The sequence below is a fragment of the Mycolicibacterium sp. TUM20985 genome (genome assembly GCF_030295745.1).
Lineage (GTDB): Bacteria > Actinomycetota > Actinomycetes > Mycobacteriales > Mycobacteriaceae > Mycobacterium.
Map to the genome: position 1 here is coordinate 4603357 of NZ_AP027291.1, position 57204 is coordinate 4660560.

General features: G+C 67.8%; 54 protein-coding genes and 1 riboswitch (1 of these 55 only partly in view). Of the genes, 25 read left to right on the forward strand and 29 right to left on the reverse strand.

Annotation, left to right across the window (positions count from 1 at the left end):
* Window positions 1-18 precede the first annotated feature (18 nt).
* Entirely contained in the window at window positions 19-1095 is a 1077-nt protein-coding gene (locus tag QUE68_RS22560; protein ID WP_286274491.1) for a zinc-dependent alcohol dehydrogenase family protein, read from the reverse strand.
* A 30-nt stretch (window positions 1096-1125) separates the two neighbouring features.
* On the opposite strand from QUE68_RS22560, the gene QUE68_RS22565 reads away from it, so the two are divergent.
* Window positions 1126-1632 carry an SRPBCC family protein gene (locus QUE68_RS22565; RefSeq protein WP_286274492.1) on the forward strand — a complete coding sequence of 169 codons (507 nt, stop codon included), beginning with the start codon at window positions 1126-1128 and terminating at the stop codon, window positions 1630-1632.
* 38 nt (window positions 1633-1670) lie between these two features.
* Window positions 1671-2942: a protein export chaperone SatS gene (gene satS / locus QUE68_RS22570; protein WP_286274493.1), complete on the forward strand. Its 1272-nt coding sequence runs from the start codon at window positions 1671-1673 to the stop codon at window positions 2940-2942.
* A 9-nt stretch (window positions 2943-2951) separates the two neighbouring features.
* Here the strand turns inward: satS and QUE68_RS22575 are convergent, their stop codons facing one another.
* The 5 genes from QUE68_RS22575 to QUE68_RS22595 are packed head-to-tail and all read right to left on the reverse strand — an operon-like array spanning window position 2952 to window position 7690.
* The gene (locus QUE68_RS22575) at window positions 2952-3821 is read right to left on the reverse strand and encodes a polysaccharide deacetylase family protein (RefSeq protein WP_286274494.1); all 870 of its coding nucleotides are present in this window, start codon (window positions 3819-3821) and stop codon (window positions 2952-2954) included.
* Window positions 3818-4768 carry an agmatinase gene (speB, locus tag QUE68_RS22580; protein ID WP_284231242.1) on the reverse strand — a complete coding sequence of 317 codons (951 nt, stop codon included), beginning with the start codon at window positions 4766-4768 and terminating at the stop codon, window positions 3818-3820. Before speB ends, QUE68_RS22575 begins: the two co-directional genes overlap by 4 nt.
* Entirely contained in the window at window positions 4765-5559 is a 795-nt protein-coding gene (locus QUE68_RS22585) for an SDR family NAD(P)-dependent oxidoreductase (protein WP_286274495.1), read from the reverse strand. Before QUE68_RS22585 ends, speB begins: the two co-directional genes overlap by 4 nt.
* Window positions 5559-6242, reverse strand: coding sequence for an SDR family NAD(P)-dependent oxidoreductase (locus QUE68_RS22590; protein ID WP_286274496.1), 684 nt, complete (start codon window positions 6240-6242; stop codon window positions 5559-5561). Before QUE68_RS22590 ends, QUE68_RS22585 begins: the two co-directional genes overlap by 1 nt.
* Window positions 6242-7690, reverse strand: coding sequence for an APC family permease (locus QUE68_RS22595; protein ID WP_286274497.1), 1449 nt, complete (start codon window positions 7688-7690; stop codon window positions 6242-6244). Before QUE68_RS22595 ends, QUE68_RS22590 begins: the two co-directional genes overlap by 1 nt.
* Before the next feature lie 116 nt (window positions 7691-7806).
* Between QUE68_RS22595 and QUE68_RS22600 the strand changes: the two genes are divergently transcribed.
* Window positions 7807-9351: a PucR family transcriptional regulator gene (locus QUE68_RS22600; RefSeq protein WP_284235197.1), complete on the forward strand. Its 1545-nt coding sequence runs from the start codon at window positions 7807-7809 to the stop codon at window positions 9349-9351.
* Window positions 9348-10184, forward strand: a complete 837-nt coding sequence (locus QUE68_RS22605; protein WP_286274498.1) for an alpha/beta fold hydrolase — start codon at window positions 9348-9350, stop codon at window positions 10182-10184. The genes QUE68_RS22600 and QUE68_RS22605 overlap by 4 nt, the downstream gene beginning before the upstream one ends.
* A 59-nt stretch (window positions 10185-10243) precedes the next feature.
* Here QUE68_RS22605 and QUE68_RS22610 read toward each other — a convergent pair whose 3' ends face one another.
* Genes QUE68_RS22610 through QUE68_RS22620 form a run of 3 tightly spaced genes read right to left on the reverse strand, consistent with a single transcriptional unit; the run spans window position 10244 to window position 13054 of the window.
* Window positions 10244-11332 (reverse strand): adenosine deaminase, encoded by a 1089-nt coding sequence (locus QUE68_RS22610; RefSeq protein WP_286274499.1) that lies wholly within the window; start codon window positions 11330-11332, stop codon window positions 10244-10246.
* Window positions 11333-11342: 10 nt separating this feature from the next.
* Window positions 11343-12641 (reverse strand): thymidine phosphorylase, encoded by a 1299-nt coding sequence (locus QUE68_RS22615; RefSeq protein ID WP_286274500.1) that lies wholly within the window; start codon window positions 12639-12641, stop codon window positions 11343-11345.
* Entirely contained in the window at window positions 12638-13054 is a 417-nt protein-coding gene (locus tag QUE68_RS22620) for a cytidine deaminase (protein WP_286274501.1), read from the reverse strand. Before QUE68_RS22620 ends, QUE68_RS22615 begins: the two co-directional genes overlap by 4 nt.
* A gap of 228 nt (window positions 13055-13282) precedes the next feature.
* On the opposite strand from QUE68_RS22620, the gene sdhC reads away from it, so the two are divergent.
* The 5 genes from sdhC to QUE68_RS22645 all read left to right on the forward strand — a co-directional run bounded on the left by sdhC (window position 13283) and on the right by QUE68_RS22645 (window position 17496).
* On the forward strand, window positions 13283-13702 hold the full coding sequence (sdhC, locus tag QUE68_RS22625) for a succinate dehydrogenase, cytochrome b556 subunit (RefSeq protein WP_284228514.1): 420 nt from the start codon (window positions 13283-13285) through the stop codon (window positions 13700-13702).
* The gene (locus QUE68_RS22630) at window positions 13699-14184 is read left to right on the forward strand and encodes a succinate dehydrogenase hydrophobic membrane anchor subunit (RefSeq protein WP_284228515.1); all 486 of its coding nucleotides are present in this window, start codon (window positions 13699-13701) and stop codon (window positions 14182-14184) included. Before sdhC ends, QUE68_RS22630 begins: the two co-directional genes overlap by 4 nt.
* 37 nt (window positions 14185-14221) lie before the next feature.
* The gene (sdhA, locus tag QUE68_RS22635) at window positions 14222-15976 is read left to right on the forward strand and encodes a succinate dehydrogenase flavoprotein subunit (protein ID WP_284228516.1); all 1755 of its coding nucleotides are present in this window, start codon (window positions 14222-14224) and stop codon (window positions 15974-15976) included.
* Window positions 15976-16752: a succinate dehydrogenase iron-sulfur subunit gene (locus QUE68_RS22640; protein ID WP_284228517.1), complete on the forward strand. Its 777-nt coding sequence runs from the start codon at window positions 15976-15978 to the stop codon at window positions 16750-16752. Before sdhA ends, QUE68_RS22640 begins: the two co-directional genes overlap by 1 nt.
* A 111-nt stretch (window positions 16753-16863) precedes the next feature.
* Window positions 16864-17496, forward strand: a complete 633-nt coding sequence (locus tag QUE68_RS22645; protein ID WP_286274502.1) for a carboxymuconolactone decarboxylase family protein — start codon at window positions 16864-16866, stop codon at window positions 17494-17496.
* Here the strand turns inward: QUE68_RS22645 and QUE68_RS22650 are convergent.
* On the reverse strand, window positions 17471-18379 hold the full coding sequence (locus QUE68_RS22650; RefSeq protein ID WP_284228518.1) for a sigma-70 family RNA polymerase sigma factor: 909 nt from the start codon (window positions 18377-18379) through the stop codon (window positions 17471-17473). The two genes, QUE68_RS22645 and QUE68_RS22650, sit on opposite strands and share 26 nt — an antisense overlap.
* A 241-nt stretch (window positions 18380-18620) precedes the next feature.
* Here QUE68_RS22650 and QUE68_RS22655 point away from each other — a divergent pair, with 241 nt between their 5' ends.
* From QUE68_RS22655 to QUE68_RS22665, 3 genes are all read left to right on the forward strand, one after another.
* A complete protein-coding gene (locus tag QUE68_RS22655) occupies window positions 18621-20330 on the forward strand; it encodes an APC family permease (protein WP_286274503.1) in 1710 nt (569 codons plus the stop codon).
* Between the two features lie 86 nt (window positions 20331-20416).
* The gene (locus tag QUE68_RS22660) at window positions 20417-21928 is read left to right on the forward strand and encodes an APC family permease (RefSeq protein WP_286274504.1); all 1512 of its coding nucleotides are present in this window, start codon (window positions 20417-20419) and stop codon (window positions 21926-21928) included.
* A 26-nt stretch (window positions 21929-21954) separates the two neighbouring features.
* Complete coding sequence (locus QUE68_RS22665; RefSeq protein ID WP_286274505.1) at window positions 21955-22815, forward strand: universal stress protein; 861 nt, start codon at window positions 21955-21957, stop codon at window positions 22813-22815.
* A 128-nt stretch (window positions 22816-22943) separates the two neighbouring features.
* Here QUE68_RS22665 and QUE68_RS22670 read toward each other — a convergent pair whose 3' ends face one another.
* From QUE68_RS22670 to QUE68_RS22685, 4 genes are read right to left on the reverse strand one after another with little or no spacing between them, the layout of a single operon-like run.
* On the reverse strand, window positions 22944-23051 hold the full coding sequence (locus QUE68_RS22670; RefSeq protein WP_286274506.1) for a hypothetical protein: 108 nt from the start codon (window positions 23049-23051) through the stop codon (window positions 22944-22946).
* Window positions 23052-23111: 60 nt separating this feature from the next.
* Complete coding sequence (locus tag QUE68_RS22675) at window positions 23112-24713, reverse strand: gamma-glutamyltransferase family protein (protein WP_286274507.1); 1602 nt, start codon at window positions 24711-24713, stop codon at window positions 23112-23114.
* A gap of 59 nt (window positions 24714-24772) precedes the next feature.
* The gene (locus QUE68_RS22680; RefSeq protein WP_286274508.1) at window positions 24773-25972 is read right to left on the reverse strand and encodes an enhanced intracellular survival protein Eis; all 1200 of its coding nucleotides are present in this window, start codon (window positions 25970-25972) and stop codon (window positions 24773-24775) included.
* Entirely contained in the window at window positions 25969-27444 is a 1476-nt protein-coding gene (locus QUE68_RS22685; protein WP_284235186.1) for a gamma-aminobutyraldehyde dehydrogenase, read from the reverse strand. The genes QUE68_RS22680 and QUE68_RS22685 overlap by 4 nt, the downstream gene beginning before the upstream one ends.
* 123 nt (window positions 27445-27567) lie before the next feature.
* Here QUE68_RS22685 and QUE68_RS22690 point away from each other — a divergent pair, with 123 nt between their 5' ends.
* The 4 genes from QUE68_RS22690 (at window position 27568) to QUE68_RS22705 (ending at window position 31899) form a co-directional block, all read left to right on the forward strand.
* The gene (locus tag QUE68_RS22690) at window positions 27568-28089 is read left to right on the forward strand and encodes an Lrp/AsnC family transcriptional regulator (RefSeq protein ID WP_284228526.1); all 522 of its coding nucleotides are present in this window, start codon (window positions 27568-27570) and stop codon (window positions 28087-28089) included.
* Window positions 28086-29471 carry an aspartate aminotransferase family protein gene (locus tag QUE68_RS22695; protein ID WP_284228527.1) on the forward strand — a complete coding sequence of 462 codons (1386 nt, stop codon included), beginning with the start codon at window positions 28086-28088 and terminating at the stop codon, window positions 29469-29471. The genes QUE68_RS22690 and QUE68_RS22695 overlap by 4 nt, the downstream gene beginning before the upstream one ends.
* A 23-nt stretch (window positions 29472-29494) precedes the next feature.
* Entirely contained in the window at window positions 29495-30496 is a 1002-nt protein-coding gene (locus QUE68_RS22700) for an SMP-30/gluconolactonase/LRE family protein (RefSeq protein ID WP_284228528.1), read from the forward strand.
* 161 nt (window positions 30497-30657) lie between these two features.
* Window positions 30658-31899, forward strand: a complete 1242-nt coding sequence (locus tag QUE68_RS22705) for a D-alanyl-D-alanine carboxypeptidase family protein (protein WP_286274509.1) — start codon at window positions 30658-30660, stop codon at window positions 31897-31899.
* Between the two features lie 3 nt (window positions 31900-31902).
* On the opposite strand, the gene yhjD is transcribed toward QUE68_RS22705, so the two are convergent.
* Genes yhjD through QUE68_RS22720 form a run of 3 tightly spaced genes read right to left on the reverse strand, consistent with a single transcriptional unit; the run spans window position 31903 to window position 34428 of the window.
* Window positions 31903-32928 carry an inner membrane protein YhjD gene (yhjD, locus tag QUE68_RS22710; protein WP_284235183.1) on the reverse strand — a complete coding sequence of 342 codons (1026 nt, stop codon included), beginning with the start codon at window positions 32926-32928 and terminating at the stop codon, window positions 31903-31905.
* 15 nt (window positions 32929-32943) lie between these two features.
* Window positions 32944-33972, reverse strand: coding sequence for a tryptophan--tRNA ligase (gene trpS, locus QUE68_RS22715; RefSeq protein ID WP_284235182.1), 1029 nt, complete (start codon window positions 33970-33972; stop codon window positions 32944-32946).
* A 24-nt stretch (window positions 33973-33996) separates the two neighbouring features.
* On the reverse strand, window positions 33997-34428 hold the full coding sequence (locus QUE68_RS22720) for a MarR family winged helix-turn-helix transcriptional regulator (RefSeq protein WP_284228532.1): 432 nt from the start codon (window positions 34426-34428) through the stop codon (window positions 33997-33999).
* A gap of 51 nt (window positions 34429-34479) precedes the next feature.
* Here QUE68_RS22720 and QUE68_RS22725 point away from each other — a divergent pair, with 51 nt between their 5' ends.
* A complete protein-coding gene (locus QUE68_RS22725; protein WP_284235181.1) occupies window positions 34480-35136 on the forward strand; it encodes a TIGR03086 family metal-binding protein in 657 nt (218 codons plus the stop codon).
* Here QUE68_RS22725 and QUE68_RS22730 read toward each other — a convergent pair.
* Entirely contained in the window at window positions 35085-35885 is an 801-nt protein-coding gene (locus QUE68_RS22730; protein WP_284235180.1) for an exodeoxyribonuclease III, read from the reverse strand. The genes QUE68_RS22725 and QUE68_RS22730 overlap by 52 nt on opposite strands.
* Window positions 35886-35959: 74 nt before the next feature.
* On the opposite strand from QUE68_RS22730, the gene QUE68_RS22735 reads away from it, so the two are divergent.
* Window positions 35960-36799 carry an alpha/beta fold hydrolase gene (locus tag QUE68_RS22735; RefSeq protein ID WP_284235179.1) on the forward strand — a complete coding sequence of 280 codons (840 nt, stop codon included), beginning with the start codon at window positions 35960-35962 and terminating at the stop codon, window positions 36797-36799.
* A gap of 80 nt (window positions 36800-36879) precedes the next feature.
* Here QUE68_RS22735 and QUE68_RS22740 read toward each other — a convergent pair whose 3' ends face one another.
* Window positions 36880-38097 carry an NADP-dependent isocitrate dehydrogenase gene (locus QUE68_RS22740; protein WP_284235178.1) on the reverse strand — a complete coding sequence of 406 codons (1218 nt, stop codon included), beginning with the start codon at window positions 38095-38097 and terminating at the stop codon, window positions 36880-36882.
* A gap of 34 nt (window positions 38098-38131) precedes the next feature.
* A complete protein-coding gene (locus tag QUE68_RS22745) occupies window positions 38132-40366 on the reverse strand; it encodes an NADP-dependent isocitrate dehydrogenase (protein ID WP_284228537.1) in 2235 nt (744 codons plus the stop codon).
* Window positions 40367-40537: 171 nt separating this feature from the next.
* Here QUE68_RS22745 and QUE68_RS22750 point away from each other — a divergent pair, with 171 nt between their 5' ends.
* From QUE68_RS22750 to QUE68_RS22770, 5 genes are all read left to right on the forward strand, one after another.
* Window positions 40538-41608, forward strand: a complete 1071-nt coding sequence (locus QUE68_RS22750; protein ID WP_284228538.1) for an esterase/lipase family protein — start codon at window positions 40538-40540, stop codon at window positions 41606-41608.
* A gap of 60 nt (window positions 41609-41668) precedes the next feature.
* Window positions 41669-41789, forward strand: a riboswitch (SAM riboswitch).
* Window positions 41790-41923: 134 nt separating this feature from the next.
* Entirely contained in the window at window positions 41924-43261 is a 1338-nt protein-coding gene (locus tag QUE68_RS22755) for a bifunctional o-acetylhomoserine/o-acetylserine sulfhydrylase (protein ID WP_284228539.1), read from the forward strand.
* 11 nt (window positions 43262-43272) lie between these two features.
* Window positions 43273-44406 (forward strand): homoserine O-acetyltransferase MetX, encoded by a 1134-nt coding sequence (metX, locus tag QUE68_RS22760; protein ID WP_284228540.1) that lies wholly within the window; start codon window positions 43273-43275, stop codon window positions 44404-44406.
* A complete protein-coding gene (locus QUE68_RS22765) occupies window positions 44403-45152 on the forward strand; it encodes a class I SAM-dependent methyltransferase (RefSeq protein ID WP_284228541.1) in 750 nt (249 codons plus the stop codon). Before metX ends, QUE68_RS22765 begins: the two co-directional genes overlap by 4 nt.
* A gap of 115 nt (window positions 45153-45267) precedes the next feature.
* On the forward strand, window positions 45268-46125 hold the full coding sequence (locus QUE68_RS22770) for an endonuclease domain-containing protein (RefSeq protein ID WP_284235177.1): 858 nt from the start codon (window positions 45268-45270) through the stop codon (window positions 46123-46125).
* A 60-nt stretch (window positions 46126-46185) separates the two neighbouring features.
* Here QUE68_RS22770 and QUE68_RS22775 read toward each other — a convergent pair whose 3' ends face one another.
* The gene (locus QUE68_RS22775; RefSeq protein WP_284235176.1) at window positions 46186-46479 is read right to left on the reverse strand and encodes a DUF3017 domain-containing protein; all 294 of its coding nucleotides are present in this window, start codon (window positions 46477-46479) and stop codon (window positions 46186-46188) included.
* Window positions 46476-47330, reverse strand: a complete 855-nt coding sequence (locus QUE68_RS22780) for a bifunctional methylenetetrahydrofolate dehydrogenase/methenyltetrahydrofolate cyclohydrolase (RefSeq protein WP_284228544.1) — start codon at window positions 47328-47330, stop codon at window positions 46476-46478. Before QUE68_RS22780 ends, QUE68_RS22775 begins: the two co-directional genes overlap by 4 nt.
* A 90-nt stretch (window positions 47331-47420) precedes the next feature.
* Between QUE68_RS22780 and QUE68_RS22785 the strand changes: the two genes are divergently transcribed.
* On the forward strand, window positions 47421-48608 hold the full coding sequence (locus QUE68_RS22785; RefSeq protein WP_284228545.1) for an NADH:flavin oxidoreductase: 1188 nt from the start codon (window positions 47421-47423) through the stop codon (window positions 48606-48608).
* A gap of 7 nt (window positions 48609-48615) precedes the next feature.
* Here the strand turns inward: QUE68_RS22785 and QUE68_RS22790 are convergent, their stop codons facing one another.
* Window positions 48616-49182 carry a hypothetical protein gene (locus QUE68_RS22790; RefSeq protein ID WP_284235175.1) on the reverse strand — a complete coding sequence of 189 codons (567 nt, stop codon included), beginning with the start codon at window positions 49180-49182 and terminating at the stop codon, window positions 48616-48618.
* Window positions 49183-49282: 100 nt separating this feature from the next.
* Complete coding sequence (locus QUE68_RS22795) at window positions 49283-49783, reverse strand: hypothetical protein (protein WP_284235174.1); 501 nt, start codon at window positions 49781-49783, stop codon at window positions 49283-49285.
* A 226-nt stretch (window positions 49784-50009) separates the two neighbouring features.
* On the opposite strand from QUE68_RS22795, the gene QUE68_RS22800 reads away from it, so the two are divergent.
* Window positions 50010-52625 carry an FHA domain-containing protein gene (locus QUE68_RS22800; protein ID WP_286274512.1) on the forward strand — a complete coding sequence of 872 codons (2616 nt, stop codon included), beginning with the start codon at window positions 50010-50012 and terminating at the stop codon, window positions 52623-52625.
* Between the two features lie 75 nt (window positions 52626-52700).
* Here QUE68_RS22800 and QUE68_RS22805 read toward each other — a convergent pair whose 3' ends face one another.
* From QUE68_RS22805 to QUE68_RS22825, 5 genes are all read right to left on the reverse strand, one after another.
* Entirely contained in the window at window positions 52701-53264 is a 564-nt protein-coding gene (locus QUE68_RS22805; RefSeq protein ID WP_286274513.1) for a pentapeptide repeat-containing protein, read from the reverse strand.
* On the reverse strand, window positions 53261-53797 hold the full coding sequence (locus QUE68_RS22810) for a GTP-binding protein (protein ID WP_284231247.1): 537 nt from the start codon (window positions 53795-53797) through the stop codon (window positions 53261-53263). The genes QUE68_RS22805 and QUE68_RS22810 overlap by 4 nt, the downstream gene beginning before the upstream one ends.
* Before the next feature lie 121 nt (window positions 53798-53918).
* Window positions 53919-54308 (reverse strand): DUF742 domain-containing protein, encoded by a 390-nt coding sequence (locus QUE68_RS22815; RefSeq protein WP_284228550.1) that lies wholly within the window; start codon window positions 54306-54308, stop codon window positions 53919-53921.
* A gap of 6 nt (window positions 54309-54314) precedes the next feature.
* Window positions 54315-54722: a roadblock/LC7 domain-containing protein gene (locus tag QUE68_RS22820; RefSeq protein WP_284228551.1), complete on the reverse strand. Its 408-nt coding sequence runs from the start codon at window positions 54720-54722 to the stop codon at window positions 54315-54317.
* Window positions 54723-54729: 7 nt separating this feature from the next.
* Window positions 54730-57204: the 3' portion of an ATP-binding protein gene (locus tag QUE68_RS22825; RefSeq protein ID WP_286274514.1), read on the reverse strand. The gene runs 375 nt beyond the window's last position; 2475 of the gene's 2850 nt are visible here — the last part of the coding sequence; the start codon falls outside the window, past its right edge — the gene reads right to left on this strand; its stop codon occupies window positions 54730-54732.

Genomic DNA, 57204 nt, shown 5'->3' on the forward strand with positions numbered 1-57204 from the left:
CAATAAGGTGTCGGGTCGTCAGTCCAGCCGCGGGTCGATCAGGGTGACGCCGACCGGCGCGGCCGTGTCCAACGTCGTCAGCAGCCGGGCGCCCTCGACGAGACCAACCACGCGCTCGACGAGATCCTGCGGGCGCAGGCGTCCCGCGTGCACCGACTGCAGCATGTCGGGATAGTCCACGCTGGCCATGCCGTGGCTGCCGAGAACGTCCAGCTCCCAGGCGATCACCCGATCCATGGGCACCGCGGGATAGCCGCCGACACTGGGGAGCAGTCCCACCTGCACGTGCCGACCGCGGCGTCGAAGGCTGTGGATCGCGTCGGCACAGGTGCCCGGCGTCCCGACCGCGTCGACCGCCACGTGGCTGCCGCCGCCAGTAAGGTCGCGTACCAGGGCCGCGACGTCGCTCGCGAGTTCTCCCCCGCCGCTTCGCTCGCCCGCGCCATCGGCGAGCACCGTGTGTTCCGCACCGAAACGGCGCGCCAGCGCCAGCGCCTCGGGGGTGCGGTCGACCGCGATCACCCTGGCGCCGGCGGCCACCCCGACCTGGACGGCGCTGAGCCCCACCCCACCGGCCCCGACGACCGTCAGCCACTCGCCGGGCGCGACCCGCGCCCTGGCGTGCAACGCCCGGTACGCCGTGGCGAACCGGCAGCCCAGTGCCGCGGCGGCAGCGTCGGGCACCCCGTCGCCGATCGCCACGAGGTTCGTGTCGGCTGCGTGCAGTGCCACGTACTCGGCGAAGGAGCCCCAGTGCGTGAAGCCGGGCTGCGTCTGGTCGGGACACACCTGCGCCTGCCCGCTGCGGCACCACTCGCACGTACCGCATCCGCAGACGAAGGGTGTCGTGACCCGGTCTCCGAGCGCCCACTTCCGCACGTCGGCGCCCACCGCGACGATCACGCCGACGAGTTCGTGACCGGGTACGTGGGGAAGCGCGACCCCGTCGTCGTGCCCGGCCCAGGCGTGCCAGTCGCTGCGGCACAGACCCGTGGCATGTACCTCCACGACCACGCCACCCGGCGACGGCTCGGGATCGGCGACGGACCGCACGTCCACCGGGCCGCCAAACGTTTCGAACACCACCGCGCGCATGCCCTCATCGTCGCGTGCATGCTGTGAGGCATGACGCGCTGGTATGCAGTCGACCCCGCCGACGAAGACTTCTTCGCGTCGGCGCCCTACGTCTTCCGGTACACCAAGACGTTCGCGGCGCCGCCCGCGACGGTGTGGGAATCACTGGTCTCCGATGAGTCGCTCGCCGCGTGGAGCGCGACGGTCAGTGCGGTGAAATGGCTGAGCGCCCGTCCATTCGGCATCGGCTCCACCCGCGAGGTCGTCCTGGCCCCCGGCCTGGCTCGCGTGCGTGAACGCTACTTCCGCTGGGACGAGGGGCAGGGTTATTCGTTCGCCGTGTACGAAGCGAATTTGCCGGTGTTCGCCCGTTTCGCCGAGGACTACGCGATCGAACCCGCGGGCACCGACGGCGCCGCGACGACGTTCACGTGGATCGTCGCCATCGAGCCGAAGCGAGCGTTCAAGGTGCCCTTCATCGCGCTGGCGCCGGTGCTCAGGCTCGCGTTCGGCAGGATGGCCGCAGATGGGGAGCGCCACTTCGCCCGCACCGCCTGACGGCAGAGCGCCCAGGCATCGTCGTTAGGCTGTGCCGCATGGCTGCTGACATCGTGCCGGTGAGGCTCGGGCTGACCAAGGGCGATCTCTACACACTGTGGGCTCCCTCGTGGCGCGACGAAGACGACGAGTGGCAAGCGTTCCTCGGCAAGGGGGACGACCTCTACGGCTTCGAAAGCGTCGCCGACCTGGCCGCCTTCGTGCGGACCGACGCCGACAACGACCTCTCCGACCATCCGGCGTGGGATTCGTTGAAGGAATCCTCTGCACACCGGCTCGACCCGGGTGAGGCCCGTCAGCACGATCTGATCGGGGTGCCCGAGGTGGCCGCCGAGAAGCCGACCGAGGAGTCGGTGGCCACGCTGCTGAGCGCTCTTGCGGTGGTGCAGTCGATCGGTTCGGTCTGCGATCTGCCGGTGGTGTCGAAGTTCTTCAACGGCAACCCCGTTCTCGGTTCCCTCGGCGGCGGCGTCGAGGCATTCGAGGGCCGCAGCGGTCGCAAGCGGTGGGGCGAGATTGAAGCCGTGATCGGCCGCGGTTGGGACGGCGTGGTGGACGCCATCGACGAGATCGTCACGATCCCCGAGGTGGACGCCGCGGCGTCGGAGAAGGCTGCCGCCGAACTCGCCGAGCCGGCACCGGAACCCGAGGTCCAGGACGAGGACGACGCCGCGGACGACGTCGTGATCGACGACGAGGTCGACACCGACGACGAGGAGGCAGCGCTGACGGCGCAGGCCACCGAGCAGGTTCTCGGCAGTGACGAGGATTTCTGGGCGCACGTCGGCATCGACCCGATCCGCCTGCTCACCCGCGGCGGCACGTTCTACACACTGCGTTGCTACATGGACGACAAGCCGATCTTCCTCGGCCGCAACGGACGCATCAGCGTCTTCGGCTCCGAGCGCGCGCTGGCGCGCTACCTCGCCGACGAACACGAGAGCGACCTGTCGGATCTGGCCACGTTCGACGACATCAAGACCGCCGCCACCGACGGCTCGCTGCAGATCGACATCACCGACGACAACGTCTACGTGTTGCGGACGCTGTCCGACGACATCGCCGACGGCCCCGACGCCATCGACGTCGAGCAACTCGAACTCGCCGTCGAATTGATCCGCGACGTCGGGGAGTACGCCGAGGACACCTCGGTCGAGGAGGCTCTCGATGCGGACCAGCCGCTCGGCCGGTTCGTCGCGCACGTGTTGTCGCCCGACACGGTCGGCAAGCCGCCGTCACCGCACGCGAAGGCCGTCGCGCAGTGGGAGAAGGTCGAGGCCTTCGTGGAGTCCCGTCTGCGCGAGGAGTGACTTCCGGGGCTAGAAGTCGGCCGGATCCGGTCGCACGACCGACCGCGGTGTCAGGCCTAGCCCGCGGACGTGCTCGGCGATCGCTCCGAGGTGCGTGACCCACACGTCGTCGTGTGAGCACACGTAGTCGATCAGGCCCTCCAGCGCCGCGGCCCGCGACGGTCGTCCGGACAGGAACGGATGGTTGGTCAGCACGAAGCAAGCGCCTGCCGCGCGTAGCCCGTCGAACTCGAGGCGCCACATCTCTGCGACCTTGACGGGGCTCTCGATCAGCCCGGTGCCCGAGAACTCCGGCACGAAGCAGTACTGCTCCCAGTCGTCGAGCGCCCACTGGATCGGGATCTCGACGAGAGACTCGGTACCGACGGAGAGTTCATAGGGGTGGTCGGTGTCCATCAGCGAGCTGTCGTACAGAAACCCTCTGTCCTGCAACAACTTCGGGGAATGCCAGTTCAGTTCCCACATCGGTGCGCGGTAGCCGACCGGCCGCACGCCGGTGACCTCCTCCAGCACTGCGCTCCCGCGGTCGAGGATGGCGGCCTCCTCCTCGGCGGACAGTCCCGCCATCGCCTCGTGCAGGTAGCCGTGGTGGGCGATCTCGTGGCCCTCGGCGACGATGCTGCGGACCACGTCCGGGTAGCGCAGCGCCGTGTATCCGGGCACGAAGAACGTCGACGTGATCTCGTGGCGGGCGAGCATCTTCAGGATGCGGGGCACGCCGGTCAGCGGTCCGTACGCCTGATGGCTCATCGCCGACATGCGGTTGGCGTGGCCGTGGTCGACCGCGAGCATCGCCGATTCCGCGTCGACGTCGAAGCTGAAGGACGCCGCGGATTTGGCGGTACCCGGCCACTCCACGGGATCGGCTGGCACACTCATGATTCCGCCCTCCTGGCCAATAGTGACACCAACTCGTAGGCCACGTTGGCCGCCGCGACTCCGGTGATCTCGGCGTGGTCGTAGGCCGGTGACACCTCGACGATGTCGGCGCCGACCAGGTCGAGGCCGTCGAGGCCGCGCAGGATCGACAGTAGCTCGCGACTGGTCATGCCGCCCGCCTCCGGCGTACCGGTGGCCGGTGCGTGAGCCGGGTCGAGGACGTCGATGTCGATCGATACGTAGAGGGGGCGGTCGCCGATCGCGGTGCGCAACTGCTCGACCACGTCGTCGGTGGTGCGGCGTTCGAACTCCGCACAGTGCACGATGGTGAACCCGAAGCCCGCGTCCTCGACGAGATCGGTTGGCGCGTAGAGCGATCCGCGGATGCCGACGTGCGCGCTGTGGCCAGGGACGAACAGGCCCTCCTCCGCCGCCCGCCGGAACGGTGTCCCGTGGGTCAGAGGCGCGTCGAAGTAGGTGTCCCAGGTGTCGAGGTGGGCGTCGAAGTGCAGCAGCGCCACCGGACCGTAACGACGCCGGTGCGCGCGCAGCAGCGGGTAGGCGATGGTGTGGTCGCCGCCGAGGGTGACCAGACGGGCGCCGGCGTCGATCAATTCGTTTGCCTGCGACTCGATCTCGGCGACCGCGGCGGCGATGTCGAAGGGGTTGGCCACCATGTCACCGGCGTCGACCACCTGCTGATGGGCGAACGGTGACACCTGGAGCTGGGGGTTGTACGGGCGCAACAGGCGTGACGCCTGCCGGATGTGCGACGGGCCGAACCGGGCGCCGGGGCGGTAGGTCACCCCCGAGTCGAACGGGACGCCGACGACGGCGACGTCGCACCGGGTCACGTCTTCTCGCCGGGGCAACCGCGCGAACGTCGTCAACCCGGCGTACCGCGGGACCGCCTGCCCGTCGACCTGTCCCCTGATGTCGTCGTTCATACTCGGCACCGCGTCGATCCTCCGTTGACTTGAAGCGTCTGGCCTACCATCGCACCGATGTCGTCACGTGCGAGAAGCGCCACGGCGCTGGCGATTTCGGATGGGCGTCCGATTCTTCCCATTGGGATGTCGGCACCGTAACGCCGCTGCATCTCGGCCAAGCTGACCGAGGCGGCCGCGGCGTCGACCTCGAGCTGTGGCGTGTCCACCACCCCTGGCGCGACGGCGTTGACGGTGATGTTCTCGCGGGCCAGTTCCCGGCCGAGCGTCTTGACCAACGCGATCAGGCCCGCCTTCGACGCCGAGTAGGCGCTGGCGCCCGGCCAACCGATGACACCCCACTCGGAGGCGATCACGACGATGTTCCCGCCGCCTGCGCGCCGCATGCCCGGCAGCACGGCCTGAATCGAGGCGAAGGTGCCCGCGACATTGGTGTCGACGACCTTCCACCAGTCGTCCTCGTCGTCGTCCAACTGCTCCTCGCGCAAGCGCTCGTCGGTGGTGAACGGCGCCATCGTCATGTACGCCGCGTTGCACACCAGGATGTCGACGGGGCGACGGTCCCGTTCGATCCCGTCGACGAGGTCAACGAACGCGGGGTCGGTGATGTCGCCGACCGCGGGGAATCCCTCGGTCGCCGCGACCACCTCGTCCAACGCCGCGCTGGGCCGGAGGTCGTTGACCGCCACCTCGGCGCCGTCGGCGGCAAGCCTGCGGGCGATCGCCGAGCCGATGCCTTGGGCCGCGCCGGTCACGAGCGCCAGCCGTCCACGTAATGGTTCGTCGCTCACTAGATCACCGCTCCGCCGTTGGGTGAGATGACGTCGCCGGTGCAGTACGCCGCACCGTCCTCGACGAGGAACGCCACGATCCGGGCAACCTCGTCGGGTCGGGTCAGTCTGCGGTTGGGCAGCGTGGCCAGATAGTCCGGCGACCGCCACGGCGAATCGGCGGACAGCAGAGGGGTGTCGGTGGGGCCGGGCGCCACCGCGTTGACCCGCACCCCGCGGCCCGCGACCTCGGCGGCGAGGCTGCGCACCAGCCCGATGACGGCACCCTTGGCCGCGGCATAGTGCGCGTCACCGTCGCCGCCGCCGATGGCGAGTTCGGAGGTGATCGCGACGATCGCTCCCGACCCTCTGGTCAGCATCGACGGCAGCACCGCCCGCGCCGTGTTGCGCAACCCGCCCAGGTGCACGCGGAGCATCCGGTGCAGTGCAGTCGCCGAGACGTCGGACACCGGGGTGATGTCGTAGTGCCCGGCCGCCGACACCAGAGCGTCGATCTCACCGAGCTCCCGGCGGATCTCCTCGATGGCGGCCTGCACGGCGACCGGGTCCGAGACGTCGGCGACGTGATCGGCGGTGTCCGACAGGTCGATACCCGCCACCGTCCAGCCGTCGGCCCGCAGGAGGTCGGCCACGGAGGCGCCGATGCCGGATGCCGCGCCAGTGACGATTGCGTTGCGCGACATCAGGTTCCAGACGTGGCGCGGTCCGCCTCGTCGGCGAACCGCTCCCCCACCGGGGCCTCGATGTTCCGGCGCACGGTCAGGTAGATCGCCACGCCGACGACGCCGAGCACCGCCGTGGTGAGCACGCTGGCCCAGTTGATGAACCACGGCTGGCCGGGTTGGGTCCGCGGCCATGCGACGTTGACCGTCTCGAAGATGATCCACACTGACGCGAGGTAGGTGACCGGGGCGCCCCAGCGGCCGAGGTTGAACGGGCCGGGCTTCCACTTCCCGGTCAGACGCGCGATGGCCGCCCCAATCACGGGTACGCCGAACGCGATGTAGAAGCCGATGATGTTGAAGTTGACCAGGATGTTGTAGAACTGCGAACCGGCCAACAGGATGAACACGATCGCGACGATCGCGGTCAGCGCAATTGCGTTGACGGGCAACCGTTCCGGGCCCGCCAACCGGCCCAGCACCTTCGAGCCGGGCAGGCTCCGGTCGCGGGCGGCTCCCCAGATGCATCGCGAGACGGCTGCCTGGACGGCGAGGAAGCTCGAGATGAACCCGATCACGAACATCGCCAGCAGTGGCTTGGTCACGCCGGCGCCGAGGTGCGCGGTCAGCGTCTCCGACACGACGTCACCGGACTGGGCAGCCACCACCTCGTCGAGATTGGGGATCGCGAGAATCAATGCGGCACTGGAGAACATCACCACCAGGCCCACCAGCAGGAGACCGAGGATGATCGCCTTGGGCACGTTGCGCTCCGGATCTTCGACCTCCTCGGCGATCGACCCCGCGGCCTCGAACCCGAGGAAGGACCAGCCGACGAAGGCGACCGCCAGCAGCATGGGCCCCGACGTCCACGTCGCGGCGTCCGGGAGACCCGCGCTGGAGAAGAGCGCCGAGAACGGGTTCTCGCGGTAGAACACCAGCAGCACGATGCCCAGGCCGACCGATCCGATCACCTCGCACGTGATGCTGGCGATCACCATCACCTTCAGGACCTGTCGGCCCACGACGTTCACCGCCGTGCCGAGCATGATGATCGCGACGGCCACGCCGGCCGTGAGCCATCGGCTGGGCTCGGTCACGCCGAAGATCTGCAGCAGGAATCCGCTCGCGGCATACGACAGCGTGCCGAGCGCGATCGTCAGGCCCCACATGTAGGCCCAGGCGGCGGCCCAGCCCGACGTGGTTCCCCGCACGTGCCGCGACCACTGGTAGACGCTGCCCGCGTACGGCCACCGGGAGGCCAACTCACCGAATACCCCGGCGACGAGGAGCTGACCGATCAGCACCACCGGGAACGCCCAGAAGAACTTCGGTCCGGCGGCGAACAGGCCGAGGGTGAAGATCGCGTACACCGCCGCGATGGGTGATACGTCGGCGAAGGCCAACGCGAGCGCCGCCCGGAAGCTGAAGCCACGGCTCAGCCTCGACGGTGTTTCGGATTCTGTCATCGCGACTCCTCAGGACTGGTTGCAGTGACCCTGTACCTGATCGCGCCGAAGCGGAAGCCGTCGATCGTCTGAAATGTCGTTTCAGAACTAGATGATCGTCTAGGTTTGAATCTACGATGGCCTATCGACTGACCGACCTGGTGAACACCCCGCACCTGCGGCTGGGCGTTCGCGCGGGCGTCGGCGGGCTGGACCGACCGGTGTCGTGGGCGCAGACCTCGGACCTCGAGGAGCCCTGGTCATGGCTGGCCGGCGGTGAGCTGCTGATGAAGAACGGGCGCACACTGCCCGCATCCGACGGCGGGCAGACGGCACTCATCCGCGGACTCGCCGAGCAGGGCATCTGCGGCATCGTCATCGGGCTCGACTCGGCCACACCGGATCTCACCCCCGCCGCGGTGTCACTCGCCGACGACCTGGCGTTCCCCGTGCTGCTGGTGCCGTACTCCGTCGGGTTCGCGGCGATCGGGCGGGCCGTGGCGGGCGGCGCCGAGGACGACGAGGGTCGGCGCATCGCGGTTACCGAACGCGTCTACCAAGTCATCCGACAGTCGGTGAATCACCAGGGGGCCGACGGTGCGCTGAGCCAGTTGGGCCGCGACGTCGCGTGCCGACTGGCGGTCCTCGACGCCGCGACGGGTGAGGTCGCACTCGATTCGTCGGATCCCGTGGCGGATCCGCTGCGACGGGCCGTGACCGACGAGATCGCCGGACGACACGGTGCGGTGCCGGGCGTCCTGCACGTCTCCGCCAATGATCAGCGTGCGTTGGTGGTCGAGGTGCCCGACGAGGAGCCGACGGTGTTGGTCGCCTACGGCTTTCGGTCCACCCCGCCCGACGTCGTGCAGTTGCAGCATCTGGCGTCGGCCATGGCGGTGCTGCTCGCCCAGCAGAACGTCCGCCGGGAGCACGACCGACGCATCGGAGCGGAGGTGCTGGCGTCCCTGTGCGACGGCAGGCTCACCGGCGGCCAGTCTCCAGGCATTCTCGCCGATCGGGGGCTACGGCCCGCGGCGACGGCGTTAGTGGCGATCTCGGGCGGCTCCCAGAGCGCCGAACGGCACCTGCACGTGCGCCTCGGCCGTCGTCAGGTGCCGCACCTCCTCCTACGGCGGGGACCGGTGCTCTACGCCCTGGTGCCCGCCGGTGACGGCCCGCTCGCGGCGTTGCGACACCGCGTGGGCGCCGAGGCGGCGATCGGCGTCAGCGACCCCCTGGGGCACCCGCGCCGCGGCCCGGCGGCGGTCCGCGAGGCAACGTGGGCGATGCGCGCCGCCGACAGCACGTCGGAGCGCACCGCCCACTACGGCGACGTCACGATGCTGTCGGTGCTGCGCGACACCGAGGAGGCGCAGGTGGTCGTCGACCGCGTGCTGGGCGCGCTGATCGTTTACGACGCAGGGCATTCCACCGACCTGGTCGCGACGCTGGACACCTACCTCCGATGCGACCGATCGTGGGTGCGAACGGCGAAGGCGACGGGTGTGCACCGCCAAACCGTCGTGTATCGCATGCAGCGGATCGAGGAGATCACCGGCCGCCGGATCACCGACACCGCCGCCATCGCCGAGTTTTGGCTCGCGCTGCGGGCCAGGGACCTGCTGAGCCCGGCGGGTGTGGCCGATGAGTTCTCCGCGGGCCGCCGGTCGACACCTGCATGAAGACCACCAACGGACTCATCTCCCGCTCCCTCGACGTTCCCGGCGCCCGACTGCACTACGAAGTCCGCGGAGGCGGCCCGCTGCTCCTCGTCATCGGCTCGCCGATGGCGGCCGCGGAGTTCGCCCCGCTCGCGCACGCAATGGCCCACGACCACACCGTCGTCACCTACGACCCGCGGGGTTTCGCGGGTAGTCCCGTCGACGATCCGAACAGTCCGTCGAACCCCGATCTACGCGCCGACGACGTCGTGGCCATCCTCGACGCGCTCGGCGCCGAGTCCGCCGACGTGTTCGGCTCCAGCGGCGGCGCGGTCACCGGTCTCGCACTGGTCGCGCGCTACCCCGACCGCGTGCGCACGCTGGTGGCGCACGAACCGCCGCTGTTGGAACTGCTTCCCGACGCCGAGCAGCAGCGGGCCGCCACCAGAGACATCACCGATACGTTCCGCACCGAGGGGTTGCACGCCGCGTGGATGAAGTTCATGGTCCACGCCGGCTTCAAGGTGGAGACCTTCGGCTCAGACGACGCCGGCCCACCTGAGCCGCACGGCGCCCCGGTGAACCCCGAGCAGGAGTTGGCGGAGGGGGCGCGCTTCTTCATTCACGATCTGGCTCCCACCACGCAGTACCTACCCGACTTCGAGGCCCTCCGCGCGTCGTCGACCCGCATCGTCATCGGCCTCGGCGTGGAGTCGGGCCACCTGCTGACCCACCGAACCTCGGTCGCCGTGGCCGAGCGACTCGGCATCGACACGACGGAATTCCCCGGCGATCACGGCGGGTTCCTTGGCGCCCCAGGTGAATTCGCCGACCGGCTGCGGGCGGTCCTCTAGCGATTTCGGCGCGTTTCCGTTCGCCGAGCGACCGTTTGCGTGCCCAAATCGCGCGGGGGTCAGCCGATGAGGACGGCGAAGCGCGGCTTGATCACGTCGTCGATCAGCGCCAGGCGCTCGCGGAACGGGATGAACGACGACTTCATCGCGTTGATGGTGAACCGCTCGAGATCGCTCCAGCCGTAGCCGAACGCCTCGACCAGACGCAGCATCTCCTGACTCATGGTGGTATCGCTCATCAATCGGTTGTCGGTGTTGACCGTCACTCGGAATCGCAGCCGGGCCAGCAGCGCGAACGGGTGCTCGGCGATGCTGGCGACGGCGCCGGTCTGCACGTTGCTGCTGGGGCATAGCTCCAACGGAATGCGCTTGTCGCGCAGGATGGACGCCAGCCGGCCGAGCGTCGCGTCGTTGTCGCCGTGGACCTCGATGTCGTCGACGATCCGGACCCCGTGGCCCAACCGGTCGGCGCCGCAGAAGGCGATCGCCTCCTGGATGGACGGCAGACCGAATGCCTCCCCGGCGTGAATGGTGAACCGCGCGTTGTTGTTTCGCATGTACTCGAAGGCGTCCAGATGCCGCGTCGGAGGGTACCCGGCCTCCGCACCGGCGATGTCGAAGCCGACCACGCCCTTGTCGCGGAAACGGATGGCCAGCTCGGCGATCTCCCGCGACCGGGCGGCATGCCGCATCGCGGTCACCAGGCACCGCACCGTGATCGTCTTGCCGTCGGCCGCGGCCGCCTTCTCACCGTCGGCGAAACCGGCCAGCACCGCGTCGGTGACCGCGTCGAGCGACAATCCGCCGTCGATGTGCAGCTCGGGCGCGAACCGGACCTCGGCGTAGACCACCGAGTCGGCCGCCAGATCCTCGACGCACTCCAACGCCACCCGGTGTAGCGCCTCCGGTGTCTGCATGACGCCGACGGTGTGGGCGAACGGCTCGAGGTAGCGGACCAGCGAGCCGCTGTGCGCGGCCGTCCGGAAGAACGTGGCCAGCTCCCGGACGTCCCGCGTGGGGAGACCGTCGTAGCCGAACTGCTCGGCCAACTCCACCACCGTCGCGGGTCGCAATCCGCCGTCGAGGTGATCGTGGAGCAGGGCCTTGGGTGCCCGCTGGATGTTCTCGAGCGTCAGTGGAGTGGTCATGCAGTCCTCCTCAGGTGATCCGGTCGATGATCAGGGGGCGCGCCTCGGGCACCTCGTCGCCGACGGTCCAGCCACCGTCGAGCTCGGCCATGGCCCCGTCGAAACGTTCGGGTGTGTCGGTGTAGAGCGTGAAGAGCGTCTCGCCCGCGGCCACGGGTTCGCCGGGCGTGCGGTGGATGTGCATTCCCGCGCCGAACTGCACCTGCCCGCCGGGTGTCGATCGACCCGCACCGAGCCGCCACACCGCCAGTCCCACCGCCATCGCATCGATGTCGACCATCGTGCCACCACGCGGCGCGGTGACCGTCTCGGTGTGCGATCCGATCGGTAGGGGCTGCGAGAGGTCACCACCCTGGGCGGCGACGAGGTCGCGAAACCGGTCCATCGCCGTGCCGTCCCGCAGCGTCTGCGCCGGGTCCACGCCATCGATCCCGGCGGCGTCGAGCATCTCGCGCGCCAGCGCCAGCGTCAGCTCGACGACGTCAGCGGGGCCGCCACCGGCCAACACGTCGACCGACTCGGCGACTTCGATGGCATTGCCGACCGCTCGGCCCAACGGGTAGTCCATGTGGGTCAGCAGCGCGCGGGTGTCGATCCCCCGCGCATTGCCGAGGGCGACCATCGTCGTCGCCAACTCCCGCGCCTCTGCCTCCGACGCCAGGAAGGCGCCCCGCCCCACCTTGGTGTCCAACACCAGCGCACGGGCGCCCTCCGCGAGCTTCTTGCTCATCACCGAACTCGCGATCAACGGCAGGGACTCCGTCGTACCGGTGACGTCCCGCAGGGCGTAGATCTTCCGATCCGCGGGCGCCAGCTCACCGGCGGCGAAGATGGCCGCTCCGATGTCCTGAAGCTGTTGGCGGATCCGCGCTTTGGACAACTCCGCGGTGAACCCGGCGATCGCCTCGAGCTTGTCGAGCGTGCCACCGGTATGGCCGAGGCCACGGCCCGCGGCCTGGGGCACGGCCGCTCCACAGGCCATCACGACGGGCACCAGCGGGATGGTGATCTTGTCGCCCACCCCGCCGGTGGAGTGCTTGTCCACCAATCGCAATGGCTTGCCGTCGCGGCGGAGATCGCCGAAGTCGAACTGCTCGCCGGAGTCGATCATCGCGGCCGTCCAGCGCGAGATCTCACCGGGAGTCATGCCGCGCAGGAAGATCGCCATCAGCAGGGCCGACATCTGCTCGTCGTGCACGACGCCGCGGGTGTAGCCGTCGATGACCCAGTCGATCGCCGCGTCTGGCAGGACGCCACCGTCACGCTTGATCCTGATGACCGTCGGAGCGTCGAACGTGAACCGCGTCACTGCGTTTGGCTCCACCCTTTGACGGCGTCGAGATCGTCGGGCCCGAACGCGTCGGGGAGCAACTCACCCAACGCCCGTGGACCGGCCGGATGGTCGATCAGCATCCCCGGCCCGCCGTGCTCGAGGAGCACCTGGCGACACCGTCCGCACGGCATCAGCAAGCCCCCGGTGGCGTCGACGCACGTGAGTGCGACGAGCCGTCCGCCGCCACTGGAATGCAGCGCGCACGCCACGGCGCACTCCGCGCAGAGACCCAGGCCATATGAGACATTCTCCACATTGCAACCGGTCAGAATTCGGTCATCCGCCGTGACCGCTGCCGCCCCGACCGGGAATCCGGAATAGGGCGCATAGGCGTGGGCGCTGGCTTCTATTGCCTTGTCCCGCAATGTGTTCCAATCAATTTCCGGCATCGCACCAGCCCCGTCGTCGGTGTTCTGAATGCATTTAGAAACTCCGGTTTCACTACTGCCATCGTGTTTAGGTAACCCTAATTCCGATGCCACGAGGGCGATCGACGGTCCCACGCTAGTTCTTTCCGTGCACGGTTTGGGATTAGAGTCGGCAACAGGTTTGGGCAAAGGTTGGCACTGGTCCCCACCGGCTACCAAACCTTCCACCGAGGGCGTTGGAGGCCGGAGATGAGCACAGCCACGACAGCGGATTCCGCGATACCCGCGCCGCGACCGCGCCGCCGCACGCTGTACCGCGGCGACCCGGGCATGTGGTCGTGGGTCTTGCACCGCGTCACGGGCGCGACGATCTTCTTCTTTCTCTTCGTGCACGTCCTGGACACCGCGTTGGTCCGGGTCAGCCCCGAGGCCTACAACGCGATCATCGATACCTACAAGACCCCGATCATCGGCCTGCTGGAGATGGGCCTCGTGGTTGCGGTGCTCTACCACGCGCTCAACGGCATCCGCATCATCCTGATCGACTTCTGGCAGAACGGTCCCAAGTACCAACGACTGATGCTGTGGGTGGTGCTCGCGGTCTGGATCACCGTCTTCATCGCCGCCCTCGGCGTGATGGGCATGCACATGGCGGAGCGTTTCCTATGAGCCGATCGTCAGGAGCCAATCCCTACGACCACGTCAGCGAGCGCGGCGGTCCCGCTCCTGTCATGCAGCGCAGCCACGACCGGCCCGCCGGCCTGGACAACCCGCGCTCACCCCGCGGACGCAGCGCGATGCCGAACTTCGAGAAATACGCCTGGCTGTTCATGCGCTTCTCCGGGATCGTTCTGGTGGTCCTCGCGCTCGGCCACCTCTTCGTCGGCCTGATCTGGGACGGCGGCGTCTACCGCATCGACTTCAACTACGTCGCGCAGCGCTGGGCCTCGCCCTTCTGGCAGACCTGGGACCTGCTCCTGCTGTGGCTGGCCCAGCTGCACGGTGGCAACGGCATGCGCACGATCATCAACGACTACGCCCGCAAGGACTCGACCAAGTTCTGGTTGAACGCTCTGTTGGGGTTGTCGGTCCTGTTCACGGTGGTGTTGGGCACCTACGTCCTACTGACCTTCGACGCAAACATCTCGTGACCGGACGACGGTTCACGAAGAAGATGGAGAGCACGGCATGTTGATCGAACATCGCTACGACGTCGTCATCGTCGGTGCCGGCGGCGCAGGAATGCGCGCCGCAGTCGAGGCAGGCCCGCGGGCGCGGACCGCCGTCCTGACCAAGCTGTACCCGACGCGCAGTCACACCGGCGCCGCGCAGGGCGGCATGTGCGCCGCGCTCGCCAACGTCGAGGACGACAACTGGGAATGGCACACCTTCGACACCGTCAAGGGCGGCGACTACCTCGCCGATCAGGACGCGGTCGAGATCATGTGCAAGGAAGCGATCGACGCGGTCTACGACCTCGAGAAGATGGGGATGCCGTTCAACCGCACCCCCGAGGGCCGCATCGATCAGCGCCGCTTCGGTGGGCACACCCGCGATCACGGCAAGGCACCCGTCCGCCGCGCCTGCTACGCCGCCGACCGCACCGGCCACATGATCCTGCAGACCCTGTACCAAAACTGCGTCAAGCACGACGTCGAGTTCTTCAACGAGTTCTACGCCCTGGACCTGGTGCTCTCGGATACGCCGGGCGGCCCGGTGGCGACGGGCGTGGTGGCCTACGAGCTGGCCACCGGTGACGTCCACGTCTTCCACGCCAAGGCGATCGTGTTCGCCACCGGCGGGTCCGGGCGCATGTACAAGACGACGTCCAACGCGCACACGTTGACCGGCGACGGCCTGGGCATCATCTTCCGCAAGGGACTTCCCTTGGAGGACATGGAGTTTCATCAGTTCCACCCGACGGGCCTGGCCGGTCTTGGCATTCTGATCTCCGAGGCCGTGCGCGGTGAGGGCGGCCGTCTGCTGAACGCGGACGGGGAACGGTTCATGGAGCGCTATGCGCCCACGATCGTCGACCTCGCACCGCGCGACATCGTGGCCCGATCCATGGTGCTCGAGGTGCTCGAAGGCCGCGGCGCCGGACCGAACAAGGACTACGTCTACATCGACGTCCGGCACCTCGGCGCCGACGTGCTCGAGGCCAAGCTGCCCGACATCACCGAGTTCGCTCGCACCTACCTCGGCGTCGACCCCGTCACCGAGCTGGTGCCCGTGTACCCGACGTGCCACTACGTCATGGGAGGCATCCCGACCACCGTCAACGGCCAGGTGCTGCGCGACAACAACTCGATCGTGCCGGGCCTGTACGCCGCGGGTGAGTGTGCCTGCGTGTCCGTGCACGGTTCCAACCGGCTGGGCACCAACTCGCTGCTGGACATCAACGTGTTTGGTCGACGGGCCGGCATCGCCGCCGCGAGTTACGCGATGGGCCACGACTTCGTCGACATGCCCGCCACCCCGGCGAACATGGTGACCGAATGGGTCGGTGACATCCTCTCCGAGCACGGCAACGAGCGGGTCGCCGACATCCGCGGTGTGCTGCAGCAGTCGATGGACAACAACGCAGCCGTCTTCCGCACTGAGGAGACCCTGAAGCAGGCGCTGACCGACATCCACGGGCTCAAGGAGCGGTACAGCCGAATCACCGTGCAGGACAAGGGCAAGAGGTACAACAGCGACCTGCTGGAGGCCATCGAGCTCGGCTTCCTGCTGGAGCTCGCCGAGGTCACCGTCGTCGGCGCGCTGAACCGCAAGGAGTCCCGCGGAGGCCACGCGCGGGAGGACTACCCGCATCGTGACGACACCAACTACATGCGACACACGATGGCGTACAAGCAGGGTGGTGACCTGCTGAGTGACATCCGGTTGGATTACAAGCCAGTCGTGCAGACCCGTTACGAGCCGATGGAACGGAAGTACTGATGAGCGCACCCGCCATCGAGAAGGACCAAGCGACCACCCCGCCCGTGCCCGAGGGCGCCGTGATGGTCACGCTGAAGATCGCGCGGTTCAACCCCGACGATCCCGACGGCGCCGGCTTCCAGAGCTTCCGGGTGCCGTGCCTGCCCACGGACCGGTTGCTCAACCTGCTGCACTACGCGAAGTGGTACCTCGACGGGACGTTGACGTTCCGTCGGTCGTGCGCCCATGGGGTGTGCGGTTCGGATGCCATGCGGATCAACGGCGTGAACCGGCTGGCCTGCAAGGTGCTGATGCGCGACATGCTGCCCAAGAAGGCGGGCAAGCAGCTCACCATCAGCATCGAGCCAATCCGCGGCCTGCCCGTCGAGAAGGACCTCGTCGTCGACATGGAACCGTTCTTCGACGCCTACCGCGCCGTCAAGCCGTTCCTCATCACCAGCGGCAACGAGCCCACCCGCGAACGCATTCAGAGCCAGACCGACCGCGCTCGCTACGACGACACCACCAAGTGCATCCTGTGCGCCTGCTGCACCACCAGCTGCCCGGTGTTCTGGACGGAGGGCTCCTACTTCGGGCCCGCCGCGATCGTCAACGCGCACCGGTTCATCTTCGACAGCCGTGACGAGGCCGCCGCCGAGCGACTCGACATCCTCAACGAGGTCGACGGCGTCTGGCGGTGCCGCACCACCTTCAACTGCACGGAGTCCTGCCCGCGCGGCATCCAGGTGACCAAGGCGATCCAAGAGGTCAAGCGCGCACTGATGTTCGCCCGCTAACCCTATTGCCCTCGCGATTTGTGCACGCTAGACCGCGCTCACCGCGGGTCCGCGTGCACGAATGGCGGGGTTGGGGTGTCACAGATCGGCGGGCCATCTCGTCCAAGTGGCATGACGATTCAACGACCGCGCCTCGAACCCCTGCCACCGAAGAAGGCCTCGCTGACCGCGCGGCTGATGTACCGCTACGCCAAACGCCGCTTCGGCGAGGTGCCCATCCCGTTCGCGGTGGGCGCGCATCACATGCCGCTGCTGATCGCCAACGCCGTGCACGAGACGCTGCTGGAGCGCGGCTCGACGAAGCTGCCCGCCGCCGTCCGCGAGCTCGCCGTGTACTGGACGGCCCGCACCGTCGGCTGCTCCTGGTGCGTGGACTTCGGCGCCATGATGATTCGCCTCGACGGCTTGGACGTCGAGCGGCTCAAACGCATCGACGAGTATGCGACCTCGCCGCTGTTCGCCGACGACGAACGCGCGGCGATCGCGTACGCCGATGCGATGACCACCGACCCGCATCTCGTGACCGACGAGCAGGTCGCCGATCTGCGCCACCGCTTCGGTGATGCGGGCGCCATGGAGTTGACCTATCAGATCGGCGTCGAGAACATGCGCGCCCGGATGAATACGGCGTTGGGAATCACCGAACAGGGCTTCAGTTCTGGGGACGCCTGCCGGGTTCCCTGGGCTACCGACGAGCGCTCGCGCGAGGAGCATCGGACTATCGATCGAGCGGCGACGCCGTGAACTTGTCCGGGTTGGCAATATCCCAAATGGCACAGACCTTTCCGTCGCGGACGGTCAACGCCTGAATGTGGGGCTGCATCGCGGGACCGTCGTCGTTGGCGTCGAATCCAGTGGTGATCATGCCGAGCTCACCGTTGACCAGTGCCAGCTGAGCCCCCTCGAAGAACCTCGCCCCATATCGCGCGGCCAGACCGAAGATGAAACGCGCCACCTTGTCCGGGCCGTGGATGACGCGAGCGGCGGTGGGCGCCTTGCGGTTCGAGTCACCGGTGAAGGTCACCTCGGGATGCAGAAGCGCGACGACGGCCGCCATGTCGCCCGACGCCATGGCGGCCATCAACCGTCCGACCACTTCGTCGTGGGAGGCGTCCGCCCCGGGCGCATCGGCGTCGGCGACCGCGCGGCGGGCGCGTGAGGCCAGCTGCCGCGCGGCTGGTGCACTGACGCCGAGCACCTCGGCGATCTCACCGAACGGCACGGCGAACCCGTCGTGCAAAACGAACGCAACCCGCTGATCCGGGGTGAGTCGCTCGAGCACCACCATCGCGACGAAGCGGGCGTCCTCGTCGGCGACGACGGCGGCCAGCGGATCGGACCGGTCCAGGGGCGTCACCACCGGCTCGGGCAGCCACTCCCCGTAGTAGGTTTCGCGCCGGTGGGCGGCCGACCGGAGCCGATCCAGCCCAATTCGGCTGACGACGGTGGTCAGCCACGCGCGCGAGTCGGTGATGCCGTCGCGGGCCGAACCCATTGCGTCCCAACGCAACCACGCATCCTGCACGGCGTCCTCGGCGTCGGCGAACGTGCCGGTGAGCCGGTAGGCGACGGCGAGGAGGTGGGCACGCAGCCGCTCGAACTCGTCGGCCCACTGCGCGGTGGTCACCAGCTGAGACTAGCGGCGGGACGTGCCCGACGGCAGGGGTGCGAGCGTGCGTGAAGTTCGATTGTGCCGCGGCGCGTCGCCCGCAGACACGCACGCTCGCGACAAGGGGCTTAGGACTCCTTTCGGCACCGAATTCGTAGCTGTGAAGATGCTGTGGTCACTAATTTCGTCGTCGACGCGCGATTTGGCAACGGAAACCGTATTCTCCAACCGTTCGTCTGACCTGAACAGGGAGATACCAATGACCACCGTTGACTCGGGAAGTTCCGGTACCGGCGCAACCGTCGACAGCAAGGGCCTGAAGGGCGGCTCGCTCGGTCTGCTGTCCAGCGTCGTAGTGGGCATGGCCTCGACCGCACCCGCCTACAGCCTCGCCGCGGTCCTCGGACTGATCGTGGCCAGCGGCGCCGGCGTCAAGGCCGCGTCGATCGTGCTGCTGGCGTTCGTGCCGATCTACCTGATCGCCGTCGCCTACCAGGAGCTCAACAAGGCCGAGCCGGACTGCGGCACCACCTTCACCTGGGCATCGCGCGCGTTCGGGCCGCTGGTCGGGTGGATGGGCGGCTGGGGCATCATCGCCGCCGACGTCATCGTGATGGCGAACTTGGCACAGATCGCAGGCGCCTACTCGTTCACCTTCGTCGGCGACCTTGGCTGGACGTCCGTCGCCGACCTGGCCAACAGCACGCTCTGGTCCACGGTGGCGGGTGTCATCTGGATCGTCGTCATGACCTATATCTGCTATCGCGGGATCGAGGTTTCGGCGCGCCTGCAGTACTTCCTGCTGGGCTTCGAGGTCATCATCCTGGTGGTGATCTCGATCTACGCGCTGGTCAAGGTCTACACCAACAACGCGTTGGCAGGGGAGTCCATCAACCCGTCGCTGTCCTGGTTCTGGCCCGGTGGTCTGGACTTCGGCACGGTCATCGCCCCGGCGATCCTGATCGCGATCTTCATCTACTGGGGTTGGGACACCGCGGTGGCGTGCAACGAGGAGTCCGACGACCCGGGCACCACACCCGGCAGGGCCGCGGTGCTCTCGACCTTCCTGCTGCTGGCGACCTACGCCATCGTCACCGTCGCCGTCGTGGCCTTCGCCGGCGTCGGCGAAGACGGTGCGGGGCTCGGCAATCCGGACAACTCGGCCGACGTCTTCGCGGCCATCGGACCCGCCCTGTTCGGCGATAGCGTGATGGGGCACATCGGTCTGCTCCTGCTCTCGGCGACGATTCTGACGTCGGCGTCCGCCTCGACGCAGACCACGATCCTGCCGACGGCCCGCACCACGCTGTCGATGGGCGTCTACAAGGCCCTGCCGGAGTCGTTCGCCAAGATCCACCGCAAGTACCTGACGCCGACGGTCTCCACCATCGTGATGGGTGCGGTATCGATCTTCTTCTATGTGATGTTCACCCTCATCAGCAGCAGTCTGCTGCTGGCCCTCATCGGGTCGGTGGGCTTGATGATTGCCTTCTACTACGGCATGACCGGGTTCGCGTGCGTCTGGTACTACCGCAAGACGCTCACCCGGTCGGCGCGTGACCTCATGATGCGCGGCGTCGTACCCCTCCTGGGCGCCGTCATGTTGACGGTGGTCTTCGCCTACGGCCTGATCTCCTACTCCAAGCCCGACTACCTGCTCGACGACGACGGCAACAACGTCACGATCCTGGGCTTCGGCGCGGTCGCGGTCGTTGGCATCGGCGCACTCGTCCTCGGCGTGATCATGATGTTCGTCTGGCGGGCCATGTCGCCGAGCTTCTTCAAGGGCGAGACCCTGCCGCGTCGGTCGGATCTGCTGCTGGAACCCGCCGTCGGCTCGGTGGCTCGCTTCGGACTGCCCGACTCCGGGGACATGCCGACGGTCATCTCCCCCGACCTGTCGAACCTGCCGGCCGGAGAGACGGCGGTCGATTCGGTCACCGGCGAGGAGTTCACCAAGAACAGCTGATCGGCCGTGTAAATCCCGTGAAACGATTCCTCACGGGAAGTCGACAGTAAGTCACCAGGAACTTGCCAGGACCGTATATTCCTGGCATGGCTATCGCTGAACCGACGGCAGGTCCCGTCACCAACGACAAGGGCCTCCAGTCCGGGGCCATCGGCCTGGTCGGCAACGTCGTCATCGGCCTCGCCGCCGTTGCCCCGGCCTACAGCCTGGCCGCGACGCTGGGCTACGTGGTCCTCGCCGTCGGCGAGAAGGCGCCTGCGATGTTCGTGCTCGCCTTCATCCCGATGCTCCTCGTCGCCTTCGGCTACAAGGAATTGTCCCAGGACACGCCCGACTGCGGCACCACCTTCACCTGGGGGACAAAGGCTTTCGGCCCATGGATCGGCTGGATTGGCGGCTGGGGGCTGGCGGTGTCGGCGATCATCGTGCTGGCCAACGTCGCCGAGGTGGCCGCCATCTACCTGTACCGGTTCCTCGGCTTGGACGACCTGGCCGAAAGCCTGCTGGCCAAGGTGCTTCTCGGCTCCTTCTTCATCATCACCATGACACTCGTCAGCGCTCGCGGCGTCGCCGTGTCGGAGAAGATGCAGAACGTCCTGATCGCCGTCCAATTTGGAGTGCTGACCATCGTCAGCATCTTCGCGCTGATCCGCGTCTACTCCGGAACCGCTGGCGCGCAGGCGATCATGCCGCAGCTGTCCTGGCTGTGGCCGGGCGGACTGGACCTGTCGTCCATCGCAGCGGCGATCATCCTCTGCATCTTCATCTACTGGGGTTGGGACGCCTGCCTCGCGGTCGGCGAAGAGACCAAGGACCCGGGCAGGACGCCGGGCATCGCCGCCGTGATCACCACCCTGATCCTGGTATGCACCTACGTCCTGGTGGCCTACGCGATCGAATCCTTCGCCGGCTTCAGCGAGGTGGGCATCGGTCTGAACAACCCCAACAACACCGACGACGTGCTAACCGTGCTCGGCGAGCCGGTGGCGGGCAGCATCGTGGCCTCCCTGCTGTTGCTGACCGTCGCGGTATCGGCACTGTCGTCGACGCAGACGACGATTCTGCCGACGGCGCGCGGCACACTGTCCATGGCGGTCTACGAGGCAATCCCCAAGCGGTTCGCGAGCGTACATCCGAGGTACATGACCCCCGCCTTCGGCACCATCGTGATGGGTTGCGCGGCACTGTTCTTCTACCTGGTGCTGACCTTCCTCTCGGAGAACGCCCTCGCCGACTCCGTGGCATCGTTGGGCCTGGCGGTCGCGTTCTACTACGGCATCACCGCCTACAGCTGCGTCTGGTACTTCCGCAGGACGCTGTTCCAGTCCGTGCGAAACCTGTTCTTCCGCGGCATCTTCCCGCTCCTGGGTGCCCTGGCCATGACGTGGGCGTTCGTCTACAGCGCGATCGAGATGATGGCACCCGACTACGGTTACACGGCGTTCGGACCGCTGGGCGGCGTCTTCGTCCTCGGGGTCGGCATGCTGGTGCTCGGCATCCCGCTGATGCTGGCCTGCTTCGCGTTCGGCACCAAGCGGTTCTTCCGTGGCGAGACACTCACCGCCACGACCGAGGTCAAGGTCCCGGACACCTTCTGAAGCACTTCGAAAGGGTGTGAACGTCAATGCATTTGACCGTGGGCTACCTGGCAACGCCGACCGGTGACGACGGCATCGCGCTGGCCGGCGCCTTGGCCAACACCTTCGACGCGACGGTCGACGTCGTGCTCGTCGTACGCGAGGAGTATCCCGACGGCCACCCCGGCCGCGTCGAGTACCAGCAATTGCTGGTGCGCAAGGGCGAGGAATGGGTGGCTCAGGCCATCGCCGCGCTGGCCGCCGTCGGCGTGTCCGCCAACCCGAACGTGCTCGTCGGCGAGTCGTATTCGGAGACGTTGATCGGGTTCGCCGAGGAGAAGGACTCGGATCTGATCGTCATCGGCGGGGCGCGCGACGGGATCTTCGGCGGGCACGTGATCGGCTCGATCGCCGGTGCCCTCCTGCACTGCTCCCCCATCCCCGTCGCGCTGGCCCCCCGCGGTTTCGCCGAGGATCCCCCGGAGCGGATCGACATGGTCACCGCGGCCGTACCGACGAAGGCGGGTGAGGACAACCCCCTGCCCTTCGCCCTGACGCTCGCCAGCGCATCAGGGGTGTCGATGCGGATGCTCTCGCTGGTGTCGGGCGAGGATCTGGCTCACCACGCCAGCCCGAAAGAGGTTCGTCAAGCCAAGATCTCGGCCGCCGAGGCCAACCTCGCCGTGGCGGCCAGGGCGCTGCCGGATGCACCCGAGATCGAGTCCCTGGTGGCCGACGGCTCCACGCTCGAGTCGGCGCTGAAGAAACTCAACTGGGATGAGTCAGACGTGCTGGTGATCGGATCGAGCCGGTTCGCGGCACCCAAGAGGTTGTTCCTCGGGTCGACGGCGGCGCGCATCCTCGCCGGTGTGGACGCGCCGGTGATCGTGGTGCCGCGGGCCGAGTGATCAACACTGACCCGGCTACCCGGTAGCGGCCGCGCGCTCCCACAGGATGGTTGCGGCGGAGGCGATTCCGGCCGACGGCCGCCCAGGATGCGAGACGAACAGCAGCGCGGTCGCGACCGCTGCGAGCACTACGGCGTTGACGACGACGGTCCGACGACCGCCGCCCCCAGCACGTAGCCGATCAACGCGATGAGCGGGCCGGCGACCGGTAGGCCTTCATCCGCGGCGATACCCATGCCGAGGATCACGGCGTTGCCGGTCGTGTTGCCGGTGCACGAACGGGCGTGAATCTGGACTCACTGTGTCGCTGAGGCAGGACGGGGGTGGCGGGCGTACTGCGCCACGATGCCAGACCCATCCGCCCGCGGATCGGCTGCGGCAGTGAGCTGCCCGTTCGCGTCGACGGTGACCACGTTGGCTTGCCCGAGCTCCTCGGCGTGCGGCGCGACCTCGGCGACCGACAGGCCCGATGCCCGGAGGGCCGCCACCGCCGTCCGGTCCGAGTCCGACTCGATGACGACGGTCCGCTCCGTCGCCCCGAACACCTGTCGCCCCACGATGGCGCGGGGGGCGGCGATGGCATCGGCGGCGGTCGCCCCGGCCATCAGCCGCAGGAAGACCTGGGTGAGGATCTGCGGCTGCCCCTGCCCACCCATCGTCGCCAGCACGTGCCGCAGTTCGTCGTTCTCGGTCACGATCATGGGCATCAGCGTATGCGCCGGACGCTTCCTGGCGGCCAACAGGTTTGGCGACTGCGGGCGAAGGGAGAAGCTGGTGCCGCGATCGTGGAAGAGGATGCCGGTCTGCGGGTCGATGAGCCCGGCGCCGAACGCGTGATACACGCTCTGGATCAACGACACCCCGATCCCGTCGCTGTCGGCGGCGGCGATGCCGACGGTGTCGCCGCGTGGTACCGGGCGCGGAACGGTCGCGTCCACCAGCGGGCTGACGGCGTACAGGTCGTCGTCGACCAGGGCCGTGACGTCCACGGGGGTGACGCGCGGGTCGCCCAGATAGCGCGATCGCAGGGCATTCCCGTGGTGGAACACCCGCATCAGCGTTCCGATCCCCTCCCCCGACGACGCGTCGATGCCGAGTTCGTCGATGGCGCGCAACGCCCGAAGCATCACGAAGCCATGGGTATTCGGCGGGCTGGTCAACACCCTCAGGCCACGGAAGTCCACCGCGATGGGATCGGTGACCTCGGGCCGGAACGCGGCGAAGTCGGCGCCATCGAGCACCGATCCGTGGGAACGCAGGTACTCCACGGTGCGTGCGGCGAGGGCACCGGCATAGAACTCGTCGGGGCCACCGACTGCGAGCGCCGCGAAGGTCTCGGCCAGCGCCGGCTGCCGGAGCTGATCACCGCGGCCAAGCAACCGCCCATTGGGTCGGAACACACGGTCGAAGTCTTCCTGCCCGTGCAGATCCGCGTTCTCCGCGTCGGCGAGGTGGGCGGCCAGGGACGCCGCCACCGGCACACCGTCCCTGGCTGCCCGCTCGGCGGGTCGTAGCAGGCGCTCCCACGGGAGCCGACTTCCAAAGTCCCGCAACGTCTCCCAACCACGTACACCGCCTGGAACCGTGACGGTGTCCGCGCCGCGATCCGGTAACGTCGCGCCGTACTTGGCCCGCATGGCGGCGGCATCGGCGGCGGAGCCTGCCCACCCCGAGGCGTTGACGTGGTGCACGGCACCGTCGGCCGTGCGTACCAGCGCGATCAGATCCCCGCCGAGCGCCACGTTGTGCGGATACACCACGGTGAGGACGGCGGCCGCGGCGATGGCGGCGTCGATGGCGTTGCCGCCGTCGCGGTAGGCCGCCATCGCGGCCTCCGTCGCCGTGGCGTGGGGTGTGGCGATGGCGCCGGTGAAGGTGCCGGGCCGGGAGGTAAACACGGTGGGACTGCTCCCTCGGGGTTGGTGTTCGCGGAAGGTCCGTGTGGCGGCGACCGCCGTCAGAAGTTGAAACCCAGCTGCGCCGGGACGTCGCTGCGGAAGGCGGCATCGAACTGAATGATGGACTCCGGGGTGCCACCGCGGATGCGGCCCGCCGCCACTAGCGGGGTCACCCGATGCACACCGAGGTACAGGCTGCCGAGCACCTCGAGATCGGTCGCGAACTCCGCAGGTGCGTCGGTGCGCACGCACCTGGCGTTCCCGCCGCGGATCGTCAGCGCGAATCGTCCACCGTCGGAACGGAATCCGTCACCGATCTCGATGACGGTGTCGAGGTCCGATGCATAGGTGCGAGCCTCCAACGCCACCGGCACGTCCATGATGCGCAGCCACAGTCCGTCCTCAGCACCGGTGGTCCGCACCAGCCGAGAATCGGTCAACAGGTACGGCAAGGGGTCCGCCGGATGGCTGGTGGTGGTGATCGTCTCGACCAGGTCGAGGCCGATCAACGCTCGCCACAGCGCCGCGTGCGCCTCGGGTGTGACGGCCGTGAACTCCTCCACCCGAACGCTTCTCGACGCACCACGGTGCACGCGGTAGAGCAGGTAGCCGTCGGGATGCAGGAAGCAGCACCACGGGGTGCCGCCGCCGCGCGAGTCCGCCCAGTCGGCCAGCAGGTCGTCCCACAGCGGTGCCGGTCGCTCCATCCCGCCCGGTGTGGCACGTCGATACCGGTCGAAGATCGCGGCCAGCTCGGCGCGGTGCTCACCGGGCCGCACCACCCGCACGCCACCGGGATCGGGGGCGTCACGATGGAAGCGGGCGAAGCGCCGATCCAGGGTCAGCTCGGTGTCGACGGTGGCGGGACCGTAGCCGAACCGGCCGTAGATCCCACCCTCCGTCGCCGTCAGCGCGGCGAACGGATAGCGGGCATCGGCAAACCGCTGATGCAGCTCGGTGTACATCTCGCGCAGCAGACCACGTCGGCGGTGCGTCGGCGCGACGCCCACCCACGTGATGCCGGCGACGGGCAAGATAGCCCCACCGGGAACCGTGAGCTCGAGGTCCAGGTAATGCGCCATGCCCACGACATCGTCACCGTCGCCGACGACGACCGAACTGCGGGCGGGCATGAGCGACCGCCACGCCGTGAAGGTCTCGGGGTGCCAGAACGATCCGTAGCTGGTCGCAGCGAGCAGCCCGACCGCGGGCCAGTCGTCCTCGACGAGATCGCGCAGCACCGGTCCGACCTCACTCATCGTTTACTAAAGATGATTCGGTGCCAATCCTTTTCGGCCGTCGCGGTGATGTCGCTCATGACGTGCTTGATGGTGAGGTACTCCTCGAACGAGTAGTCGCTCATGTCCTTGCCGAAGCCGGACGCTCCCACACCGCCGTGCGGCATCTCGCTGATGATCGGGATGTGGTCGTTGATCCAGACGCAGCCAGCCTTGATCTCGCGGGAGGCGCGCTGGGCACGGTAGACGTCACGCGTCCACGCCGACGCGGCCAGCCCGTAGTCCGTGTCGTTGGCCTGCCGGATGCCGTCGTCGTCGTCGGTGAACGACCGCGCCACGAGGACCGGCCCGAAGATCTCGCTGCGGTACACCTCCGAGGACTCGGAGACGTCGGCGATCAGCGTCGGCCGATAGAACGAGCCGGGTCGATCCGGTGCACTGCCGCCGGTGACGATGCGCCCGCCCTCCGCGGTCGCGCGGTCGACCATGCCCGCCACCTTTGCCCGGTGCGCGTCGGTGATCAGTGGGCCAAGGTCGGTGTCGGGGTCCTGCGGGTCGCCGACGACGATCTTGCCCATCACCTCACCGACACCGGCCACGAAGTCGTCGTACAGATCGCGCGCGACGATGGCCCGGGTGGCCGCGGTGCAGTCCTGTCCGGTGTTGATCAGCGACGCGGCTACCGCACCCTGGATCGCAGCGTCGAGATCGGCGTCGTCGAACACCAGGAATGGCGCCTTGCCGCCCAGCTCGAGCTGCGTGCGGTGGCCGTGCTGAGCAGCGGCCGCCATCACCTTGCGGCCCACCGCCGTCGAGCCGGTGAACGTCACCAGGTCGACGTCGCGGTGCCCGGCGAGCGCCGTGCCGACGTCGCCCCCCGCACCGGTGACGACGTTGAGCACACCCTCGGGCAGTCCCGCCTCGGTGGCCAGCCGGGCGAGCGTCAACGTGGTCAGCGGTGTCACCTCGGCGGGTTTGATCACCACCGAGCAGCCCGCCGCGAGTGCCGGGATGACCTTCCACACCGCCATCTGCAGTGGGTAGTTCCACGGCGTGATGGTGGCGACCACGCCGATGGCTTCGCGACGGATGCTCGACGTGTGGTCGCCCGAGTACTCGGCGGTGGCCTTCCCCTCCAGGTGCCGGGCCGCGCCCGCGAAGAAGTCGATGTTGTCCACGCTGCCGGGGATGTCGAACTCCGTCGCGAGCCGGACGGGTTTACCCGTTTGGCTCACCTCTTCGGCGACCAGGGCCTCGGCGTGCGCGCCGGCCAGCTGCGCCAGCTTGGCCAGGACCGCCGAGCGTTCCGCCGGGGTCGCCGTCGCCCAGCCCGGCAGGGCCCGACGGGCCGAGGCCACCGCGCGGTCGACGTCGGCGGGCGTCGCCAGCGCGTACTCGGCTACCGCGTTCCCCGTCGCCGGATCGACGATGCGGTGCACTTCGCCAGCGGTCCGCGCATCGGCTCCGTCGATCCAGCTGCTTGCCAAATTCATGGTTGGAAATCTAGCCGACCGCCTGAATGCGGGCTACGCATTACCGCCGTGACGATCGCGTCGGACCAACGATTTCATGGCTTTGGTTGCCCAGAACGACGGAATCCGTGCACAATCGTCGTCATGGTCGATCGGGAGGGTCCGCATAGCGTTGGGGCCGTCTCCCTGCGGATCAACCATTCCCGACCCGGTGCGGCGTTTCAACTCGACGAGCTCTCCAAGGCCATCATCGAGAAGCTGCAGCAAGACGGCCGACGGTCCTACGCGGGGATCGGCAAGGCGGTCGGGCTGTCCGAGGCCGCCGTGCGCCAACGCGTCCAGCGGATGGTCGACGCCGGGGTCATGCAGATCGTGGCGGTCACCGATCCGATGCAACTGGGGTTCGCGCGCCAGGCGATGATCGGCATCCGCTGCACCGGCGACACCACGAAGATCGCTGACAAGCTCGCCAACATCGAGTCCGTCGACTACGTGGTGCTGACTGCGGGATCGTTCGACGCCATCGTCGAAGTGGTCTGCGAGGACGACGGCGACCTACTCGACCTACTCAACACGAAGATTCGTGCCGTACCAGGGGTGATATCCACCGAAACATTGGTTTACCTCAAACTCGTTAAACAGCAATACAATTGGGGCACAAGATGACACTCGTAGAATCAGATCCAACCGTATCCACCGATATGGCCACCAAGGCCAACCGCCACCTGTGGGGCCACTTCGCCCGCCACGGCGAAGGCATCACCCCGACGATCATCACCCGGGGCGAGGGCGTCCACATCTGGGACAGCAACGGCAACAGGTACATCGACGGCCTGTCCGGGCTGTTCGTCGTGCAGGTCGGCCATGGCCGCGCCGAGCTGGCCGAGGCGGCCGCCAAGCAGGCCGAGCAGCTCGCCTTCTTTCCGCTGTGGTCCTTCGCCACGCCTCCGGCGATCGAACTCGCCGAGCGCCTCGCCAACTACGCGCCGGGCGACTTGAACCGGGTGTTCTTCACCACCGGCGGCGGCGAGGCCGTCGAAAGCGCCTGGAAGCTGGCCAAGCAGTACTACAAGCTGACCGGCAAGCCGGGTAAGTACAAGGTGATCTCGCGGTCCATCGCCTATCACGGCACCCCGCAGGGAGCGCTGGCCATCACCGGCATCCCCGACTTCAAGGCGCCGTTCGATCCGCCGACCCCCGGCGGTTTTCGCGTCCCCAACACCAACTTCTACCGGGCGCCCGAGCAGTACAGCACGGACCCCAAGGCGTGGGGACGCTACTGCGCCGACCGCATCGCCGAGGCCATCGAGTTCGAAGGGCCCGACACGGTCTGCGCGGTCTTCCTCGAGCCGGTGCAGAACGCGGGCGGCTGCTTCCCTCCGCCGCCCGGATACTTCGAGCGGGTCCGCGAGATCTGCGACGAGTACGACGTGCTGCTGGTGTCCGACGAGGTGATCTGTGCTTACGGGCGCATCGGTTCCATGTTCGCCTGCGACGACTTCGGCTACGTGCCCGACATCATCACCTGCGCCAAGGGACTCACCTCGGGCTACTCCCCGATCGGCGCGATGATCGCCAGCGACCGGTTGTTCGAGCCGTTCAACGACGGGCAGACAGTGTTCGGCCACGGCTACACGTTCGGCGGGCACCCCGTGTCGGCGGCAGTCGCGCTGGCCAACCTCGACATCTTCGAGCGTGAGGGGATCAACGACCACGTCAAGGAGATGGCGCCCGCCTTCAAGGCGACTCTCGAGAAGCTGCACGACCTGCCGATTGTCGGCGACGTGCGCGGCGAGGGCTTCTTCTACGGCATCGAGCTGGTCAAGGACAAGACCACCAAGGAGACCTTCAACGACGAGGAGTGTGAGCGGCTACTGCGCGGCTTCCTCACCCCCGCGCTGTTCGAGGCGGGCCTGTACTGCCGCGCCGACGACCGTGGCGACCCAGTGGTTCAGCTGGCGCCGCCGCTGATCTGCGGCCAGAAGGAGTTCGACGCCATCTACGACATCCTCAACGGCGTGTTGAGCGAAGCCGGGCGCCTTCTCTAGGTGCCACCGGTACCCTCGCGCGGGTGACACCAGCAACCAAACCGTCGATCGATCCCGTCCGATGGCAGGCCCCGCGGTCACGGCCGCTCCCCGGGCCCGATCTGGTGCGTCGGCTGAGGATCGTGGCGTTGCCGGGCTTCGCCCCGGAAGACGTGGTCGTCGACGGCCGCGGTGGCGTGTTCACCGGGGTCGTCGGCGGCCAGATCATGCGCATCGACTCCGAGTCGGGATCCCACGAGGTCATCGGTGACACCGGTGGACGACCACTCGGCCTTGCCGTTGCCCGCGACGGCCGACTACTGATCTGCGACAGCCACCGCGGACTGCTGGCGATGGACACCGCCACCGGCGACGTCGAGACACTGGTCGACCAGTTCGAGTCTCGGCCGCTGATGTTCTGCTCCAACGTCGTCGAATCATCGGACGGCGCACTGTACTTCACGGAATCGACCGATCGGTTCCACTACGAGCACTACAAGGGGGCCGTGCTGGAGGGGCGTGCGTCCGGGTCGCTGTTCCGCCGCGACCCCGACGGCACGGTCACCCGACTGGTGGGCGGCCTGCACTTCGCCAACGGGGTGACGCTCACCGCCGACGAGTCCGCCGTGGTGTTCGCCGAGACGACGGGCGCCAGGGTGTCGAAGTACTGGCTCACCGGCCCGCAGACTGGCACGGTCACCCCGTTGACGGAGTCGCTGCCCGGCTACCCGGACAACATCTCGACCGGCCCCGACGGCCGGATCTGGGTCGCCATGGTCTCCGAGCGCAACGCGTTCACCGAATGGCTGCTACCCAAGGCGCCCGGCCTGCGAAAGCTGCTGTGGCGCTTGCCCTACGGGGCGCTGCCCGACGTCAAGCCCATCGTGTGGATCATCGCGCTCGACCCCGACGACGGCCGGGTACTGACGCAGTTGCGGGCCCGGCACTCGGCCTTCGGGTCGACGACCGGGGTCGTGCAGGAGGGTGACCGGGTGTGGCTCGCGGGGATCGGCGCGCCGACGATCGCCTACTTCGACCTGACCTGACCTGACCGCCGAGTGCACGCATGTCGTACACATCGGCCGAGTGGGCCCGCGAACAAGCGTGCAGTCGGCGCGGGCGGGTAGCCCCAGTGGCAGCAGTGGCCACTCTGGTCACAGCGTGGCAACCTCGAAAACCGGCGCGCGTCGCCTAATCTGCAGACACCATGGCGACGTTTCCGACCGTGACCCGACGTGCTGTTGCGCTGGTGGCGACCCCTTTCCTGACCGCCCTCTGCCTGCTGGGCAGCCCGGCGCTGGCCAACGCCGACGACGCCTGCCCGTACCGGGTGGTCACGCCGCCGGCGGTGGACAGCTCCGAGGTTCCCGAGGCAGGTGACCCGCCCCAGCCGCTGCCCGTGCCCGCCAAGCCACTGGGCGGTGATGCGCTCTCCGGCTGCGGCATCATCACCGCACCCGATACCCCGCCGGTGCCCGACGACGTCTCCGCCGAAGCCTGGATCGTCGCCGACCTCGACAGCGGGGACATCATCGCGGCGCGCGATCCGCACGGCAGGCACCGTCCGGCCAGCATCATCAAGGTGCTCGTCGCCATGCAGTCGCTGCGCGAGCTGCCGATCAACAAGCAGGTCATCGGAACCGCCGACGACGCCGCCGCCGAGGGCACCCGGGTCGGTGTCGACGAGGGCGGCAAGTACACCGTCAACGACCTCCTGCACGGCCTGCTCATGCACTCCGGCAACGACGCCGCCCACGCCCTTGCGGGTCAGCTCGGCGGCATGGACACCGCTCTGCAGAAGATCAACGACCTCGCCGGGAAGCTCAGCGGCCGCGACACCCGGGCCGCCACCCCGTCGGGCCTCGACGGCCCCGGTATGAGTACGTCGGCCTACGACATGGGGTTGTTCTACCGCTACGCGTGGCAGAACGCCGTGTTCTCCAACGTCGTCTCGACCAAGACATACGACTTCCCCGGGCACCCGGCCCGCGACGGCGGCGAGGACAACCCCGGCTACCAGCTCGAGAACGACAACCAGCTGCTGTACAACTACCCGGGCGCGCTGGGCGGCAAGACCGGCTACACCGACGACGCGGGTCAGACGTTCGTCGGGGCCGCCGAGCGCGACGGTCGACGGCTCGTCGCGATCATGATGCGCGGCACGCGGCTGCCCATCGCCCCCTGGGAGCAGGCCGCGCACCTGCTGGACTACGGCTTCGCCACGGCACCGGGAACGAAGATCGGGTCGCTCATCGAACCGGACCCGTCGTTGGTGGCCAGGGAGGCCAACCCGCTGGGGGACAACGTCCCCGCCCAGGACGTCGCGGCGTCACCGTTGCCCAATGCCGACGCCACGCCGGTGCGGGTCGGCGTCGGCGTGGTCGGTTCGGTCATCGTGTTCGGCCTCATCATGGCCGCCCGCTCACTGAACCGGCGACCCACCGACTGAGCGTCAGCGCCGGCGCGTCAGTCGCGAGAGACCAAGCGCACCAAGGGCGCCGACCCCGACCGCGGCTATCGCGCCGCGGACTCCGAGACCTTCGCGCAGCTGAACCCGGGTGGTGATCTCCACAGGATCCGGCGGGCCCACCGGCGCCGCGGCCAAGTTGTCCGGCGACGTCGCGGCCCACGCCGTCGCGAACAGGATCAGCCGCGCGGTGATGTAGGCGAACACCATCAGACCGAGCACCGGGCCGAACGTGGCGCCCGCCGGACCCTGCAGCACCGAGGCCAGGTACACCGACGCCACCAGCTTGAAGATCTCGAACGCCACGGCGGCGAGCAGTCCGGCCCCGGCCGCGCTGCGGAAGCTCACGGACTCCCGCGGAAGGCGGGCGATGATCCACGTGAACAACAACCACGAGATGCCGAGGGACACCACGAGCGAGGCGATCCGCAACAGGATGCCCAGCGCCGGAAACTCGGGAATGCCGATCCACTCGAGCACGTGCCGCATCACCGTCCCGTTGCCGAGCAGTGACAGCGCCACGGTGACGACGATCGCGGCGAATGCCGAGAGGAGCGCCAACAGATCCGAGACCTTGGTCTTGACGAAGCCGAGCGGCTCACCGCGCTGCAGACCCCACATCTGGCTGAGGGCCTCCCGCAGGTTGGCCATCCAACCCAGCCCCGCCCAGGCGGCGGTGGCCAGGCCGATGACGCCTATCGACGTTCGGGAGTCGATCGCCGAGTCCATCAATTCGACCAGTTGCTGACCGAGGTCGCCCGTCACCACGCTCCTGATCTTCGCCTCGACGTCGGCGAGCAGGTCGGGGCGATTCGCCAGCACGAAGCCACCCGCCGCGAAGGCGACCATCAGCAGCGGGAACAGCGCGAAGATCGTGAAGTAGGTGATGCCGGCGGCATAGAAGTCGCCCTTGCTGTCGTCGTAGCGCGCCTGGGCCGTCATGACCCGGTCGAACCACGGGAATCGGGTCCGCAGCCGGTCCATGACGCCGGGCGTGGCCGGTTCGGTCACGCCGACCTCCTGGTGCTAGTGGCGCCTATCGAGCAACCCTAGTTTGCCGTATACCCGCTGCAGCGTCTTCGCAGACACGTCGTTGGCCCGCTGGGCACCCGCGGCCAGCACCGACTCCAATTCGGCCGGATCGGCGAGCATTTCATCGACCCGCGCCTTGATCGGGGTGACGAACTCGACGACGGCGTCGGCGGTGTCGGCCTTGAGGTCGCCGTACCCGCGCCCCGAGTAGCTCTCGACCAGCACGTCGACGTCGACGCCGGTGACGGCCGACTGGATCGTGAGCAGGTTCGACACCCCCGGCTTGGCGTCGCGATCGAAGCGGATCTCCCGCTCGCTGTCGGTGACCGCGGAACGAATCTTCTTGGCGGTCTTCTTCGGATCGTCCAGCAGGCTGATCAACCCTGCCTCGGTGGCCGCCGACTTGCTCATCTTGGCGGACGGGTCCTGCAGGTCGTAGATCTTGGCCGTCGCCCTCTGGATCATCGGGTCGGGCACGACGAGCGTGTCGGGGAACCGCGCGTTGAACCGCTGCGCGACGTCGCGGGCGAGCTCGAGGTGCTGACGCTGATCCTCGCCGACCGGGACCAGGTCGGTGTCGTAGAGCAGCACGTCGGCGGCCATCAGCACCGGGTAGGTGAAGAGACCGACGGTCGTGGCGTCCGCACCCTCCTTCTGAGACTTGTCCTTGAACTGGGTCATCCGCGATGCCTGCCCGAAACCCGTGAAACACCCCAACACCCAAGCTAATTCGGTATGGGCGGGCACGTGACTCTGAACGAAGACGCAGGCCTTCGCCGGATCGATGCCCAGTGCCAGGTATTGCGCTGCGGTCACCAGCGTGCGCTGGCGCAGTTGGCCGGGATCCTGCGGGATGGTGATGGCATGGAGGTCGACGACGCAGAAGTAGGCGTCGTAGCCGTCCTGGAGCCCGATCCACTGACTGACCGCCCCCAGCGCATTGCCGAGGTGAAGGGAGTCGGACGTCGGCTGCACGCCGGAGAAGACGACTCGTTCGGGCGCCCCATCGTGCTCAGTGCTCATGATGCGGCCATCCTTCCATTGCCGTCATGCGGTCTGGTGACGGGTCAGCCGACGCAGCACCGCCAGGAACACGCGCCGCTCATCGGCGTCGAGTTCGCCGAGCCAGCGTTCCTCACCCCGCTGAATGTCGGCCTGGACGGCATCCTTGACGGCCCGGCCGGCTTTGGTGATGGCCAGCAGGCGCACGCGGCGGTCGTCGGGGTCGGGCTGACGCTCGATGTGTCCGTCGTCCTGCAGGCGGTCGAGGGTGCGGATGATGCGCGTCTTGTCGGCGCCGATCGCGTCGGCGAGGGCGGCCTGGGTGCGCATCGACGACGTGTCCAGGGCAGAGAGCACCACGTACCCCCACATCGTGAGCCCGTGCGCGTCGAGGATCGGCTGCTCGGCGGCGATCAGCTCCCTTACCAGCGGCACGAGCATCGCGGCGAGATCGGGGCGACGGGACGACTTCGACACCGCCCCATGGTAGGCATTGCCACACCATGTGCGGACGCATATCATATGCGTATGCATACTAATACGTACGAACTCCTGCCCCTGCACCGCGTCGCCGTGCTGGCCTCCATCAGCGTGGTCGACGGCGTTCGACTGGAAGACCTGACCCGACCAACGCCGTGCGCCGAGTGGACGCTGGTCGACCTGCTGACGCACATGACCGTTCAACACCGCGGATTCGGCTTTGCGGCAAGGGGTTTCGGTGGCGACCAGGAAATCTGGCGACCGGAGACCGTGCTCGCCTCGGTCACCGCCGATCCAGCGGGCACCTACGCTGCGGCCGCGCACGACGCCTTGGACGCCTTCGCCACCGACGGTGCCGCCGACGTCGAATTCGTCCTACCCGACTTCGGCGGGGTGAAGGTACCCGGCGTGATGGCGATGGGGTTTCACTTCGTGGACTACGTCGCGCACGGCTGGGACGTCGCCGCGACACTAGGGGTCCCGTTCGTCCTACCGACCGACGTCGTCGACGCGGTGCTACCCCTCGTGCGGGCCGTGCCGGACGGCGACTTCCGCGACCAGCCCGGTGCACCGTTCGCGCGGGCCGTCGAACCCGCGGGTGCGGGTGATCTCGACGTCGTCCTGCGCCACCTGGGGCGGCGGCCGGAATGGAATCAGGCGTATTCGACGGTCACCGGTGCGTGGTCGGACCAGCGCAACGCGTAGGCGTCGGCGCGCTCCACCCTGGCCGAGACGACGCGGTCGGCCAACCGGCGATTGGCGAGCTGATAGTCGATCCGCCATCCGGCGTCGGTGTCGAAGGCCCGGCCGCGCCAAGACCACCAGGAGTACGGACCCGCGACGTCGGGGTGCAGCACGCGAACCACGTCCACCCAGCCCGTAGCCAGCAGGTCGGTGAGCCATTGCCGCTCGGCAGGCAAGAACCCGGCCTTCTTGCGGTTGGCCTTCCACGCCTTGATGTCGTTCTCGGTGTGACCGATGTTCCAGTCACCACAGACCACGGCGTCGCGGCCGTCGTGGCGGAGCACGTCCATCCGGGCGGCGACCGCGGCCATGAAGCGTTCCTTCTCGAGTTGCCGGTCGGTATCGGCCTCACCCGTGGGGAAGTAGACGCTGGCCGTGGTGACGCCCGCGATGTCGACCTCGAGGTAGCGGCCGTGGGCGGCGAACTCCCCGCCGTCGGGTCCGATGAGCGTGCGGGTGATCGGCTGGCGGCTCAGGACCGCAACGCCGTTGCGTCCCTTGACGTGTGCCGTCGCCGATGCGAGGTGCCAGCCGTCGGCCAGAGCGGGTGCCAACGACTTGGCCAGCTGCTCGTCATCGGCGCGGGTCTCCTGCAGGCGCACCACGTCGGCGTGCGACGCAGCAAGCCAGGGCAGCAGCCCGCGGTTCTCGGACGAGCGCTCCTTGACGGCCGCGCGGATCCCGTTGACGTTGACGGTGCTGACGATCACGGGAGACAGACCCTAGCCGGGGACGCGTCGACCCTTTCTTGCGGTACCGCCGGTATCACCTTAGGGTCGGCGACATGACGATGCGCGATCCGATCCACCTCGGTTCGGGAGAACCGATCGTGATGCTGCACCCCTTCCTCTGCTCGCAGGCGGTCTGGCGCACGGTCGCCGAGCAGTTGGCGGACACCGGGCGGTACGAGGTGCTGGCGCCCACGATGCTCGGCCACCACGGCGGACGTCGCGCACCGTCGTGGTTCATGGACACCTCCCACCTCGTCGACGACGTCGAGAGCCGGATGGACGAGCTGGGTTGGGACACCGCGCATATCGTCGGCAACTCCCTCGGCGGCTGGGTGGGCTTCGAGCTGGAGCGCCGCGGCCGGGCCCGCAGCCTCACCGCGATCGCGCCTGCGGGCGGCTGGTCGCAGCATTCGCTGACCAAGTACGAGACGGTGCTGAAGTTCCTGGCCGGTGCCCCCGTGCTCGCGGCAGCGCGGCTTCTGGGGCCACGCATCCTCGACCTTCCCTTCGCCAAGCGCATTGCGACCCTGGCCGTGAGCGGACCCGCCGACGGTCCCAGCCACGCCGATCTGGTCACGCTCGTCGAGGATGCGACCCACTGCACGGCCTACTTTCAGCTGTTGATGAAGACGCTGCGGCTCTCGGGACTGCTCGGACTCGCCCATGTGGCCATCCCCACCCAGCTGGTGCTGTGCGAGAAGGACAGGGTGTTCCCCCACCCGCGCGGCAACAAGTACCTCGTCGACAACCTGCCCGCAGGCACGCCGGTGATCCGGCTCGAGGGTCTGGGCCACATCCCGATGCTGGAGGCCCCCGGTCGCATCACGGAGCTGATCGCCGACTTCGTCGCTCAGCACACCGAGCCCCAGCGGCAGGTCCCGCCCGCCGGCTGAGCCCTCTGCGAGCGTGCGCAAAGTCCTAAAAGTCACCGGCGTGGCGCCCGCAGACACGCACGCTCGCGGGAGACGGTGGGTTAACGCAGAGCCTTCGTCAGGTGATCGGCGATCGTGGCGAGGTATTCCTCGCTGGTCTGCCACGGCTGTTCGGTGCCGATGAGCACGGCGAGATCCTTGGTCATGTAGCCGTCCTCGACCGTGCCGATGACGACCTCCTCCAGCGTCTCCGCGAAATCGATCACCGCCGGGGTGCCGTCCAGCTTGCCGCGGTGCTCCAGGCCCCGCGTCCACGCGAAGATCGACGCAATCGGGTTCGTCGACGTGGGCTTGCCCGCCTGGTGCTGCCGGTAGTGCCGGGTGACGGTGCCATGCGCGGCTTCGGCCTCCACCGTCTGACCGTCCGGGGTCAAGAGCACCGAGGTCATCAGGCCCAGCGAGCCGTAACCCTGTGCGACGGTGTCGGATTGGACGTCACCGTCATAGTTCTTGCAGGCCCACACGTAACCGCCCTCCCACTTGAGGCAGGACGCCACCATGTCGTCGATGAGGCGATGCTCGTAGGTGAGTCCCTTGGCGTCGAACTCCGCCTTGAACTCCTCGTCGAAGATGCTCTGGAACTCGTCCTTGAACATCCCGTCATAGCCCTTGAGAATGGTGTTCTTCGTCGACAGATAGACCGGATAGTTCTGCTGCAGAGCATATTTGAAGGACGACCGGGCGAAGTCCTGAATCGACCTGCGGAAGTTGTACATGCCCATGATGACGCCACCCCCGTCGGGGATCTTCACCACGTCGTGCACCATCGGTTCGCTGCCGTCGTCCGGGGTGAACGTCACGGTGAACGTTCCCGGCTTGTCGACCTTGGTGTTGAACGCCCGATACTGATCGCCGAACGCGTGCCGGCCGATGATGATCGGCTTGGTCCAGCCGGGCACCAGCCTCGGCACGTTCTTGATCACGATGGGCGCCCGGAAGATTGTGCCGCCCAGGATGTTTCGGATCGTGCCGTTGGGCGAGAGCCACATCTGCTTGAGGCCGAACTCCTCGACGCGGGCCTCGTCCGGGGTGATGGTGGCGCACTTGACGCCCACGTGGTGCTTCTTGATGGCGTTGGCCGCGTCGATGGTGACCTGATCGTCGGTCTCGTCGCGGTGCTCGATGCCGAGGTCGTAGTACTCGAGGTCCACGTCGAGGTGAGGCAGGATCAGCGTGTCCTTGATCAGCTTCCAGATGATGCGGGTCATCTCGTCACCGTCGAGTTCGACCACCGTGCCTTCGACCTTGATCTTCGACATGCGCCGCCGTCGCCTCCTCCGTGGTGTCGCGCCGTCAGCCCTGCGCGGACTCCAGCGCGGCGTTGAAGGTCTTGCTCGGCCGCATCACCGCGGTCACCTTCTCCGGATCCGGGTAGTAGTAGCCGCCGATGTCGACCGAATCACCCTGCGCCTCATTGAGTTCGGCGACGATGGTCTCCTCGTTGTCGGCCAGCGTCTTCGCCAACGGTGCGAAGTGCTCGGCCAGATCCTTGTCCTCGGTCTGGTCGGCGAGTTCGCGCGCCCAGTACATGGCGAGGTAGAACTGGCTCCCCCGGTTGTCGAGCTCACCGGTCTTGCGGGACGGATTCTTGTTGTTGTCCAACAACTTTCCGGTCGCGGCATCGAGGGTCTTGGCCAAGATCTGGGACCGCTGGTTGCCCTCCTTCTTGCCGAGGTCCTCCAAGCTGACCGCCAGCGCCAGGAACTCACCGAGAGAATCCCAGCGCAGGTGGTTCTCCTCGACCAGCTGGCTGACGTGCTTGGGCGCGGAACCGCCGGCCCCCGTCTCGTACAACCCGCCGCCGGCCATCAACGGCACGATGGACAACATCTTTGCGCTCGTGCCGAGCTCCAGGATGGGGAACAGATCGGTGAGGTAGTCGCGCAGGATGTTGCCGGTGGCGGCAATGGTGTCCTGGCCGCGCATCGCCCGTTCGATCGTGTGCCGCATGGCCCGCTCTTGGCTCATCGTCGAGATGTCGAGACCCTCGGTGTCGTACTCGGCGAGATAGGCGTTGACCTTCTTGCGGAGCTCGTTCTCGTGCGGCCGCTCCTGGTCGAGCCAGAACACCACCGGCATACCGGAGTCACGCGCGCGGGTGACCGCCAGCTTGACCCAGTCGCGGATCGGCGCGTCCTTGACCACCGGCATGCGCCAGATGTCGCCGGCCTCGACGTCCTGCGTCAGCAGCACCTCACCGCTGTCGGCGTCGACGATGTTGGCGACGCCGTCCTCGGAGATCTCGAAGGTCTTGTCATGGCTGCCGTACTCCTCGGCCTTCTGCGCCATCAGGCCCACGTTGGGAACGGTGCCCATCGTCGTCGGATCGAACTGGCCGTGCGTCTTGCAGAAGTTGATGATCTCTTGGTAGATCCGGGAGAAGGTGGATTCCGGGTTGACGGCCTTGGTGTCCTTGGTGCGCCCGTCGGCGCCGTACATCTTGCCGCCGAGACGAATCATCGCGGGCATCGACGCGTCCACGATGACGTCGCTGGGCGAATGGAAGTTCGAGATTCCCTTGGCGGAGTCCACCATTGCGAGCTCCGGCCGATGTTCGTGGCAGGCGTGCAGGTCCCGGACGATCTCCTCGTGCTGTGAGGCGGGCAGCGTTTCGATCTTGTCGTAGAGATCGGACAGCCCGTTGTTGACGTTGACCCCCAGCTCGTCGAACAGCTTCTGGTGCTTGGCGAACGCGTCCTTGTAGAAGACCTTCACCGCGTGGCCGAAGACGATGGGGTGGCTGACCTTCATCATCGTCGCCTTGACGTGCAGCGAGAACATCACGCCGGTCTCGTACGCGTCCTCCATCTGCTCTTCGTAGAAGTCGCAGAGCGCCTTCTTGCTCATGAACATGCTGTCGATGACGTCGCCGTCGTCCAGCTTCACCTCGGGCTTGAGCACGATCGTCTCGCCGCGCTTGGTCTCCAGCACCATCTTGACGGTGCGGTTCTTGTCCAGCGTCAGCGACTTCTCGCCGTGGTAGAAGTCGCCGTGGTTCATGGTCGCCACGTGGGTGCGTGACGCCTGCGACCACGGGCTCATGCTGTGCGGATGCTTCCTGGCGTACTCCTTGACCGCCTTGGGGGCCCGACGATCCGAGTTACCTTCGCGCAGAACCGGATTCACCGCGCTGCCGAGGCACGTGCCGTAGCGCTCCTTGAGCTTCTTCTCTTCCTCGTTCTTCGGCTCACCCGGGTAGTCGGGAAGGTCGTAACCCTTGGCCTTCAACTCCTTGATGGCCGCCAGCAGCTGCGGCACCGACGCGCTGATGTTCGGCAGCTTGATGATGTTCGTCTCCGGGCGCTGCGTCAGCTCACCGAGCGTGGAGAGGTTGTCGGGCACGCGTTGCTCGTCGGTCAGGTAATCGGAGAACTCGGCCAGGATGCGGGCCGCCACGGAGATGTCGCTGGTCTTCACGTCGATGCCCGCCGCACCGGCGAAGGCCCGCACCACCGGCAGGAAGGCGTACGTCGCAAGCAGCGGCGCCTCGTCGGTCAGCGTGTAGATGATGGTCGGCTGCTCAGTCACTTATCAATCTCCCGTTGTCACGGTTAGTCGGCATTCAAGGTCAAGTATCGCGTCGGATACGAACCTACGCGCAGCGCCCGCGTCAGACGTGGCTTGGGGCGATGGGTACCCGAGTCGAACATGATCAATCCGGCCCGCGGCCACCCCCCTCGGCGGCTAGCATCCCGCTTCGTGCGACGAATCTTGGCGGGGACCGTGGTGGCTACGGCCATCGCGCTGATGACGGGCTGCAGCAGCGACAAGCCCAGCGAGCCGGCCCCACAACCCGAGAAGCGCACCGCCGCACAAGCCGTCGTGATCGTGTCGGGCGGCGACGCGACCAGCCCGTTCACCACCCCCGACCAGGCCTGCTCCACCGGTTTGGCGGCCGGGAACACCGACACCGCACTGCGCGAATCCCTGCTCGGGCGGGGCTACACCGTGTACACCTCACCGGCCATGGCCCGCCGCGGGCAGGTGGCGGACCAGACGGGTTTCGGCCCGTTCGGAGTCTGCCCGGTCACGCTGCCGGAGAACATGACCGTCGACTCCACCGGCAGCATCGACACTGCGGGTGAACATCTGGCGCGCTTCCTGACGTGGCTGCACACCGAGAAGGGCGTCACCGACGTCGACTTCGTCGCGCACTCGATGGGCGGGCTGTACTCACGATCCGCGATCCGGGTGCTGACCACGACCAACTCCCCGGTGCACATCCGCTCGCTGACCACGCTCGGCACACCCTGGCAGGGCTCCTACCTGTCCGACTACGCCAACGACATCGTGCCTTTGACCGACTGCCTTGGCGACAAGCTGTGCGAGACCGCGATGACCGGCTTCAAGGCCGAGGTCTTGAGGCTGATGGCCGGCTCGGGCCGCGAAGTCAACCAGACCTATCTGATGGGCAAGGACGGCTGGAACGAGTTCCAGGCCGGCGTGCTGGACAAGATCCCGGTCGTGTTGATCGGCGGCAAGAAGTTCACCGCGCCCGCCGGGCGGACCGCCAACCTCGCGGTCTGGCCGAACGACGGCCTGGTGGCCCTTCGCAGCGCGCAGGCCGTCGACGTCGACGACCCGGTCCTCCCCCACCGTCGCTGCTACACCTTCGACGACGCCCACAGCATCTTCGTCTCCAATGCCGCCGGGCTGGACTGGAAAGTGGCACTGACGTGGGATCCGCAGGTCTTCGACGCGGTGCACGACGCCATCGAGGACGCACCGAAGGCGCTCGAGGCACCCAACCGTGAGGGTTGCCCGGCCTGACCGCGGCCGCCGGTGAATCCCACTGGCACCCCCTTGCCTCGTTGAGATAGGCTTCCTCTCGGTCATGAGTGCCAGCGTCAAGCCCCGGCTCGCTGGCCGGCAACCCTCCAACCGCGGTGGGGTGCCCCGGGTGATTGACCAGGTTGAGTAGCCGAAGTCGGCTACACGGCAAGCGCGGGCCCGCCATGACGGGCCCCCAGAGTAGACAGGGAAACCTGGTGCGGAGGCCCACGTTGTGCAGTTGTCGCTGAACCATTCCCGGACTTGATTCGTGCCTTGCTGGGCACCCCCTTCTCATCTTCAGGAGCCATCCTCGTGACCAATGACATCGATCCGACCGCCAACTGGGCGTTCGAGACCAAGCAGGTGCACGCCGGCCAGACCCCCGACCTCGCGACCGGTGCGCGGGCACTGCCGATCTACCAGACCACGTCGTACGCGTTCAGAGACACCGACCACGCCGCAGCACTGTTCGGCCTGGCCGAGCCGGGCAACATCTACACCCGCATCATGAACCCCACGCAGGACGTCGTCGAGCAACGCATCGCGGCCCTCGAAGGTGGCGTCGCGGCCCTGTTCCTGTCCTCGGGTCAGGCCGCGGAGACGTTCGCGATCCTCAATATCGCCGGCGCGGGAGATCATCTCGTCTCCTCCCCCCGGCTGTACGGCGGCACGTACAACCTCTTCCACTACACGTTGCCGAAGCTCGGCATCGAGACCACCTTCGTCGACGACCCCGACGATCTCGACTCGTGGCGGGCGGCCGTGCGGCCCAACACCAAGGCGTTCTTCGGGGAGACGATCTCCAACCCGCAGATCGACGTCCTCGACATCCCCGGCGTGGCGGGCGTGGCGCACGAGAACGGCGTGCCGCTGATCGTCGACAACACCATCGCGACCCCGTATCTGATTCAGCCGATCGCGCATGGCGCCGACATCGTCGTGCACTCGGCCACCAAGTACCTCGGCGGGCACGGCACGACGATTGCGGGCGTCATCGTCGACAGCGGCAACTTCGACTGGACGGCGAGCGGCCGCTTCCCCGGTTTCACCACCCCCGACCCGAGCTACCACGGCGTGGTGTTCGCCGAGCTCGGCCCGCCGGCCTTCGCGCTCAAGGCGCGGGTCCAGCTGCTGCGCGACCTAGGTTCGGCCGGCTCCCCGTTCAACGCGTTCCTCATCGCGCAGGGCCTCGAGACGCTGAGCCTGCGCATGGAGCGACACGTGGCCAACGCCCAGCGGGTCGCCGAGTTCCTCAGCGACCACGACGGCGTGGTGTCGGTCAACTACGCGGGACTACCGACGTCACCGTGGTACGAGCTCGGAAAGAAGTTGGCGCCCAAGGGAACCGGGGCCGTACTGGCGTTCGAGCTGGCCGGTGGCATCGAAGCGGGCAAGGCGTTCGTCAATGCGCTGACCCTGCACAGTCACGTCGCCAACATCGGCGACGTGCGGTCGCTGGTGATCCACCCCGCGTCGACGACGCACGCGCAGCTCTCCCCCGAAGAACAGCTCGCGACCGGCGTCACCCCCGGCCTGGTGCGGTTGGCCGTCGGCATCGAGGGGATCGACGACATCCTGGCCGACCTCGAGCAGGGCTTCGTCGCGGCGAAGGCGGTCGCCGATGCCTCTCAATCCGCGGTCACGGTGTGAGAGCGCCGAATGTGACGCTCACCGAACACGCTCCGGACGCCGCCCTCGCGACCCTGCCCGCCGAGGGTGAGATCGGGGTCGTCGACATCGGCTCGTTGACACTCGAGTCCGGCGTGGTACTCGACGACGTCTCCATCGCCATCCAGCGATGGGGGGAGCTGTCGACCGAACGCGACAACGCGGTCGTCGTGCTGCACGCGTTGACCGGCGACTCGCACATCACCGGTCCAGCGGGTCCCGATCACCCGACCCCCGGCTGGTGGGACGGCGTGGCAGGGCCCGGCGCACCCATCGACACCTCGCGTTGGTGCGCGATCGCCACCAATGTGTTGGGTGGCTGCCGCGGCTCGACGGGGCCCAGTTCGCTTGCCCCCGATGGCAAGCCGTGGGGTTCGCGCTTCCCCGCCATCACCGTCCGCGATCAGGTGAACGCCGACCTGGCCGCACTCTCGGCACTCGGCATCACCCAGGTCGCCGCGGTCGTGGGTGGCTCGATGGGTGGCGCCCGCGCCTTGGAGTGGATCGTAGGGCATCCCGACACCGCCCGTGCCGCACTGGTTCTCGCCGTGGGCGCCCGCGCCACGGCCGACCAGATCGGCACGCAGAGCACGCAGGTGTCGGCCATCAAGGCGGACCCGGACTGGCAGCACGGCGATTACCACGACACCGGCCGCACACCCGACACCGGCATCGAGATCGCCAGGCGCTTCGCCCATCTCACCTACCGCGGCGAAGCCGAGCTGGACGACCGCTTCGCCAACGACGGTCAGGGCGACGAGGTTCCGACGACCGGTGGCCGCTACGCAGTACAGAGTTATCTGGAGCATCAGGGCGCCAAACTCGCGCGGCGGTTCGACGCTGGCACCTACGTCGTGCTGACGGACGCGCTGAGCAGTCATGACGTCGGCCGCGGGCGAGGCGGCGTGGCGGCGGCGCTGCGCCGGGTGACGGCACGGGTGGTCGTCGGCGGCATCACCTCCGACCGGCTCTATCCGTTGCGATTGCAGCAGGAGCTGGCCGACCTGCTGCCGACCTGTACGGAGCTGAACGTCGTCGACTCGATCTACGGCCACGACGGGTTCCTCGTCGAGACCGACGCCGTCTACGAATTGATCCGCCAGACATTGGAGTTCGCGTCCACGTGAGCGCCGACGAGTCGCGCGCGAGCGCAAAGGTACGCCAGTCGCTGTCGTTCGGTGAGGAGGCCGCCGCCTACGAGCGGGGCCGCCCGTCCTATCCGCCGGAAGCCATCGACTGGCTGTTGCAGGACGGTGCGCGCAACGTCCTCGATCTCGGTGCGGGCACCGGCAAGTTGACGGTCCGGCTCGTCGAACGGGGCCTAGACGTCGTCGCGGTGGATCCCATTCCCGAGATGCTCGAGGTCCTCAGCCGGTCGCTGCCCGACACCCCTGCCCTGCTCGGCAGCGCCGAGGAGATTCCCCTGCCCGACAGCAGCGTCGACTCGGTTCTGGTGGCCCAGGCGTGGCACTGGTTCGACCCCGAGCGCGCCATCAAGGAGGTCGCGAGGGTGCTCCGTCCCGGCGGTCGACTCGGGCTGGTGTGGAACACCCGCGACGAACGCCTGGGTTGGGTCAAGGATCTCGGCCGCATCGTGGGCCATGAAGAAGACCCGTTCAGCCGTCAGGTCTCGCTGCCGCATCCGTTCTCCGGCCTGGAACGCCAACAGTTCGAATGGACGAGTTACCTGACGCCACAAGCGCTCATCGATCTCGTCGCCTCGCGAAGCTACTGCATCACCTCCCCGGCGGCGGTGCGCTCGAAGACGCTCGAAGACGTCCGGGAGCTGCTGCGCACCCATCCCGCGCTCGCGAACGCCACCGGGCTGGCCCTGCCCTACATCACGGTCGGAGTGCGGGCCACGTTGGCCTGATTCGGCGACTGCCCGCTTGTTGACTGGATCACTCGACGTTTGCGTTCAACATGCGTGCAGTCGACGGTGGAAATTGGTGCCGAGACAGCCCGTCGCCGTGGCCCACGATTATGGGGTGTCCGACCGAATCGTCGTGGCCACGGAGGTCCTTGCCGATGGCAGCCTCACCCGCCGCGACCTGAACCGTAGCTACACCAAGCTGCACCGCAACGTATACGTCAGGAAGGGCGTCGAGTTGACGCCTCGCGACAGGGCCAGGGCGGCGTGGCTGTGGTCGGATCGCAAGGCGACCCTCGTCGGGCACTCTGCCGCCGCGGTTCTGGGCAGCAAGTGGATCCCAGAGCACGCGCCGGTGGAGGTCTTGCACTCCCGGCGGCCCCCGCCGAACGGCATCACCGTTCGCAGCTACGAGCTGCGCCCGGCCGAGGTGTGCACGATCGACGCCATGGCCAGCACCACCGCCGCCCGAACGGCGTACGACCTTGGTAGGCGGCTTCCCCTCCATACCGCGGTGATTCGCATCGACGCACTGCTCAACGCGACTTCGGTGACACCGCAATCCGTTTCGGGCCTCATCGAATTCCATCCAGGTGCCCGAGGCATTCGCCGCCTGCAGAACGTGATGAGCTTCGTCGACGCCGGGGCGGAGTCCCCACAGGAGACACGACTGCGGTTGCTCTTCGTCCAGTCGGAACTTCCCCGCCCGGTGACGCAAATCCCCGTTGCGAACAGTCAGGGTCGTATCGTGCGTCGAATCGACATGGGCTGGCCTCAGTGGATGGTGGGCGCCGAGTATGACGGCGAGCAGCATTGGGCAGATCCCGAAAGCCACGCCAACGACATCGACCGTCTGGAGTTCCTGGCCGCCAAGGGCTGGTCCATCGTGCGCCTCAGCGCTCGGCAATTGCGCTATCAGCAGCCGCGGGTGGTGCAACGGGTCCGACAGGCGTTGCGAGCACGCGGGTTCCGCTGATCGCGCGCTTGTTGACGGGCAATGTCGCCGTTTGCGTGCAACAAACGGGCAGTCGGCGACCTAGCTAGTGCCCAGCGGGTCGATCGTCAACGCGATGTAGATCAGCGCAGCGCTGACCGTTGCCGTGGTGGCGATGTCGATCGTGCGCGATCGCACCACCAGCAGACCGGCCCGGTCGTCGGTCAACGCCATGCGCATCACCGCAGCCACGCCGACGCCGATCGCCAACACCAGAGCTCCGCGCCGCCAATACCCCGCCACCACCAGCGCGAAGGCCGCGAGCAGGAACAGGCCGACGGTGAGGATGGGCCACTGGGCCGTCAGCACCTTCTGCACGAAACCCCTTGCGGTCAAGTTCGTTTCGCCTCATCGAGCTCGACGACGTTGGTGAGCAGGAACGCCCGCGTCAAGGGGCCCACACCACCGGGGTTGGGCGACACGTGACCGGCGACGTCCCACACCCCAGGATGCACGTCACCGACGAGCTTGCCGTCCGCGTCGCGGCTCACCCCGACGTCGACCACCGCGGCACCCGGCTTCACCATCTCCGGGGTCACCATGTGCGGCACACCGACCGCGGCGACGATGATGTCGGCCTGTCGGGTGAGGGCGGGCAGATCGCGAGTGCCGGTGTGGCACAACGTCACCGTCGCGTTCTCCGAGCGTCTGGTGAGCAGCAGCCCCAGCGGCCGGCCCACGGTGACACCGCGGCCGATGACCACGACGTGTGCCCCGGCGATCTGCACCTCGAAACGGCGCAGCAGATGCACGATCCCGCGCGGCGTGCACGGCAGCGCAGCCGGCTCGTTGAGCACCAGCCGCCCGAGGTTCGTGGGATGCAGACCGTCGGCGTCCTTCGCCGGATCGATGCGTTCCAGTGCCGCGTTCTCATCGAGATGTCTGGGCAACGGCAGCTGCACGATGTAGCCGGTGCACTCGGGGTTGGCATTCAACTCGTCGATGGTGTCGTCGAGCGCCGCTTGGCTGATGTCGGCGGGCAGGTCGCGGCGGATCGAATTGATGCCCACCTTCGCGCAGTCGGCGTGCTTGCCCCGCACGTAGGCCTGCGAGCCAGGGTCGTCACCGACGAGCACGGTCCCCAGCCCCGGCGTCCGCCCCGCGGCGGTCAACGCCGCCACCCGCTGCTTGAGGTCGACGAAGATCTCGTCGCGCGTCGCCTTGCCGTCCAAGGTGATTGCACCCACGTGGCCTTCTCCCGTCGCTTCGCTCGCCCCGTCACCATTCTGGCATCACCCGCATTGACACCATGCCCGCCCGCGTGTTGGGCTGCGGCAATGAACAACACTCCCGATGTGTTCAGTCCGGCCAAGCTCGGCCCGGTGACCCTGCGCAACCGCGTCATCAAGGCGGCGACTTTCGAAGCGTCGACCCCCGATGCCCTGGTCACCGACGACCTGATCACCTATCACCGGCTCCCTGCCGCCGGCGGAATCGGGATGACGACCGTCGCCTACTGTGCGGTGTCTCCCGGCGGGCGTACGGATGGCTGGCAACTCTGGATGCGTCCGGAGGCCGTGCCCGGTCTGCGTCGACTGACCGACACGATCCACGCCGAGGGGGCGGCGATCAGCGCCCAGATCGGACATGCGGGACCGGTCGCCAACAGTCGGACGAACAAGGCGACGGCCTACGCGCCGGTGCGGTTCTTCAATCCACTGTCGATGCGGTTCGCCAAGCGCGCCTCCGAGTCAGACATCGACGACATCACCGCGGCCCACGCCAACGCCGCCCGCCTGGCCATCGAGTCCGGGTTCGACGCCGTCGAGGTGCATCTAGGCCACAACTACTTCGCCAGTTCATTTCTCAGCCCACTCATCAATCGCCGCACGGACGGGTTCGGCGGCTCGCTGGAGAACCGCGCCAAGGTGGCCCGCGGCGTGGTGCGGGCCGTCCGCCAGGCGGTGGGCGGCCGGATCGCGGTGACGGCGAAGCTCAACATGTCCGACGGCGTCCGAGGCGGCATCTCGGTCGAGGAGTCCCTGCAGACTGCCAAGTGGTTGGAGGAGGACGGCGGCCTCGACGCCCTCGAATTGACCGCGGGCAGTTCACTGCTCAACCCGCTGTATCTGTTTCGGGGGGACGCGCCCATCAAGGAGTTCGCGGGCGCGTTCAAGCCGCCGCTTCGCTGGGGCATCCGGATGACCGGCAAGAAGTTCCTGCGCGAGTACCCCTACCGCGAGGCCTACCTGTTGGACCAGGCCAAGCAGTTCCGCGCGGAGCTGACGATGCCGCTGATCCTGTTGGGCGGCATCACCAATCGCGAGACCATGGACCTCGCCATGGCGGAGGGCTTCGACTTCGTGGCGATGGGCCGGGCGCTGCTGGCCGAACCCGATTTGATCGACCGCATCAGGAACGAGGACGCCGAGCACGCCGTGCGGTCACTCTGCACGCACTGCAACAAGTGCATGGCCACCATCTACAGCCACACCCACTGCGTGGTGACGGGTTCCCCGGGTTAGTTCCCGCTCAGCTGTGACCGGCCTCGGCGGGCAGCGGTGGCGGAAGGGGCGTCGTCGGCGTGACCGTCTCGGGTATGGCACTCGACTGCGTCGACCCAGTGGTCGGCGATGACGTGGTCGAGGTCGACGTCGATGACGTGCCGCTCGGAGCGGATCCGGCGAACTCGATCATCGGCTCGCGGCGAATCTGTTGGCTGCCCGACGAGATGGTCAGCGCGGTCGACGTCACGGTATAGGTGATCCCGTCGTTCTCGGCGACGTAGCCACCATCGGTCAACCGGGCCGCGAGGATGAGCCGCGCGCCGTCGCTGACCCGCACACCCCGGTACTGGTACTGGCCGGTGGCGTCGTCCTTGCAGATCGCGACCCGCGAATTCGCGGTATAGCCGTATCCGATCGCCTTGCTCGGCGCGGCGCACCGAGCGGTGGAGTCGACGAAGCCGCGCTCATCATTGGGTGGCGGCGCCGCGGTGGCCGACGGCGGACCGACCGACGGGGTGGCGACGACGGCGCAGGCGACAGCCGCGAACCCCGCGGCGGCGAACCCTCGCACGTGCCACCATCGGTGTGTCACGACTGCATCCCCGCGCTTCGCCTGCTTCACCCTTCACATCGTCGCATCACCAAGGAACGTTGAGGGTGTACGCCGAACGTGAGTCGCGGATTCGGCCGAACTATCGCGTGCCCGCCTGCTTCACCAGGGGCGCCTCCGTGACGGCCACGCGGTAGTCCTTGTACTCGACCATCGTCTCGTCGCGCAGCACCCGCAGACCTGCCGTCAAGAGCAGCTTGCGGTGAGAGACCGTGTAATAGACCACGTCGGTCCGCGCTCCGAAACATCCGTTGGCCAGGGACTTCGCGGGCAGGACCAGAACCGCCCGGTCACTCAGGCGGATGCCACGGTACTCGTGGTGGCCGTGCCCGTCGGTGCAGATGGCGACCAGGGAGAGCGCCGTCCGGCCCACGGCGACGGCGGTCTGGTTCGGGGCGCACCTGGCCGGTGAATCGAGGAAGCCCCGACTATCGGTGAGCAGAGTCGGCGGCGCGGCCGCAGCATTGGGCAAATCCCCTGTCGTAGCCACTGCGGAGCCGGTCGCACCGATCAGAAGCAGGATGGCAAAGGCGCCGCGGACGCGGCTGCGGACCTTCTCGCGTGACACCGCCTTCGCCGACATGCTCCAAGAACACCACGAAAACTGGCGAGTGCCTAGCAGACGGGCCGTAGCCATGTCGAATCGTCACCTGGCCGAGACTTCGTCGAACCGCACCACCTCGCAACGTCCAAGTCAGCGGCACCCGAGTGCGGGTCGCGTTTGCCGCGCAACAACGAATCATGGTCGCGACGGGGACGGCCCGGGACCTCCCTCACGCGGGGCACCGATACCGATAGAGTTGGCCCCGATGACGCGACCCGCACCCCCCGCGCTGACCGTTCGGTACGACGGATCGCCCCGCACCTTCTCGCCAGGCAACGACGTCGTCGTCGGACGCGACCTGCGGGCCGACGTTCGTGTGGCCCACCCCTTGATCTCGCGGGCGCACCTACTGCTCCGCTTCGACCAGGGTCGCTGGGTGGCCATCGACAACGGCAGCCTCAACGGTCTCTACGTGAACGGCCGACGCGTCCCGACGGCCGACGTCGCCGACGGCATGGACGTCAACATCGGCAACCCGGACGGCCCGCGGCTCACCTTCGAAGTGGGTCGCCACCACGGTTCGGCGGGCACGCCGCCGCAGACCGCTCAGGTCCCGATCGCCCAGCGACCCAGCACGTCCTGGCCCAGCCAGACACCGTCGTCCACGGGGTACCCGCGTACGCAGCCGCCCCCGCCGCGGACCCAGCCGAGTTACCCGCAGGCACAGCCGCCGTCCTCCCGGCCGCAGCCCATGTACCCGTCGGGACCGCAGGGATATCGCCCGCCGAGCACGCCGCAGCCGTCGTCACCACCGCCGCCGATCACCAGCAGCGGCCCGGCCGCCACGCAGATGGGTCCGGCCGCCGCGCCCCGCGCCCCCGAGGGCAACCTCGCGACCAGCATGCTCAAGATCCTGCGCCCCGGCAGGACGCCCGACGTGCCCGCCGGCGGAATCAAGATCGGCCGCGCCACCGACAACGACATCGTCATCCCCGACGTACTCGCCTCACGCCACCACGCGACCCTGGTGCCAGGCGCCGGCGGCACGCAGATCGTCGACAACCGCAGCATCAACGGCACGTTCGTCAACGGCCAGCGGGTCGACACCGCGACGTTGCACGACGGCGACGTGGTCACGATCGGCAACATCGACCTGGTCTTCGCCGGCGGCACGTTGGCGCGTCGCAACGAAAGCGACGTCGCCACCCGCACCGGCGGCCTGGACGTGTACGGCGTCACCTGGACCATCGAGGGCAACAAGACGCTGTTGGACAACATCTCGTTGACCGCCCGTCCCGGCACGTTGACCGCCGTGATCGGGCCGTCCGGCGCCGGCAAGTCCACGTTCGCCCGCCTCGTCGCGGGCTACACCCACCCCACGACGGGCCAGGTGGCCTTCGAGGGCCACGACGTCCACGCCGATTACGCCTCGCTCCGCTCCCGAATCGGAATGGTGCCGCAGGACGACGTCGTGCACGGCGAGCTCACCGTGCGGCAGGCCCTGATGTACGCCGCCGAACTCCGGCTGCCGCCCGACACGAACAAGGCCGATCGCGAACAGGTCGTCAACGAGGTGCTCGAAGAGCTCGAGATGACGAAGCATCTCGACACGCGCGTCGACAAGCTCTCCGGCGGTCAACGCAAACGTGCCTCCGTCGCACTCGAGCTGTTGACCGGGCCGTCGCTGCTCATCCTCGACGAGCCGACGTCAGGACTCGATCCCGCGCTGGACCGCCAGGTGATGACGATGCTGCGCCAGCTCGCCGACGCCGGCCGCGTCGTGCTGGTCGTGACGCACTCGTTGACCTATCTCGACGTCTGCGATCAGGTGCTGCTGCTGGCGCCCGGCGGGAAGACCGCGTTCTGCGGCACGCCAGGTCAGATCGGGGCCGAACTCGGAACCACCAACTGGGCGGACATCTTCAGCTCGGTCGCCAACGACCCGGATGGTGCCAAGCGGCACTACCTCGAACGCCACGGTCCGCCGCCGCCGCCACCGGCCACGCAGCAACCCGCCGACCTCGGCTCGCCGACGCGCACCAGCGTGCCCAAACAGTTCTCGACCATCGCCCGCCGCCAGATGCGGCTGATCGTCTCGGATCGCGGGTACTTCCTCTTCCTGGCGTTCCTGCCGTTCATCATGGGTGCGCTGTCACTGTCGGTGCCGGGCACCGTCGGCTTCGGCGTACCGAAGACCGCTCTCGAGGGCGGCGCAGCGCCGAACGAACCGGGACAGATTCTGGTGTTGCTCAACGTCGGTGCCATCTTCATGGGCACCGCGCTGACGATCAGGGCGCTCATCGGCGAGCGGGCGATCTTCCTGCGGGAGCAGGCGGTCGGATTGTCCACGACCGCATACATGTTCGCGAAGGTGTTCGTCTTCGCCGGCTTCGCGCTCTTGCAGTCCGCAGTCGTCGTCGCCATCAACATCATCGGCAAGGGTTGGGGTGCTGGAGCCGTCACCAGCGGCGCGGTGATACCCAATCGCTCGCTCGAGTTGTACGTCGACGTCGCGGCGTGTTGCGTCGGCGCGGCGATGGTCGGCTTGGCCCTGTCGGCCCTGGCCAAGACCAGCGAGCAGATCATGCCACTGCTGGTGATCGCGATCATGAGCCAGCTGGTCTTCCAGGGCGGCATGATCCCCGTGACCGGTCGCATCGTGCTCGACCAGATGTCGTGGGTGACACCGGCTCGGTGGGGTTTCGCCTCGACGGCATCGACGATCGATCTACTCCGGCTCGTACCGGGCCCGCTGACGCCGCAGGACTCGCATTGGAAGCACACCGCCGCCGCGTGGTGGTTCAACATAGGCATGCAGGGGGCGATCTGCGTCGGCTACCTGAGCTTCGTACGCTTCAAGATTCGGCTCAAGGGCGGCTAGGGCTCTCCCCCGGGCCGAGTGTGCGATTTCGTACGCGACACGCCGCGCGAGGCGGATGGCGTCGCACAGTCGGCGCTACTCGCCGTGGACGTCCAACCCGTGCGCCGCCGCGTAGCCGAGCGCCTGATTGATGTCGATCTTCGCGCCTCGGACCGATGCCGTGGTCCAGAAGGTCGGGTCGGTCAGAGCACCCCGCAGATCGGCTTCGTCGAGGCGGACGTTCTGCGTCCGCGCGCCTCGTAGATCGGCGCGACGCAGCACCGCCTTGCGCAGATCCGCCCCGACGAGACTGGCTTCACGCACCCGGCAATCCGAGAGGTCGATACCGCGGAGATCGCAGCCGGCGAGCACCGCGAGCGTCAGATCCACCTCGACCATCGTCACCGGCCGCAGCCTGCACTCGGTGAAGACCGACCCCAACAAGCTGCAATGCCGAAACACGGTGTGCATCAACGATGTTCGGCGAAAGGTGCAGTTGCGGAAGGCCGAGCCGAGATGCTCGGACTCCGTCATGTCGACACCGCTGAAGTCGCAATCGGTGAAGACGACCCGCTCGGTGCGCAGACGGCTCAGGTCGTCGTCGCGGAAGTCCACACCGGTGAACTCACGATCGATCCACTCTTGGTCGAATTCGGTCACCCGGGCAGTGAGCTCAGGTTCATCAGCGCGTACTCGGCGATGGCGATCAAGGCCGCCCGCGCCGATTGCCGGTCGCGCGCATCGACATTCACCACCGGGATGTGCTCCCGCAACGCCAACGCCTTGCGCACCGCGTCGGGCGCGTACTTCGGGCCGTGATCGAACTCGTTGACCGCGATCAGGAACGGCAGCCGACGGGCTTCGAAGAAGTCGACCGCAGCGAAGCTGTCCTCCAGCCTGCGCACGTCGACGAGGATGATCGCGCCGATCGCACCGCGGACCAGGTCGTCCCACATGAACCAGAACCGGCGCTGACCCGGGGTTCCGAACAGGTACAGCACCAGGTCGTCGGCGAGAGTGATGCGGCCGAAGTCCATCGCGACCGTCGTGGTGTTCTTCATCGGCGTGGCATCAATGCCGTCGACGCCGCGCGACGCGTTGGTCACGATGGCCTCGGTGCGCAGGGGCATGATCTCCGATACGGCGCCGACGAACGTCGTCTTGCCGGCGCCGAAGCCACCGGAGACGACGATCTTGGTGGCGGATGAGCGCTTGCGCGAAGACCCTGCGTCGGATGAGCGCTTGCGCGAAGACCCTGCGTCGGATGAGCGCTTGCGCGAAGACCCTGCGTCGGATGAGCGCTTGCGCTCCGGCTCAGAGTGCCCGTAGGCCACGCAGTGTCCTTCCTATCAGTTCCCGCCGTTCGTCGGCGTTGGCCGACTCGCCCAAAGTGGCTTCCACTCGAAGATAACCCTCAGCCACCAGATCGCCGATCAGCACACGCGCAACACCGAGCGGCAAGGCCAGTCGAGCCGCGATCTCCGCGACTGAGGGACGCTCCCGGCCGAGCCTCAAGATCCGGGCACGCATGTCGCTCCCCGGCCATCCGGGCGGTGGGGCGGACCTCAACGACCGGATCGGCGCTTCCAACGGAAGGTACACGCGCGACTCGGTGCGACCGGCCGTCAGCGTGTACGGCCGAACGAGGCTGACTTCATCGAGCGGTTCGCTGGGCTCCCAGACGTCGTGCGGCAGAAAGTCCATGGTCGCTCACTGGCGCTGAGCCGTGCGGCGCGCCGACTGAATGACCGTGCCGACCCGTTCCACCAGAATCGCCATCTCGTATCCGATCTGCCCGATGTCACACGACCTGGTGGCCAACGTCGCGAGATTCGACCCGTCGCCCACCCGCATTAGCAGCAGGTAGCCGTTCTCCATCTCGACGACCGACTGCAACACGTAACCGCCGTCGAAGAGTTGCGCGGCGCCCGTCGACAGGCTGGCCAACCCCGACGCCACCGCGGCTAGTTGGTCGGCCCGCTCGACGGGCATGTGCTCGCTGGAAGCCATCAGAAGACCGTCGGCAGACACCAGGATTGCGTGCGATACGCCGGCGACCTCGGTGGCGAACTTGGACACCAGCCAGTCGAGCGAGTCACGCGGGGCGGGACGGGTCATTCGTCGTTCAGTCCTCGTCTGTCGAGCTCGTGTCACGGACGCGCGCACGTCCCGCGTGCACGCCGCCGAAGTGGCTGGCCATGCTGCTCCGCACGGCTTCGGGGTCCCGCCGGATGGTCACCTGCGTCGCCTCGAGCGTCGCTCTCGCCGCGGGTTGTTCGTCGGCCGGCTCCGTCCCGCCGTTGGTGCCACCGTTGCGCTCACCGTCACCGTTGTCGCCATTGCTCGCCGCTCCGGGCACCAGACGGGCGCCCGGCTGACGCATCGGCAAGCCCTCTTCGGTGCGCTCCTCGACGGGAGCCTGCTCGGCGGCCGCGGCGGCGGACCACCCGTGATCCCAGACCGTCTGCCAGTCCAGATCAGTGCTCTCGGCCAGCTTGAACGGATCGTCGATCAGCCACTCCGAGAGCATCGAGTCGAAGATCGAACCGCCGGCCGGCTTGGCCACCGGCTCGGGATCGGCGGCTTCGGCGGCGTCTGATCCGTTGACGCCGTTGACGCCGGTCGCGCCATTGGTCGCCGGTGTCGCGGCCTGCGCCTTCGCGGCGAAGAACGACGAGGTGTCCGTCGGGACGGGGCGTTCGGAGGGTTCGGTGGGCAGGTGCCAGTGTGGCTGCTCCTCGGCGACCGGGTGCTCCTCCTCCGGCCACTCCGACTCGACGGGTTCCAGCGGCTCGACTTCCACCGGCTCGATCGGCGCCGACGGAATGTCCGAGATGCCGCTGGCTCCCGGATTGCGTTGCGGCAAAAGCAGAACGGGGATGTCGGCATGGCCGTTCCGATACTCCGGCTCGGCCACGACGTCGTCGGCGTCATTCTGATCGGAGTGGTCGGCATCCAGTGCGTAGATCGGAGTGGCATCGGTGTCGGCATCGGTGGGCCCGGCGTAGTCGAGGTGCTCGCCGTAGGCGGTGACGCCGTAGTCGGAGACGTAGTCGTCGGATTCAGGCCCACCGGGGCCATGGAGAAGCAGCTCGGCCGGGATGAACACTCCCGCGGTGGTTCCTGAATCGGGTTGCGCCACAACGGTACTGCGCAACCGGACGACCAGACCGTGCTGGGCGGCCAACCTGCCCACGACGAAGAGGCCCATGTGGCGGGCGGTGAAGGGATCGACCTCGCCGCCGGACTGCAGCCGCGTGTTGGCGACGCGGAGATCGGCGTCCGTCATGCCGAGCCCACTGTCACTGACCTCGATGACCAGCCCACCGTTGCCGGTGTGCACCGCCGACACGCGCACCTCGGCGCTCGGAGGTGAATAGCGCAGTGCGTTGTCCAGGAGTTCGGCCAACAAGTGAACGACGTCGCCCGCGACGACACCGGCCACCTCGCTCTCCGGAACGATCGCGGTGACGACCCTGGTGTAGTCCTCGACCTCCGAGGCCGCGGCGTTGATCAGGGCGACGACGGGTACCGGTTCGTCCTGCTCGCGCGGCACCTTGGAACCGGCCAGCACCAGCAGGTTGGCCCCGTTGCGGCGCATGCGGGCGGCCAGGTGGTCGAGCTTGAAGAGATTCTCCAGCCGCTCGGGGTCCTGCTCGTCGCGCTCGAGTCGGTCGATGAGTCCCAGCTGCTGGTCGACGAGCGAACGGCTGCGCCGCGACAACGTCTCGAACATGTCGCCGACCTGCAGCTGTAGCCGGGATTGTTCACCAGCCAGGAGCACGGCCTGTTCGTGCAGTTCGTCGACGGCATGCGCGACCTGACCGATCTCGTCGGTGCTGTGCACGGGCAGCGGCTCGACCACACCGGGCTGACCGCCGTTGCGCACCCGCTCCAGCTCCAGTGCGAGGTCCTCGTGCGCGACCTTGAGGGCACCGTCGCGCAGCGTCCGCAGCGGCCTGACCAACGACCGGGCCACGAACAGCACGACGATGAACGCCAACAGCATCGCGGCCCCCACGATCGCGGAATCGCGAATGGCCTGCTGGCGCTTCACCGCGGCCTGGTCCTGCACGGCCGACGTCACCGACGCCGTCGCGGAGTCGATGACCTTGGTGGCGACCTCGTTGGTGGCTTGCAGTGACTGGCTCAGCTCCGGGTTGCCGACCAGGACGACGGCCAGGTCCGATATCAGGGCCATCCGCTTGACCATCTCTGCCTGCAGCCTCTGCGCGTCCGGCGAGCCGACGCCGAGCACCTGAGACATGCCGAACAGCGTCGACGGTTCGGTACCCGCCAGCGTGATCATCGACGTGCGCAGCTCCGGCTCGGGAAGGTCGCCGCCGAGGTTCACCAGCAGCTGCTGCATCATCATCTGGCCGCGGGCACCGATCGCGCGGCTGAGGCCCTGCGTCCCGGTGCGGATCTTCTCGTCGTCGACGCGCACCGAGCCATTGACGACGTCCTCGGCGGTCAACAGGATGGGCGCATAGGCGGTGATGCGGCCCCGAAGGTCGACGCCGTTCGCGGTGACCTGGTCGAGCAGTGTCTGGCCACCGTCGAGCAGGCTGGTGACACCCGTTCGGACGTCCGGAACGAC

Excerpts from the sequence above, each read along its gene's own strand:
- QUE68_RS22560 (WP_286274491.1), bottom strand. The coding sequence starts at position 1,095 with ATGCGCGCGGTGGTGTTCGAAACGTTTGGCGGCCCGGTGGACGTGCGG.
- QUE68_RS22565 (WP_286274492.1), top strand. The coding sequence starts at position 1,126 with ATGACGCGCTGGTATGCAGTCGACCCCGCCGACGAAGACTTCTTCGCG.
- satS (WP_286274493.1), top strand. The coding sequence starts at position 1,671 with ATGGCTGCTGACATCGTGCCGGTGAGGCTCGGGCTGACCAAGGGCGAT.
- QUE68_RS22575 (WP_286274494.1), bottom strand. The coding sequence starts at position 3,821 with ATGAGTGTGCCAGCCGATCCCGTGGAGTGGCCGGGTACCGCCAAATCC.
- speB (WP_284231242.1), bottom strand. The coding sequence starts at position 4,768 with ATGAACGACGACATCAGGGGACAGGTCGACGGGCAGGCGGTCCCGCGG.
- QUE68_RS22590 (WP_286274496.1), bottom strand. The coding sequence starts at position 6,242 with ATGTCGCGCAACGCAATCGTCACTGGCGCGGCATCCGGCATCGGCGCC.
- QUE68_RS22595 (WP_286274497.1), bottom strand. The coding sequence starts at position 7,690 with ATGACAGAATCCGAAACACCGTCGAGGCTGAGCCGTGGCTTCAGCTTC.
- QUE68_RS22600 (WP_284235197.1), top strand. The coding sequence starts at position 7,807 with ATGGCCTATCGACTGACCGACCTGGTGAACACCCCGCACCTGCGGCTG.
- QUE68_RS22605 (WP_286274498.1), top strand. The coding sequence starts at position 9,348 with ATGAAGACCACCAACGGACTCATCTCCCGCTCCCTCGACGTTCCCGGC.
- QUE68_RS22610 (WP_286274499.1), bottom strand. The coding sequence starts at position 11,332 with ATGACCACTCCACTGACGCTCGAGAACATCCAGCGGGCACCCAAGGCC.
- QUE68_RS22620 (WP_286274501.1), bottom strand. The coding sequence starts at position 13,054 with ATGCCGGAAATTGATTGGAACACATTGCGGGACAAGGCAATAGAAGCC.
- sdhC (WP_284228514.1), top strand. The coding sequence starts at position 13,283 with ATGAGCACAGCCACGACAGCGGATTCCGCGATACCCGCGCCGCGACCG.
- QUE68_RS22630 (WP_284228515.1), top strand. The coding sequence starts at position 13,699 with ATGAGCCGATCGTCAGGAGCCAATCCCTACGACCACGTCAGCGAGCGC.
- sdhA (WP_284228516.1), top strand. The coding sequence starts at position 14,222 with ATGTTGATCGAACATCGCTACGACGTCGTCATCGTCGGTGCCGGCGGC.
- QUE68_RS22640 (WP_284228517.1), top strand. The coding sequence starts at position 15,976 with ATGAGCGCACCCGCCATCGAGAAGGACCAAGCGACCACCCCGCCCGTG.
- QUE68_RS22645 (WP_286274502.1), top strand. The coding sequence starts at position 16,864 with ATGACGATTCAACGACCGCGCCTCGAACCCCTGCCACCGAAGAAGGCC.
- QUE68_RS22655 (WP_286274503.1), top strand. The coding sequence starts at position 18,621 with ATGACCACCGTTGACTCGGGAAGTTCCGGTACCGGCGCAACCGTCGAC.
- QUE68_RS22660 (WP_286274504.1), top strand. The coding sequence starts at position 20,417 with ATGGCTATCGCTGAACCGACGGCAGGTCCCGTCACCAACGACAAGGGC.
- QUE68_RS22665 (WP_286274505.1), top strand. The coding sequence starts at position 21,955 with ATGCATTTGACCGTGGGCTACCTGGCAACGCCGACCGGTGACGACGGC.
- QUE68_RS22670 (WP_286274506.1), bottom strand. The coding sequence starts at position 23,051 with ATGGGTATCGCCGCGGATGAAGGCCTACCGGTCGCCGGCCCGCTCATC.
- QUE68_RS22680 (WP_286274508.1), bottom strand. The coding sequence starts at position 25,972 with ATGAGTGAGGTCGGACCGGTGCTGCGCGATCTCGTCGAGGACGACTGG.
- QUE68_RS22685 (WP_284235186.1), bottom strand. The coding sequence starts at position 27,444 with ATGAATTTGGCAAGCAGCTGGATCGACGGAGCCGATGCGCGGACCGCT.
- QUE68_RS22690 (WP_284228526.1), top strand. The coding sequence starts at position 27,568 with ATGGTCGATCGGGAGGGTCCGCATAGCGTTGGGGCCGTCTCCCTGCGG.
- QUE68_RS22695 (WP_284228527.1), top strand. The coding sequence starts at position 28,086 with ATGACACTCGTAGAATCAGATCCAACCGTATCCACCGATATGGCCACC.
- QUE68_RS22705 (WP_286274509.1), top strand. The coding sequence starts at position 30,658 with ATGGCGACGTTTCCGACCGTGACCCGACGTGCTGTTGCGCTGGTGGCG.
- trpS (WP_284235182.1), bottom strand. The coding sequence starts at position 33,972 with ATGAGCACTGAGCACGATGGGGCGCCCGAACGAGTCGTCTTCTCCGGC.
- QUE68_RS22725 (WP_284235181.1), top strand. The coding sequence starts at position 34,480 with ATGCATACTAATACGTACGAACTCCTGCCCCTGCACCGCGTCGCCGTG.
- QUE68_RS22735 (WP_284235179.1), top strand. The coding sequence starts at position 35,960 with ATGACGATGCGCGATCCGATCCACCTCGGTTCGGGAGAACCGATCGTG.
- QUE68_RS22740 (WP_284235178.1), bottom strand. The coding sequence starts at position 38,097 with ATGTCGAAGATCAAGGTCGAAGGCACGGTGGTCGAACTCGACGGTGAC.
- QUE68_RS22785 (WP_284228545.1), top strand. The coding sequence starts at position 47,421 with ATGAACAACACTCCCGATGTGTTCAGTCCGGCCAAGCTCGGCCCGGTG.
- QUE68_RS22795 (WP_284235174.1), bottom strand. The coding sequence starts at position 49,783 with ATGTCGGCGAAGGCGGTGTCACGCGAGAAGGTCCGCAGCCGCGTCCGC.
- QUE68_RS22800 (WP_286274512.1), top strand. The coding sequence starts at position 50,010 with ATGACGCGACCCGCACCCCCCGCGCTGACCGTTCGGTACGACGGATCG.
- QUE68_RS22815 (WP_284228550.1), bottom strand. The coding sequence starts at position 54,308 with ATGGACTTTCTGCCGCACGACGTCTGGGAGCCCAGCGAACCGCTCGAT.
- QUE68_RS22820 (WP_284228551.1), bottom strand. The coding sequence starts at position 54,722 with ATGACCCGTCCCGCCCCGCGTGACTCGCTCGACTGGCTGGTGTCCAAG.